The following is a 57,671-nucleotide window of genomic DNA, read 5'->3' as shown; positions in this document are numbered from 1 at the left end:
ATTGAAAACTGTTGCGGAGTTTTCCTCACAGGCCGGTGTCAGTTCACCCACTATTCTGCGTTTTATTAACCGGCTGGGTTTTCAGAACTATCCAGATTTTCAGGCGCGGTTACAGGATGAGCTGGCAGCACAATTGCAATCCCCGCATAACCGCAATGAAAATCAGCAAATCCAGCCGGACACCGCCTACCCCGCGGTTGAACACACTTTAGAAAATATCCGTGAGACGTTTCACCATATCAGCGAAAAACAACTGAGTGATATTGTCAGTGCGCTGGTGGCCGCACGCGGTAATATTTATCTCATCGGCGGGCGTTTTACCGATCCGATTGCGCAATATATGGCAGCGCATATGACAGTCATCCGCCCGCATGTTTTCCATCTTTCAGGGCAGGAAAGCGCATGGCGCGACCGGCTGCTGGATATGGGTAAAAAGGATATGCTGATTGTTTTCGATATCCGGCGCTATCAGGAAAGCCTGCTGCATCTGGCGGAAACAGCCAAAAGCCGTGGCGTTGAAATTCTGCTGATCACCGACCAGTGGCTCTCACCGATTGCGCGGTTTGCCCGCCATGTTATCGCAGGGCGAACCGGCGTGCCGTCAGCGTGGGATTCATCGGCAGCTTTGTTTGTGCTCGCTGAAAGCGTTATTCGGGAGATGACAAAGCAGCTGGAGCAAGACAGTGCAGCACGCATTAAAGAACTGGAGAGCCTGCGTCTTAAAAGACAGGCATAACAGCTGTCATATTTCTCCTGTAGAAATTTTATAAAAACTCTTTTCTTTCAACCATGCATTTTTCGATGTAATGGGAGGCAACAGAATATCATCAGGGCGTTGTCGCGGCGTGTGGGAGGCACAAAACGGCTGTCCTGAAATGACACCTCTTAGAGCCAAGTTTCGGTTGAACCGGATCAACGCTCTGGACTTTTGAAATAACGCGTATCGAGCCGAAAACCGCCTCATTCTTTTCGGGATACGCTTTTTAGAAACCGCAAAAGCCAACGGTTTCAGGAAACATAAAATGACAGATTCCTCCCCCGCTCTTGTGCTGGACAGCCCCGTCAGCGTTGCAGCTGATCCGGCAAGCACAACAGTCAATTTCAAACTCGTTCTGCTTGCACTTGCTATGGGTGGCTTTGCCATCGGCACCACTGAATTTGCAGCAATGAGCCTCTTGCCTTATTTCTCCGCAGGACTTGGCATTGATGAGCCGACCGCCGGTCATGTCATCAGCGCCTATGCACTCGGCGTTGTCGTCGGCGCTCCCATTCTGGCGGTGTTTTTTGCCCGTATGTCACGGCGCACGCTGGCTATGGGGCTGATGGCCGTTTTTGCCATTGCCAATGTGCTCAGCGCACTCTCCCCGTCTTATCACTGGATGCTGCTGTTTCGCTTCCTGAGCGGCCTGCCTCACGGCGCCTATTTCGGTGTTGCCGCCTTGATGGCCGCTTCACTTGTGCCGGTCAACCGCCGCGCATGGGCAGTCGGACGTGTTATGCTCGGCCTGTCTATCGCAACTGTTATCGGCGTACCGTTTGCCACATGGCTCGGGCAAAATCTCGGCTGGCGCTGGGGTTTCGGTGTAACCGGTATTCTCGCTACAATCACTTTTTTGATGATTATGGCTTTCGCACCGAAAGATCCGCCGCGTCCGGGCGCCACGCCATTGCGTGAACTGAGCGCTTTGAAAAACCGTCAGGTCTGGCTCACTCTGGGTATTGGCGCTGTTGGTTTCGGTGGTTTATTCGCCGTCTATTCCTATATTGCCTCAACCCTGCTTGAAGTGACCGGCGTTGCTCCGTTCTGGGTTCCTGTTGTTTTAACCGTATTCGGCATGGGCATGACCTGCGGCACGCTGATCGGCTCCTGGGGGGCTGACCGCGCTTTGATGCCAACTGCCGGTATTCTGCTGCTGTCCAATGCAATTTTTCTGGCAATTTTCCCGTTCTTCGTCATGAATGTCTGGATTCTGACTGCCCTTGTTTTCCTCATCGGCTGCACCGGCGGTCTTGGCACCGTTCTGCAAACCCGCCTGATGGATGTAGCTCAGGATGCGCAGACACTGGCTGCGGCGCTCAACCATAGTGCCTTCAATGTCGCCAACGCACTTGGCCCGTGGCTGGCAGGTATGTCCATTGCCGCCGGATATGGCTTTGCTTCTTCCGGTTTTGTCGGCAGCGCTCTGGCTCTGGGCGGTCTCCTCATCTGGGCAATTGCCGTTTGGGATGCCCGCCGCAGCGGCACCTGAGACCATAAGTATAACCAATAAAAAAAGCCGGCAGAACCATTGTTCTGCCGGCTTTCTCTTTAGCTCAGAAGATCTGATTAGTTAGCGACGATTTTGCCATCTTCCCATTTATAGACCACGAAGGTCGGGGAAGTCAGATCGCCGTTTTTGTCATAAGTCAGATTGCCGATAATGGTTTTAGCTTCAAGACCATCATGCAGAGCCTTGGCAACAGCTGCCGGATCATCTGCCTTGCCAACCTTCTCGATACCGTCTTTCAGCACCTGAACAGCAGCATAACCATTCAGTGTGAAGACTTCCGGCGCAATATTCTTGGCTTTCAGCGCTTCAACAGCTTCGGCTGCAGCAGGGTTCTGTGTGGAATCCACAGCATTGGTGAAGAGTGTACCGGCACCGGTTTCACCTGCAATCGCCCAATATTCAGTATTGGACAGGCCTTCGCCACCGATCAGCAGAAGTTTCACGCCCTGATCAGCCAGCTGACGGGACAGAAGACCGGCTTCCGGATGGTAACCACCGAAATACAGCACTTCCACGCCACTGTTTTTGATCTTGCTTACGAGAGCGCTCAGGTCTTTTTCACCAGGGGTCAGGGATTCGTACAGAACCTCTTTTGCACCGGCTTTATTCAGGCTGTCTTTGAAGCTGTCTGCAAGACCCTGCCCATAAGGACCTTTATCATGCAAAACGCCGACCTTTTTATCAGCCAGGTTTTTAGCAACATATTCAGCTGCAACCACAGCCTGCTGGTCATCACGGCCGCAAGTACGGAAAACATTTTCCAGACCACGGTTTGTCAGGCCCGGAGAAGTTGCAGTCGGTGTTACCATCACAACGCCGGCTTCAGCCAGAGCGTCAGAAACAGCCATAGCCGAACCGGAGGTCACAGGACCAACAACAAATTTAACGCCGTCACCGATCAGCTGGTTAGCACCGGAAACGCCCTGCTTTGGATCAGCCGCATCATCAACGAGTTTCAGAACAACTTTCTCACCGAGAATACCGCCATTTTTATTGATGTTTTCAACAGCGGTTTCGGCACCGTTTTTCACCTGAATACCATAGGCAGCCACACTGCCTGTAACCGGCGCAATCAGACCAATGGTGATATCAGCCTGAGCCTGGGAAGCAAACGCAAGCGTTGCAGCAAAGGCCACTCCGGATAATAAAGACAGACGCATTTCTTCCTCCAATACAGTCCCGCCACGGGACAAAATTAAACATTATCCCCCCGCGCGCGATAAATGTCGCGTGACGGTTCGTGCTCTCCTCCCGCCTGACCGGTTTTAATGATCAGACAATCAGTCTTCCTTTTCAAGCATCTCTTTAACAGCGGTAGCCAGCTGCTTCAGCGAGAACGGCTTCGGAAGGAACCCGAATTGAGCATCTTCAGGCAGATTCTTTGCAAAAGCATCTTCTGCATAGCCTGAAACGAAAATAAACTTAATATTTGGATATGATTTGCGCAACTCTCTTAACAGCGTTGGACCATCCATTTCCGGCATAACCACATCGGAAACGATAATATCGACCTTTCCGTCCAGTTCTTCGAGCACTTCCAGCGCTTCCACACCGGAAGAAGCCTCATGAACTGTATAGCCGCGGGTTTGCAGTGCACGCACGCCGCCCATACGCACAGCATCTTCATCCTCTACCAGCAACACGGTTGCGGAACCGGAGAGATCGGCCTGTTTTTCTGCTTTCTTTTCAACGGCAGCAGGCTTTTTAGCAACCACGATCTGCCCGTCTGCGTCCAGCACAACCGGTGCTTTTTCTTCAACGAAACGCGGCAGATAAATGCGGAATACAGTGCCCTTACCAAGGGTGGAATCGCAGAAAATGAAACCGCCGGTCTGTTTGATGATGCCATAGACCATCGACAAGCCGAGCCCTGTGCCTTTACCTACTTCTTTAGTCGTAAAGAACGGCTCAAAAATCTTGGCAAGAATATCTGACGGAATACCGGTGCCCGAATCTTCAACTTCGTAGAGCACATAGTCTGCTTCCGGCAATTCACGATAGCCCAATGCGGCAGCCTCAGAGGCCTCAACATTACGCGTGCGAACTGTAATCGTACCGCCATCAGGCATCGCATCGCGCGCATTGACCACGAGATTAACGGCCACCTGCTCAAACTGTCCGAGATCGGCTTTGACCGACCACAAATCACGGCCATGCTCGATTTTCAGCGCAATATCTGTGCCCACAAGGCGGGCAAGCAGCATACGCAGATCAGCCAGCACATCGGTGAGATCAAGCACCTCAGGGCGCAAAGTCTGACGACGCGAGAAAGCCAGCAACTGGCGCACAAGTGATGCGGCGCGGTTGGCGTTCTGCTTGATATTCATAATATCAGGGAAAGACGGATCAGACGCACGGTGATTGCTCAGCAGCAGATCCGAAGACATAATGATGGCCGTCAGCACGTTGTTAAAGTCATGGGCGATACCGCCTGCAAGCTGGCCGACAGCCTGCATTTTCTGGCTTTGCGCCATCTGGCCCTCAAGCGCCTTCTGCTCTGTGGTTTCCACCGCAGAAACAATGGCAGCCTCTTCTATCGCTTCGCCGCCGATATCGGATACCGGACTGACATAGAAACGGATATGACGTTCATCATTGCCTGGCAGAACTGTATCAATCGGCGTGATTGTCGCCTGCCCTGCAAAGGCTGAGGCTAGTGCGCGGGAAATCGTCTCACGGTCTCGCGGATGGACAACGCTTTCCAGCGAAATCTGTTTATCCGTCGCATCGCGGTCAACATCCGGACCAAAAATATCCAGAAAACGCGCATTGGTTGAAAGGATACGCCCGTTCACATCAACCGAGGCAATCGCCATTGGCGCGGAATTGAAGAAGCGTGTGAAGCGCACTTCAGCTGAACGCTGCGCGGCAGAGGAATCATTACCCTCGGCACGATTCAGCACGATGGTGCGGCTGGTGCCGCGCGAACCGTCACGTGGCTGCTGCACTCGGTGATAAAAGCGCACGGCAAGGCTCTGGCCGTTGCTTTTGGTCAGATCAAGGTCAATCACCGTATTACGGCTTGATCCCGGATCAGCACGCACAGCATTGATGAGCGACATGCCGTTACCGGCCACAATATCCTGCAAGGTCAGCGAACCGGCGGTGAATTTAGTGAGATCAATGCCCAACCATTCCGCCAGCGTTGCATTGATATAAATGATACGCCCCTGCGCATCAGCCGAGAAAAAGCCGGCCGGCGCATGATCCAAGTGATCAATAGCTTCCTGCAAATCCTGAAAAAACCGCTCCTGTTCGGCGCGCTCTTCAGAAATATCGGTAATCTGCCATGCAAACAAAGGCCCTGTGGTTTCACTCAGCGGATTGGTCTGCGGCGCAATCACCGGCCGTGCCTTCACGCGGTACCATGCAGCGGCTTCCATACCCTTGGCAGAAGCACCGGTGAGACGGATTTCTTCCTGAGCAGCCAGACCATCACGCACCGCATTATTCAGCCGGTACACGGCCTCAAGCGCCGAAGGTTCACCCGCCAGCACAGCATCAAGCGTTGGCAGTTCTGCCGCATTATCCGCGCCCATCATTTGCGCATAGGCCTGATTGGCATAGACAATGCGCCCTTTGGCATCGGTAATCACCGTACCTTCAGGCATGGAATCCAACAGCGTATCCGTCACGGCATCATGATCTTCGCGCGGGCTGAACTGGATTAGCCCTGTTGCCCATCCGATCAGACAAAAAACACCTGTTACCGACAACAGGCCGAGCAAAATCAGCAGAAAGGCATCGCCCAGCTGTTCACGGAAAACAAAATATAATCCCGCAACCGCAATCAATAAAATACCCAGCGTCAGTAACCTGAGTGCAGCGGGATTCTTTTTTGCAGAAGCGGTGGTTTTCGGATAAGAATTTGTCCGTGATGGCTGAGACATAAGCCCCAATATCCCTTTTCTTGCGCCGGTCTATCCGGCGGTTCAGCAGAGCCGCCGCTGATGCGTCGTCCGCAATGTGGGGCATCAGCTTATTTGAACAGGCAACAAAATCCGCCCCGGACAAATTTGATAAAGCAGCGCCTTATGAGGTTTTTCAGAATTATGCTTTAGAGTATTTCGCAGTCAAATGGAATTATCTCTGTGCAGTCATTATTGCCTGCACAGTCTTCACAAGCCATTAATTTCAGGCTGTTTTTGTGCGAACGCGCGCAATTTAAGCGCAATAAAACGCGTTTTTTACGCATTGTCGTCACAGGCATTTTCAAGCTGATAAATATGTTTTAAACTTTCATTCAGTTTAAAGATTTACTTTCAGAGTGATATGCGTTTTTACAAGCGCAAATTATGCCTCGATTTTACAGTATACTGGTCTCATGCGCCCGTTTGCGGCCTGAAAACCATGTTTAAAAACAAGCCGGTTATGCAATTTTCCTGATTATGCGTTTATGAAACGCACAGAAATTGCATGATTCTTATAAGGACGATTGAATATGATGGATTGGCTGAGCGGGCTGGTGGGTGAAAATGCAGCCCATATAATCAGCTTTATCGGGCTTTTTGTGCTCTTTTTGCTTGCGATCTTTGTTGTCTTTGCAGCGATCAAGCGCATGACTGCAGGCACCTATGTCAGCAAAAAACATGATGCGGCACCGCGTCTGACAGTGACCGATGCAGCGGCCGTCGACAGTCAGCGCCGCCTTGTTCTGGTGCGCCGTGACGATGTGGAACACCTGATCCTGATCGGCGGACCATCTGACATTGTTATCGAACAGAATATTATCCGTCATAAAAACAATCAGCCTGACTATGCTGCGCCCCGCCCACAGCGGAAGGAAGAACGCAGCCCTATCGCTCCGGTTGTACCTGCGCCTGCAGCCGCTGCGGCTATTGTGCAGCCGCCTGTGGCAGCCGCTGAACAGTCATTCAATCCTGACAATACGCTGCAGGCTGACATTATTTCTGCTGCTCCGGTCTATAAGCCGGAAACTGAAGCCATGCCTGTGCAGCCCCGTGCAGCTACGCCAGTGCAGGCGCCCGCTCAACCGACCGCTACCGCAGCAAGTCAGCCATTACAGACACATGCGCAGCAGGTTGCGGCTGCCCGCCAGCAACAGAGCCAGCAGCAAACACAGCGCCCCGCCCCGCGCCCTGCAGAAGCAGGAGTAGGTGCAGGAGCGCCTAAACTTCATCCGGTCTATCCGCTCGGCCAGGTATCTCGCGGCGTTATTGCTGCAACCTCCGGTCTGGCCGCTGCCAATAATGCAGCACAGCAGGAACTGATTGCCGCCGCAAAGCGCGACAATCGCAGCACATCACCGTCGCTTGATGATGTCCGCCCCGGCTCAACGCAGAGCTCAGGCCAAAACTCCGCTGAAACCAACCCACTGGTTCTGCAACGTGCAACACCGCAAATCGCACGCACCACCCAGCAGGAACCATCATTCAGCGTAGCTCCTGCTCAAACTGCAAAAGCTTCACCACAACCGGATTTTGAGCTTGATCTTGAAAATGCAGTTGCCGAGGCTCTGTCAGCTAAAGATACAGTGGTTGAAAGCGAAATTTCGTTCGAAGATCTGCTCTCCTCTGAAATGGAACAACATTTTTCAAACAATGAGAAGCCGGAGCAGCCAGAAACATCGCAAAAACCTCTGGGCGGCATGCTCGATATTTCCCCGCGAAAATAAGCTGAAAAGAATTTTCAAATAAAAAAACGCAGTGCCCTCCAGCACTGCGTTTTTTAATTTCTGTTATTTGCGCGATAGCACAAAGCCTTACGGTTTAGTCGTCGCGATAAACTTTTTCGCGGCGCTCATGACGTTCCTGTGCTTCGATCGACAAAGTAGCAATCGGACGAGCATCCAGACGCTTCAGGTTGATCGGATCACCGGTTTCTTCACAAAAACCATAAGTTCCCTCATCAATGCGAAGCAAAGCTGCATCAATTTTGGAAATAAGCTTGCGCTGACGGTCACGGGCACGAAGCTCAATAGACCGGTCAGTCTCTGAAGAGGCCCTGTCAGCCAGATCAGGATGATTAGCATTTTCGCGCTGCAATGCTTCCAGCGTTTCGCGTGCTTCACGCAAAATGTCATTCTTCCAAGCGACGAGCTTGGCACGGAAATATGACTTCTGCCGTTCATTCATGAACGGTTCGTCATCCGTGGGTTTGTAGTTAAGGTCGATTAATTCACTCATTTTGAATCACCCCACACCTAGGAGACGAAGCGCCTTATAGGTCTATAATCGGCGTGATACAACCTGAAAAACACAACAGCAAGTATTTTCAACTTCCACCTGAAAGTGACACGCCTCATACTAAAGTTACACAAAAAGCATTCGTGTAAATTTTAATGCTGGTTGCAAAATGATAACTCAAGTAAATTTAAAATACTTTAAAAAAATATTTGAGTTTAATAATGTATAAATTCAACAAAGGAAAAATTAACGATATAATTACTTAATTTTTTTCTCTGCACCTACGGGAATAACCCGCTAAAAGTGCACGGATATTTTTTTAAGTGATATATTTTCACTTAAATTTTACCCGATCTGTCATAAAAAAATCAGATACCATGAACGTCAGAAACTTAATTTTAACCATTGAAACAGGCATTTCAGCACTGCTTAACAGGCTATCTTTTCGGTGCAAAACCTGCAAGATACCGTCATGCGCACCATTTTGTTCCTTCGTCACGCCCAAGCCGTATTGCCCGACAGCACAGGCAAAGATTTTGACCGCAGCTTGAGCAAAGCCGGTCGTAGCGACGCCGAAAAACAGGCAGAACGCATTTTAAAAGCAGGAATAAAACCCGATTTTATTCTCTGCTCCCCTGCAAAGCGCACATTGCAAACGGCTGAGATTTTCAGCGCGGCGATCAACGGCGTCTTCCCTGAGGATACTATAGCGCCTCATGCAGCTGCATCCCTCTACAGAGCTGGCGCAACAGGCTATATCCATGAAATACGCACGCAAGTACCTGCAACAGCGCAATGTGCATTAATCGTCGGGCACAATCCGAGCATTGAAGATTGCACCTTGCTATTTGCACTAAGTAATAGCCAGTTTGCCCAGCGCGTCGGCTACGGTTTCCCGACAGCCGGTCTGGCACGCATTGAAACAGACGGACTGTTTTCAGAGTTCTCTCCGGAGAATGCACAGCTAACAGCACTTTATCTCCCTCATGAAGATTGAGACGTATCGTACTGATTATTTGTAATTTTTACACTTCACCATTTTCTCGCTCTGTAATTATTTGTTTTGCACCCTATATTCTGCCAAACGCGCTTATTAAATAAGACAAACGCATATCAACAGTCTTTACGGGGGCATCTTTGGCCAGACTGACCACTTTAACAGATGAAGCCAAAATTGCTTTTGACACGCTGATGGAGCGTACCGGCAGTCTGGTTACCCCTTCTCTGCGTCTGGGGGTCACCGGCTTATCCCGCGCCGGTAAAACCGTCTTCATCACCTCTCTGGTGCATAATCTGATACAGAGCGGACGCCTGCCGCTGTTTGATGCGCACGCGTCAGGCCGCATCGCCCGTGCCTATCTTCAGCCGCAGCCGGATGATGCCGTTCCGCGTTTTCAGTATGAAGACCATCTGGCCTCTCTCGTGCAGAACCGCATCTGGCCGGATTCCACGCGCGCTATTTCCGAATTGCGACTGACCATAGAATATCAGTCGGCCTCCTCATGGGGGCGCATGCTCTCTTCCGGCAAACTTTCCATTGATATTGTTGACTATCCCGGAGAATGGCTGCTCGACCTGCCACTGCTGGGAAAAACCTATGCAGAGTTCTCGCGCGATTCTTTTGCCCTCGCGAATGAAGCCGCGCATCTGGATTTTGCAGGAGAATGGCTGCGTGAAGCTGCAACGGCTGATGCACTGGCACCAGCGGATGAAATGACAACGCAGCGTCTGGCGCGCAGCTTCACCGATTATCTGCGCGCCGGTAAATCCGATGAACAGGCACTGTCCACTTTGCCGCCCGGTCGTTTTTTGATGCCGGGTGATCTGGAAGGCTCACCTGCCCTCACTTTTGCCCCTCTGCCAAACCTTCCAGACGGCAGTTTCAAAACCGGCTCGCTGGCCGCCATGATGGAGCGGCGTTACGAATCCTATAAAACCCATGTAGTAAAACCGTTTTTCCGCGAGCATATTGCCCGTCTCGACCGGCAAATCGTGCTGGTCGATGCAATGCAGGCGATTAATGCGGGTGGCGCTGCGGTGCGCGATCTGGAACGGGCACTGACCGAAATTCTCGCCTGCTTCCGCGCCGGACGCTCCAATATCCTGACCGGCTTGATTCAAAAACGCATTGGCCGTATTCTGATTGCCGCAACCAAAGCCGACCACCTGCATCATGAGAGCCACAACCGCCTTGAGGCCATAGTGCGCAGGCTCGTTGACCGTGCCGCCAGAAATGCGGATATATCCGGCGCTGAGATTGATGTCCTGGCAATGGCTGCGGTGCGCGCGACGCGCGAGGCAACAGTCAGCCAGAACGGCGATACATTGCCGGTCATTGTCGGCACGCCACTTAAAGGTGAAGTTATCGACGGCGAGACTTTTGACGGCGAAACGGAAACAGCTATTTTTCCCGGTGACTTACCTGAAAACACCGAGGCAATCTTTGACCAGCCCGAATTTTCACCACAGGATCGCGCCCGTCAAGCACCAATCCGCTTTGTGCGTTTTCGCCCGCCTTCCATCAAAACCGGACCGAATGGCATTCATCTGACACTTCCGCATATCCGCCTTGATCGCGCCATGCAGTTTCTGCTTGGCGACAAGTTAGCTTGAGGACACAGCATGTCGGAAAAACCGCGCAAACCCACGAGCTTTACTGTCCGGTCACCGGCTGATGAGATCGAGCCGCAAGCACCGCGCAAACCGGTGGCAATCCGCGACCTGTCCACGGTCACAGCAGAGGCAGTGGACATTTTTGAACAGGAAGCGCTGGATGCAGGTGCGCAGCTCACACCGCCGCCGGCAAGCCTCATCAAACGGCGTTTCACGCTGCGCAGTGTGTTTTTCTCGGCACTCGGCCTGTTAATCAGCTTTGCTATCGGCATCTGGACTGAAGATCTGATCCGCGCCATGTTCAACCGCGCCGACTGGCTCGGCTGGCTTGCCCTCGGCGTTGCAGCCATTGCCCTCGCCTCACTGATTGCACTTGTTGTGCGTGAAGGGCTGGCTCTGCGCCGCCTCTCTGCCGTGCAGGAGCTCCGTTTTGCTGCGGCTGAGGCAACTGAGCGCAACGATGCTGAAAAAGCGCGTAAAGTCACCGACAGATTACTGGAAATAACTACGGTTCTGCCACAGACAGCCCGCGGACGCACGGTGCTGGAAGCATTGCGCGGCGATATTATCGACGGACGCGATCTCATCCGTATCACTGAGCGCGAAATCCTGCATCCGCTGGATCGTGAGGCGCGCATGCTCATTCTCAACGCCGCAAAACGCGTATCCATTGTCACCGCTGTCAGCCCGCGCGCATTGGTGGATATTGCCTATGTGATATTCGAATCGTCGCGGCTGATCCGTCGCCTGTCCGAGCTCTATGGCTGCCGTCCGGGTTCATTGGGCTTTTTACGCCTTGTGCGCAGTGTCATCGCGCATCTGGCGGTAACCGGCACAATTGCGATGGGCGACAGCGTAGTGCAGCAACTGCTTGGCCACGGACTGGCATCCCGCTTGTCAGCAAAGCTCGGTGAAGGCGTTATAAATGGCATGATGACGGCACGAATTGGCATTTCCGCGATGGATATTGTGCGTCCGCTCCCCTTTGATGCGGAAAAACGCCCGAATATCAGTGATTTTGTCAGCGATATTGTCAAAGCCACAACACAGAAAAAACCGGTCTGAAACCGGTTTATCCCTCGTTTTAATTGTGTTAGAAACCAGCTATTAACCATTCCGGCCGATTATAGAGGCTGGTCTTGGTGTTTTGTTTGACAGCATTTCGCGCTCCCAAAGTGATGAAGCAGGTTACACAAATAACGGACTAAGCCGCCCTTAAATTTATCCGGAACAGAGCCCTGCTATGATCAAACGCGCAACTGCCGCCTGCCTTCTTCTGCTTGTTTCTGCAGCTAGCAATGCTTCTGCACAGGCATCGGATAAAGACGAGGCTTTTTTCCGCAATGTTGAAGGTCAGTGGACAGGCCCGGGTGAAGTGGTTGCCGGTAAATATAAAGGCACAAAATTTGTTTGCACGCTGGAGGGAACCACTCCGGATGCGGCTGTCGGCATGACACTGGACGGCACCTGCCGTGTTGGCGTGTTCTCACAGCCGATGAAAGCAACCGTTGTGCGTACCGGCAAGAGCTATAGCGGTACATTTAACGATGGTGCTGAAGGCAAGGGTCTGAATGTGACTTCCGGCTCTGTCAGTGGTAACCGCGTTGTGCTCTCTCTCAGCCGCAAGCAGCTCAATGGCGCTATGCTTGCCCGCGTTACCGATCAGAACACCATGAATGTCACCGTATCGGTGAAGGTAGAAGACACAATGGTACCGGTTGTCGGCATGAGCCTGAAACGCGTTGATGGCGGCGCAGTCAGCAGCATTGCGCGAAACTGAGTACATTCGGTTTCGCCGGAGCGCGGCGCATTTAGGTGCGCCTGCTCAACAATTTCATATGCAATAATTTAAGCAGAACACCCTTTTACAGGGCATTATCCTGCCACCAGCGATGGCCGTAGCTCAGGCGCTGAATTTCATTGCTATCGACTTTTTCTAGAAGATCCGAAACGATTTCTCCGCGAATTTTCAAATTCGGGGCAATCGTTGCCAGCGGCACAAGCACAAAAGCACGCTGCTCAATGCGCGGATGCGGTAAAGTCAGATCCGGCATTTCAAGAGCAAAAACACTCTCATAGGCCAGCATATCAATATCAATCGTGCGCGGCCCCCAGCGCTCGCTGCGCACGCGCTTTAACCGCCGCTCGATAGTCTGCGTCACATCCAGCAGCTCCGGCGGTGTCAGAATTGTCGAAATTTCTGCGCAGGCATTATAAAACCAGTCCTGATCGGTATTACCCCAGGGCGGCGTACGGAAAACCGGTGAAACAGTAATCACCCGCGCATCCTGCCGTTCATCCAGCAGTTGCAAAGCCTGTGCCATTGTCTGCACAACATTCCCGATATTACCGCCCAGACACAGCCAGGCTTTATGAACCTCGCGTGCTTTCATATATGCGGCCACCCGACCGTCACTTCAACATAATCCAGCACACCGGCAACCGGTGCATTCGGTTTACGAACGGTGATGTCAGCTTTCTGAATTTGCGGAAATGCTGCACAAAGCGCTTTGGCCACATCCAGCGCCAAAGCTTCAATCAGATAACGGCGTTTTCCCGTAATAATCTTCTCAATCATGGAGAAGACAATACCGTAATGCACTGTTTTATCAATATCATCATTTTCCAGCGAGTCACCCGGATCAACAGTGAGCACGGCATCCACATAGAAACGCTGGCCGAGCTTTTCTTCTTCTTCAAAAACGCCGTGATGCGCAAAAAACGCGCAATTCATCATACGGATCGTGTACAAAAAGCCCTCATATCTTTACTGCTATGCTATGAAACCAAGCTTCATAACAAAAATCCTCATTTATCCGCAGACAAGCCGCTGCGAACTATAGCGCAATTTCCGTAAACCGGTCATGCTTTTTTCTGAAGCGCACCGGGATTTAAAACCGCATCCGCCATTGCCAGCGCATCACGGTTAAGCGCAACATTATGAACCCTAAATATATCTGCACCGTTAAGGCGCAGCATAGCGCTGGTTGCAGCCGTAGCCGCATCTCTTTCCGCAGCAATTTCACGCCCTGTTACGGCTCCCGTAAAGCGCTTGCGGGATGTTCCCACAAGCCACGGCAGACCAAAATTCTGCAACTCGCCGAAACGCGCCATCAACTCCACATTTTGTTGCGTGTCTTTGGCAAAACCGAAGCCCGGATCAAGCATGATCTGCTGCGGATCAACACCTGCTGCAGCTGCAATCTCTAAAGAGCGTTGTAAAAAGACATGCTGATCTTCAATCACATCCGCAGCAACATCTCTGTCGCGTCCGGTATGCATGATGACCAGTCCCGCACCGGTTTTCGCAGCAAGATTGGCAATGTCCGGCTCTTTCTGCAATCCCCAGACATCGTTCACAATATGTGCGCCCGCCTCCACAGCCAGTTTTGCGGTCTGCGCACGATATGTATCAATAGAGATCAGGCAGCCGGTCTCCCGCGCCAGCGCTTCAATAACCGGCAACACACGATCCTGTTCCTGCTGAGCCGTGACCAGAGCCGCATCAGGGCGGGTCGACTCGCCCCCCACATCAATAATAACAGCACCTGCATCCAGCATAATGCGGGCAGAGCTGATTGCCGCATCAAGGGTCTGATGGCTGCCGCCGTCTGAAAAGGAATCCGGCGTGATATTGAGAATTCCCATAATCAGCGCCTGTGCGCCGGTTTCCAGCGTACGGCTATGCGCCAGCCGCCATTCTCTTTTCATAGGGGAACTCTTAAGCATATTCGGAATTAACCTTTTAAAATCACATTGTTTTCAAAAGCAGCTATAAGTTCTTTACACATTTCATAGACTGATAAAAGCTGACGACTACGGACAACACAACAAAGCAAAAAATAATTCTGCCGTAATTTGTGTTACAACCGGTAATTTCTGGGTGCTCATCAGATAAAAACCCACAATAAAGGAACAGACAATGTCCGGTAAAATTTTCTCACTCACCCTCACCGGTCTGGTTCTGTTATCCGGCACGCTTTCTTCCACAAGCGCCGATGCAGCTTCAGTGACCCGTAAATACCGTTATTTTCCGGTGTATGGCACAACTGCAGAACAACTGGATAAATCACTGGCCAAGAATGGTCCCAAACTGAAAGACGGCGGTTCAAGCCATCCGGGCGCAACAAAAATCGCCTTCGATGCCCGTGTTAAATACAGATCAGACGGTAAATATTGCCGCGTTTCTGATGTCACCGCCAATGTTCACGCCACGATCTCACTGCCAAGCTGGAAAAGCCGTCGTCGTGCGAGTGCTGATACAATCATGGTCTGGGATGTCTTGGTGAAAGACATTCGCCGCCACGAAGAAAGCCATATTATTATCGCCCGCTCCCATGCTTCCGAGCTTGAGCGTCAGATCCGCGCCATGCGCTATGAGCGCGACTGCGCCACGCTACGCGCCAATGTGGACAAAATTACCGACCGGATTTTTGCCTCCCACGACAAGGCACAGCAGCGTTTTGATCGTGTTGAAACCATCAATTTTGAGACGCGTTTTGAACGGCTGATTACAAACAGTCTGGAAAAACGCATGCGTCAGCAGAAAAAATCCTGACATTAAATATCAGATAAAGAAAAAGCCCTGAATCTCACGATGCAGGGCTTTTTTTATCTCAACTCACATTCAAGCACCGGAAGCGTAAAAAAGCGCCATTTGCAGACCGGCATGGCGCTTTTTGGGGGCACTTTTTAATTTACGCCGAGCTTCTTCTGCAAGCTCGTCGACGAAGTCGTGTACTGGAACACAACGCGTTCGCCCGGACTGATAATGCGCTTGGCAGCCTGTGTCATCAGTGCAGCTTCATGGAAGCCGGACAGGATGAGCTTCAACTTACCCGGATACCAGTTGATGTCACCGATGGCAAAAATGCCCGGCTCAGAGGTTTCAAACTTCTCTGTATCAACAGTGATCAGGTTTTCGTGCAGGTTCAGACCCCAGTCAGCAATCGGACCAAGTTTCATCGTCAGACCAAAGAATGGCAGCATACGTGTGGCAGGCAGAACGGTTTCGCCGTCCGCGCCTTTGATTTTCACGCCGTTAAGGTCGCCATTGTCGCCTTCAAGGCCGGTCACCTGACCAACTTCAAAGCGGATCTTGCCGGCATCAACCAGCTCAAACATCTTCTTCACGCTGTCCGGTGCCGCGCGGAATTCCGGACGACGGTGCACAACAGTCAGGCTTTTAACGATCGGCTGCAGGTTCAGCGCCCAGTCAAGCGCACTGTCGCCGCCGCCAACAATGACCAGATCCTGATCACGGAAAGCTTCAACACGGCGCACAGCATAGAAAACGCTCTTGCCTTCATAGGCCTCAATACCAGGCACTGGCGGACGCTTCGGCTGGAAAGAACCGCCACCGGCAGCAATCACCACAACCTTGGCTTCAAAAACTTCGCCTTCATCGGTTTCCACATGGAAAGAACCGTCTTCCAGACGTTCAAGCTTTGTCACCATACGGTTGAAATGGAACTGCGGCGAAAACGGCTTGATCTGCTCCATCAGCTTGTCGGTCAGCATCTGGCCTGAAATTTCCGGCCATGCCGGAATGTCATAAATCGGCTTTTCCGGATAAAGTTCAGCACACTGACCACCCGGACGGTCAAGAATATCAATCAGATGGCATTTAAGGTCATAAAGGCCCAGCTCAAACACAGCAAACAGCCCGACAGGACCGGCACCGATAATGACAACATCCGTGCGGATAACTTCGCTCATATCTTCAATCTCGCTGAATCATAACAGCTGCGCCAGCCATTACGATCTGTCACATTAATCTTATGCTCTGCCAGCTGTCACACAGAACATGCTCTGAAATTGCCGCCTTGGGAAGACAAAGGCAGCATAGGATATGCCGGAAACCGGCTGAGCCGCGTGCAAAAGACCTGAGAATTCAGGCAAAACAGCACGGGACAAAATTCAATACGAGTTCTATAGTCAAGTTTAATTCAAATGCCTATAGTTTTTGCAGTATCTGCCCTGAATAATACCTGTTCTTTTTACAGCGCACTTTTCCGCGCTTTTTAAATGCCCCACAAAATTCCTGAGATACAGACACAAAACTGTGTTTATGCGCCGCAATGCGGAAAGATATTGCGCGTCTGCGTGCAAATGAAAAAGCGGTCTGCTTTTCAGCAAACCGCCTCAACATTCATTTCGAACCATTAACAGCAGATCAGCCCTGACGTTCAGGCACCTGCACAACCAGACCGTCGAGTTCATCACGAACGATAATCTGGCAGGACAGACGGGAGTTTCCGCGCACATCATAGGCGAAATCCAGCATATCTTCTTCCATAGGTTCAGGGCCGCCAACAGCATCTGTCCAGTCTTCATCAACATAGACATGGCACGTTGCGCAAGCGCAGGCACCGCCGCATTCGGCATCAATACCGGGAATACCGTTACGAATAGCATTTTCCATAACTGTGGAACCGTTTTCGGCTTCAACCTCATTACGAACAGCACCGTCAGCGGAAACAAATGTGATCTTGGTCATAAACTCATCCCGATAAATGCCGCATAAATCACTCTGCACAGCACGAGACCGGCATTGATTATGCTGACAAGAGTATAAAGTGTTTTGTTGCTGGGCAGATACGTGCTGCGGCCAATGAGTTCAAGCCGTAAACACCTCAACCATACCCCTCTGCGTCAATTAGATCACCCTAGGATAAAAAATCCGGCATTTTCAGAAGCTATTTATGCATCTTCCGCAAGGATCGGTAAAAAAGCGGAAACATATAAATTTCTTGCCAGACTAAGGCAAAACGTGCCACAATTTCAGGCATATTTTATGCATATCTGATATACAATTAAAGATTTCCACAATTTGGTGAAACGTGAAAAAGCCCGCATTTGCTTAGTTTTTGTCATTCCGTCAAGCGTTGCGTTAACCTTATCTTTAAACATTTCATCAACCGCAATTTCCGTAGTTCCCATATGGCTCCGGAAGTTTTAACCTATAGACTGCGCAACATGTCTTTTGTCCGCCTTTTTAATAAAACGGCGGTGACTGCTAACATGGTTTTTTTGCGTGAATGTATGAGTACGGGGTAAAACGGCTATGGCACAAAATACAAAAGCGCAAAAGCTTGAGCTTGATATGGAAAAGGCCCTCTCAGACGGGCTGGATCTGGATTTCAGCGACGACTTTGAGCTGGATTTGAATTTTGACGCTCCTGAGGCAGAGTTTTCGCTGGATGATCTGGAGAGCCAGATTTCCCGCGCAGCAGAAGAGCTGGCACTGGAACAGAACGTTGCTGCACCAATCGCTGCTGCGGCAGGTGCTGCCGCTGTAACGGCTGCCGTTAAAGGTAAGGCTGAAACTCAGGCCTCCGAAAAGCCTGTCCAGCCGGAAAAAACAGCGCAGGACAAGCCAAAAGCCGACAAGACCACCCTGCCAGCCGCGCCGGTTACCCCAGCTGTGCCGCCTGTCGTTGCCGCCCCGGGCAATGTCACAATATTGCAGGCCGCTAACCAGCCGGACCATACAACCCCGATTACTGCTGGCCCGATTACTGCTTCTAAAGCTGAAAAAGAGACCGTTACCGCTTCGGTTCCGGACTTCAGTGATATTGATTTTCAGCCTGAAATTCCGTTTGCACAACCAGCAGCTCCTGCTGCCAGCCATACAGCAGCTCCTGCTGCTAACCACGCACCAGCTGCGGCAGGCGTATCCGCCTCTCCGTTCACACCGGCCAATGACGATCTGCGCAATGAAAACCTATTGCTGCGACGTACAAACGGCCGCTCATCGAGCGTATTCTGGACAACAACAGCCATCAGCGCTCTCTGGACTGCCGGTGGTCTTACCCTTGCGCATGCACTGAGCCCGCAGGGTCTTACTTCTTTCACAGCAATCAAAGATTTCTTCACCACCCCTGCTGGTATTGGTGTTGCGGCCGGTATTGCAGTGCCCGTTGTTATGTTCTGGGGCTTTGCCCAGATGGTGCGCCGTGCACAGGAACTGCAATCTGCTGCCCGCCAGATGACAGCCGCTGCCCTGCGCCTCGCTTCACCTGAAGCTGCAGCCGGTGACCGCGTTTCCACGCTTGGTCAGGCTGTGCGCCGTGAAGTTGCTGCGATGAATGAAGGTATCGAGCGCACGCTTGCCCGTGCGGTTGAGCTTGAAACACTTGTACAGACCGAAGTTCATCAGCTTGAACGCGCATACAGCGACAATGAAGTTCGCATCCGTGCACTAATTGCTGAGCTTGGCAATGAGCGCGAAGCCGTGATCAGCCATGCAGAACGCGTGCGTTCCTCAATCTCCGGTGCGCATGAACATCTTAAGAGTGAACTGTCTTCGGCCAGCGATATTATCCGCGATAATGTTCTCACCGTTTCAAGTGAGCTGACCTCTTCCCTGTCCCATGCAGGTGAGACAATGATCAGCCGCCTGAACGAGAGCGGCACAGCCATCTCCGAAGCGATTGATACCCGCAGCACCGATATTTCCACCCGCATCAGCTCGTCGGGCGGTGATTTCGTCAATATTCTTGATACCCGTATCGCCACACTTGAAGAGCGCTCAAAGGGTCTTACCGAGACACTAACTGAAGCACTGGATGCACGTACATCCAATATTGCTTCTCTGCTTGGTGATGCGACCATGAATATGGTCACCGAGTTTGATCAGCGTCTTGCAAACCTCAATTCAACACTGGCTGAGCGCGGTCACTCGCTTCTTACCGAGTTTGAAGGCCGTGCGCAGGCGATTGACAGCAGCACTGAAAAACTCAATGCCGCTCTGGAAGTGCGTTCGCGCCAGATCAATGAAAATCTGATCGCCCGTACCCGCGATATTGCTGAAACCTTCTCCGGTGTGCGTTCGTCTATCAGCTCTGTGGTTGATGAAACCAAAGAAAAACTCAATGGTGAACTGTCAGGCATTACAGATTCTGTTGCAGGTCTGCTCAATGACCGTGCCGGTCAGTTTATTGCGCAGATTGCCGACAGCCGTGAAACTCTGTCCTCAACTCTGAGCAATGAAGCAGACCGTATCGCAGCAGCCATGCAGCAGCATAGCCAGACAATTACAGAGCGTGGTGTTGATATTGAACGTGCGATTGCCGGTAATGCTTCGACCCTTGATCAGACAGCCAGCCAGCATGCCGCCATTCTGGAACAGCGCACCAATGATATGCGCGAAGCAATGGCAGCCCATAATGCCAGCCTGAATGAAATTTTCACCGAGCAGGAAGGTCGTTTTGAAGACCGTTCTTCCGCGCTCAAATCTTCGCTCAATCAGCAGCATTCTGACTATGCCCGCACATTGGATGAGCGTAATCAGCAGTTCTCTGACAGCTTGCAGCATAACAGTACTGCCGTCAGCTCCCTGCTGAATGAACATATCAGCACAGTTGGTGATCGTGCATCGCAGTTGCAGGCAGCAATGCTGAGCGGCACAGAAAGCCTTGATGCAAACCTGCGCCAGCACAGCGACACGCTGGTACAGCGTACCGTTGCCCTGCAGGATGCCGTTGCCAATGCAACCGGCGTATTGCAAAGCTCGTTTGAGAACCAGACCGGCATTATCGAAGAACGCACCTCCACAATGGAACGCGCTCTGAGCATCGGTGTGGACAATGTTCGCAAATCACTGGAGCAGAGCGCTGCTGTGGTTGCCGGTACACTGCGTGAAAAAATCACAGAAGCTGCAAGCTCCCTCACAGCGGAAGCGGCCAAGGCCGGCGATGCATTGCATGGCTTCGGTGAAGGCTTCAACGACCGTCTGATTGAAAATCTGGCCGGGACTGAAGCACGCCTCGGCGAACGCGCCAGCCAGATTGCTTCCGGTCTTGAAGCAATTGAAACCCGCCTCACCGGCGAACTCAGCGGTATTGAAACACGCATTGCCGAAACTGCATCGCGCACCAGCGATGTGCTTGGTTCGCATAGCGAAGCTTTCAGCGCCCGCGTTCTGGAAAACCTGTCCGGCACAGAAACACGCCTGACAGAACGTGCAGAAGCCATTGCTTCCGGCATCAGCGATGTCAGCAACCGCCTGACCGGCGAGCTCAGCGGCATTGAATCCCGCATTGCAGAAACCGCATCGCGTACAAGTGATGTGCTTGGTTCGCATAGCGAAGCCTTCAGTGCCCGCGTCCTTGAAAACCTGTCCGGCACAGAAGCACGTCTCACAGAGCGCGCCGATGCGATTGCGATGGGGCTTGGTGAAATCGGCTCGCGCATTACCGGTGAACTCGGTGTGATTGAAGCCCGCATTTCTGATGCAACACAGAATACATCCTCAACACTGGAAGAGCGTACCCGTGAACTGAACGCAGTTCTCGCAGCTCGTTCGCAGGAAATCACCCGTATTCTCGCAGACACAGCTGAGCCTCTGGTGCAGCGTCTTGCCGATAGCGGTCAGGGTCTTGCAAGCCAGCTGGAAGAAGCCACCCATGCGGCGACCGATCGTCTGCGCTCTGAAAATGCAGCACTGGTTAACGCATTGGCAAGCCGTACGGCTGAAACCATCTCTGCGGTTCAGGAAGCAAAATCCAACCTGTCTGACGGCGTGGGCGGCCTGATTGATCGTCTGGCAAATTCCAATGCGGAACTCGGCCAGCTGATCGACAAAGCCACACACAACCTCAACGACATTGATACGCGGCTGGTTGAAACCACATCGAACTTTGCTGAAAGCACCAATAAGGCTGCTCAGATCTTCTCCAGTTCAAGTGTGGTGATTGACAATAATATCGGTGCTCTGCGTTCGCTTTCCGGCAATACGCTGGAACAGATCGCGGATATCGCTAAACGCTTTGAAGATCACAGCGCAGTTCTGTCCCGCGCTTCCGATCTGATCGGCTCGGCACAGAATGGTCTGAATGATACTCTGTCCGACCGTCATGAAGCGCTGGAACGCCTGTCTTCCGGTCTGCTGGCCAAGTCTGAGAACATTGAGAAAGTGATGCAGGGTTTTGAAAACCTTATCACTTCCGCTCTGGAACGCACAGAAGGCCGCACACGCAACTCGACCGAACAGCTGCGCACTGCGATTTCCGAAGTTGTTGATCAGGCAACACAGAAATTTGCATCTGCAACCGATGAGATCCGTCGTTCCGCCGCAGAAATCCGTGGCGAACTGGATGCAACACGCGGCGAGCTGAAGCGTGGCGTATTGGATATGCCTGCTGAAGCCAAGGAATCCACCACTGCAATGCGCAAGGCGGTTTCCGAGCAGATCAATGCGCTGAAGGAACTGGCCTCTATCGTCAATAAATCCGGCCGTCTGGTCGATGTTGGTGACAGCCGCGCAGACCGTGCAGTTGCAAAACAGCCGGTAGCACAGGCCGCTGCCTATGTTGCCCAGACTGTGACCCAGACTGCGGCACCTGCTCCGCAGCCTGTACAACCGGCACAGAGCTTTACACAGAGCTACAACACGGCAACAACAACTGTCGCTGCTTCGCAGCCTCAGGAAGCGGCCCGTGGCGGCTGGGTATCCAATCTTCTGGCACGCGCCTCTGCGGATGAAGAAGAAAACGCGCCAGCACCGCGCAACCAGAACAATGTGACACCGCAGCGCTCTGCCGCCCATGTGGTGGACAGCCTCAATTCTCTGTCGGTTGATATTGCCCGTGCGATTGATCATGAAGCATCAGTCGAGCTTTGGGATCGCTACCGCCGTGGTGAGCGCAATGTATTTACCCGCCGCCTCTATACGCTGAAAGGTCAGCAGACCTTTGAGGAAATCAAACGCAAATACCAGATGGACGGTGATTTCCGCCGTGCGGTAGACCGCTACATGGATGATTTCCAGCGCCTGCTTGAAGATGTTGCCCGTAATGATCGTGATAATATGGTCACTCAGACCTACCTCACATCCGATACCGGCAAGGTCTACACAATGCTGGCACATGCCTCGGGTCGTTTGCGGTAAATCAGAGTGAAGTTTAAAAAGGCGGGATTTTCCCGCCTTTTTTATTATTTGAACGCAGCGCTGACAAAGCGTCTCAGCCTCATAAAATTTGCATTAAGTTCTTGCCATCCGGCGCATATCGGCTTTTATAGTGACCTCTACAGAATAGGCCGCACAGAGCAGTTTTTCCTGCTGCCTTTATGCCTGACATACCGGAGGAACCATGTCACAGATTGCACCGCGCTATCCAGATACTCAGCTTTTGATTAACGGTGAATGGCGCAATGCGCAAAGCGGACGCACAATTGATGTGTTCAATCCGGCCACCGGCGAAGTGATCGGCAAGGTTGCTCATGCTGAGAAGGTTGATCTTGATGCAGCGCTTGATGCGGCTGCCAATGGTTTCAAAATATGGAGCGCAACATCACCATTTGACCGTTCCAAATTCCTGCGTCGCGCGGCAGACTTGCTACGTGAGCGCGCAGATGCCATTGCGCCGATCCTGACCTTTGAGCAGGGCAAGCCGGTTGCTGAAGCCAAAGGCGAAATCCTTGCCGGTGCTGATATCATCGACTGGTTCGCAGAAGAAGCACGCCGCACCTATGGCCAGATCATTCCTGCCCGTGCTGCCGGTGTATCGCAGATCGCATTCAAACTGCCTGTCGGCCCTGTTGCAGCCTTCACGCCTTGGAATTTCCCGATCAATCAGGTTGTGCGCAAGCTGTCCGCAGCTATCGCCGCCGGTTGCTCTATCATCGTTAAAGCGCCGGAAGAAACACCAGCCTCGCCTGCCGAGCTGCTGCGTGTTTTTGTAGACGCAGGAATTCCGGCCGGTGTCGTCAATCTGGTTTATGGTATCCCATCAGAAATCTCAGAATATCTGATCCCGCATCCGGTTATCCGCAAGATCTCTTTCACCGGCTCCACACCGATCGGCAAAATGCTGGCAGGCCTTGCAAGCCAGCATATGAAGCTCTCGACAATGGAACTCGGCGGCCATGCACCGGCAATCATCTTTGATGATGCTGATGTGGAAGGTGCGGTTAAAACTCTGGCTATGTCCAAATTCCGTAATGCCGGTCAGGTCTGCGTCTCACCGACCCGTTTTCTGGTTCAGGAAAATGTCTATGAGCAGGTCGTCGAGTCTTTCACCGAAAAAGCCAAAGCAATTAAAGTCGGTAACGGTTTTGATGACGGCGTACAGATGGGGCCACTGGCCAATGAGCGTCGCATCCCTGCCCTTGAAGCGCTCATTCAGGATGCCGTAGATAGCGGTGCACGCCTGATGACCGGCGGACGCCGCATTGGCAATGTCGGCAATTTCTTTGAGCCGACCGTTTTGGCCGATGCGCCAAAAACCTCGCGCATCATGAATGAAGAACCGTTCGGCCCTGTCGCAGTGTTCTCATCCTTCAAAACACTGGATGAGGTGATTGATGAGGCTAACCGCCTGCCATTTGGTCTGGCTTCCTATGCCTTTACCCGTTCAGCTGAAAATGCGCGTGAACTGGGCATGCGCATTGAAGCAGGTATGACAACGATCAACCATCTGGGTCTTGCACTGCCGGAAGTTCCATTCGGCGGCATCAAAGATTCCGGCTACGGCACCGAGGGCGGTTCAGAGGCAATCAATGCTTATCTGAATACAAAATTCGTTACCCATCTGGTGATCTGACGCCATTTAAACACAATACAAAACCCCGCCTGCGGTCACGCTGGCGGGGTTTTTTCTTTCGCTGAAAAAGCAATAAAATTATATAAATACAGTTTGATCTTTCAAATTGTTGCGTTAGGCTCCCTCATGAGCAGGCCAATTATAAAAACACGGCCGCATGAATGAGGGGACTAAAGCATGACACTGATGACATCAGTCAAAACACGCAATCTGAACAAGCTGGCTCTTGCGCTGGCTTTCAGCACAGCCTTAACCGGTTCGGTTCTGATGAACGCCGCCAATGCAGCCACACCGGCTGACACTCTGGTTATCGCTATGGCGACAGATGACGTGATTTCGCTAGATCCGGCAGAATCCTTTGAAATTACAACGGCCGAAATGCTGGCGAACAGCTATGGCCGCCTGTTGCGCACCGATTATAAAGATCCGTCCAAACTCGTTGCTGATATTGCCGAGAGCTGGGATGTTTCCGAGGACGGCAAAACCTTCACCTTTAAAATCCGTAAGGGTCAGAAATTCGCCTCCGGCAATCCGATCACCGCGCATGATGCCGCCTTTTCGCTGCAACGCGCGATAAAGCTCGATCAGAGCCCCGTTTTCATTCTCAGCCAGTTTGGCCTGACCAAAGACAATGTGGATGAAAAAGTCTTTGCCAAAGACGATGACACGCTGATTTTCACCTCCAAAAAAGCCTTTGCACCATCATTTGTCTATAACTGCCTGACCGCCACAGTGGGTTCGGTCGTTGACAGTAAATTGCTCAAGGAACATGCAAAGCCGGTAACGCCGACAGCAGATTCCAAGGCAGACAATGATTTCGGCCATGAATGGCTGAAGCGCAATTATGCCGGTTCCGGCGCCTATGCGATCAAGGATTGGCGCCCGAATGAAATTATCATGATGGAGCGCAACGAGAATTATGACGGTGAAAAACCGCCGCTCAAACGTATCATTTACCGCTATGTGAAGGAAAGCGCTTCACAGCGTATTATGCTGGATGCCGGTGATATTGATATTGCCCGCAATCTCGAGCCGGGCGATCTCGAAGCTGTGTCCGCAGATAAGCGTTTTCACACGGCCAGCGCGCCGAAAGGCACGATCTATTATTTCAGCCTCAATCAGCAGCATGAGATACTCTCCAAGCCGGAAGTTCGCCAGGCTGTGAAATATCTGGTGGATTACAGCGCCATTCAGTCGACGCTGATTAAAGGCATCGGCACCATTCATCAAAACCTGCTTCCGGCCGGTATGCTTGGCGCGACAGACGAAAACCCGTTCAGCCTGAATGTTGAAAAAGCCAAAGAACTGCTGGAAAAAGCAGGGCTGAAAGACGGCTTCACGATTACAATGGATGTGCGCAACACCCAGCCAGTCACCGGTATTGCGGAATCCATTCAGCAGACCTTTGCCAAGGCCAATATCAAGCTGGAGATTATTCCGGGTGACGGCAAGCAAACACTTACAAAATACCGAGCACGCAAGCATGATATCTATATCGGTCAGTGGGGCATCGACTACTGGGACCCGCATACCAATGCTGATACTTTTGTGACGAATCTGGATAATTCCGATAATGCGGTTTCAAAAACCAGTGCATGGCGCAACTCCTGGGAAATTCCTGAACTGACCCAGAAAACGCTGGCTGCGGTTATGGAAAAAGATGCGGATAAACGCGCACAGGAATATCTGGATATTCAGAAAGAGTTCCGCGACACCAGCCCGTTCACCATGATCTATCAGTTGAATGAAGTAGCGGTTGTTTCCAATAAGGTGAAAGACTTCATCATTTCACCGGATACCAACTACGTTCTGAAAGCCTCTAAAGAGCAATAAAGACAACAAAACCGGCCGCAAAAACCATCTGCGGCCGGTTTTTATCATAGTTTCAAAACAGCATTCGTTTTCAAAGATACTTTAGCAGGGACATATTTGAAAATAAGTCGCTCTGCTTGTGTCGTTTAGCGCACAACCAGAATAGCAGTTTTGGTATGGGTCAGCACTTCGCTCGTCTGGCTACCCAGTAGCAGACGGCCAATACCGCGACGGCCATGTGATGTCATGACAATCAGATCAACATCCGCATGTTGACTGAAATCAATAATCGCCTCTGCCGGCCAGCGCTCATCAATATGCTTCAACGCAGGCGTGATACCATGCTTTGCAGCTGCTTCACCGGCTGCTTTGAGAATATCCTGTGCCTGACGCGCCTGATTATCATTGTAAATTTCAATATCTTTCGGGCTGGCAATCCAGCCTGCGCTGCTGGCAGTCGCCATCATCGGAAAAGGCTCTGTCACAGTCAGCACGGTAACCTTGCTGCCCAGTTGGCTGGCCAGTTGCAAGCCCTGCTCCAACCCTTTTTGCGCCAGTTCAGATCCGTCTGTAGCAATCAAAATATGCTTATACATTATGCTGTCCCTGCCCTGTAAAATGATCTGTCTTCAGTGAACCCGGAGCCAAAGCATCAGGAAACCTCACACTGAAGCGGTTTTATCTTAATCGGCATAATATCATGTGTGAAGCCGGTTTGCGCTCATTGCGATCAACAAAATAGTGCAAAATATTAAAGACCTAAGAATTACAGGTCATCACAGCTTAAAATAATAAAATATTGTGATACCATCATTTGAGTAACGTGATAAAATTATCATATTGCCTCAAAGATAATAACTTTGATGAAGGTAGATTTTATTCTGTAAGGGTACTCAAACGCTGCAGGAGAAATAAAATGAAACTTATTTCTAGAATTTACGGTCATTACGGCTCAGCAAAGCAGGTCGTGCATAATCTTGAGGCTGCAGGCTTTCCTCACTCCGACATCATCATTGTCAGCCGCAAATTTGCGGAAGAAGATACAACGATGTGCGATGAAATCGTCAACTATGCCGGTATCGGCACAGTGATCGGCGGTATCGCCGGTCTGATCGCAGGTTTAGGCCTGATCGCAGTACCGGTTGTAGGCTCTGCGGCTTTAACAGCGGGCTGGCTGGTGGCTCTTTCAATCGGCATGATCAGCGGTGCGGCCATCGGCGGCATCATAGGCAGTGTTATCAGCTCTTTCACCTCTCACGGCATCAGCAAGGAAGATGCCCGCCTGTGCATTGAGGCCTCCAAACTTGGCAACACAATTATCAGTCTGCGCCTGAAAGGTGGGGCAGAACACCTCTCCGAAACACAGGCCGCTCAGATCATGGACGTTCCGGGCGCACTGACAATTGACCAGTTTCGTGACCATATGCACCAACAACGGAATACTGACAACACGGGTTCCTATACAGGAAAACCGGTTCACCGAACCTGAACCGACGGATGCAAATATGTTGGCTGAGATGCGATGCCGGTTATAACCGGCATCAGATAAAGCAACCTCTATCCTTCTTTATGGAAAGCTTGCGGTAAACTCATCGCGCTTTTCTGGCTAGTAAATAGCACTTTCGGATCAATACGCCCGACACCACGATAAGGGCTGGTATGGATTGCAAGAATCCACATACTCATCGTCGCTGTCACAATATAAATAGTGAGTGCCTTGCGCCCCGCTTTAGGCCTGTCCGCATGAACAGAGGCGATAACAACCAAAGTCAGAACTGTCAGGAAGAAGACCAGATACCACTTGTAATGATTGACAGAGCTCGACCCCAGCGCAAGACGCGTGTTGCGTGCATCCTGCATTTCATCAAAATCCCGCACCATTTGTGACATCAGTGCCCCTGGTATATCCCCGCGTGCAAGGCTAATCATCGAGACACGGATATTCTGTAGCGCCTCTTCAACCGCGCGGGCGGGCTGGCTATTGTAACCGTTATGCCATTCTTCAGAAATTACCGTTACGCGGTAAACAGTCAGGGCCTTGAGCAGTACCGGATCATTCAGGGCTTCCGGCCTCGCCATACCAATCAGACGGGTGATGGATGAGCGTTCTTCGCTTGCTGCCTGATCTGCGCGGCCATTCACTGTCCAGATATCGGCAGCGACAAATCCCAGTGCCAGAGCCCAAGCCGTTGCAATTGTGCCGACAAATGCTGCAATCGGAAGCGTCAGTATATCTTTAGATGCCTGCCTTCCAAAGATGCGCAAAAACACCAGTCCGATAATATAAAAAATTATTCCGCAAACACAGAACAAAAAAAACATCAGAATTGGTGATATACCGAACAAATGTTGCATTCTGCCCCCTCTGAGCTTTTCGCGCGCAATCAGCATATATTTATCACCTGAACACGACAGGCTTTGCCTTGTATTCAGGTTGAAGCACTTTGGGCGTTCGATCAGGTACACCTGAAAGACACAATAATGCGACAAATAATAGAATCCAAAACGGGCGCTATGAATTCGATTAAACGCGACACGCTCCAGTATTTAACCCAATGCTTTGCGCTATTCTCTGTGTTTATTCAATATACTATAGCACAATAAATTATCACAGAATGGCCGATTGTCTTCCCACACCCTGGGCAGAAAAGATCAGCCGGATTTTCTCCGGCGCAACAGCCGCTTTACTCACTATATCCCGCTTGCTGGCGCATATAATCACGCGGAGAGCTGCCCAGCATTCTTTTGAACATGGTCGTGTAAGCCGCTGCACTTTCATAGCCTGTATCAAAGGCGACTGATGTAATGGCCTCACCGGAGGCCAGTTTTGGCAGTGATGCAAAAATACAGGCCTGCTGGCGCCATGTTACGAAGCTCACACCTGTCTGCGCCCGAAACAGCCGCGTAAAAGAACGGCGGCTCATGCCCAGTCTCTCTGCCCAGCTATCAATACCCGCAGCCGGATCAGGTTCTTTCAGAAAAGCTTTGCAAAGTGCTGCAAGCACCGGTTTTTCCGGAAACGGCAATCCCAACTCACGCACCGGCAGGCGCTTAATTTCATGCGTCAGCAGATCGAAGAGCAACTGACTGCGCTCATCCTTTTCATCCGGCTTTTGCAGCTTAACCACCTCTGCGAGTAAACTGCGCGTCAATTCATTGACCGAGAGCACACAAGGATAATCGCTGTGTTCATAATCACGCATATAAACGGATTGCATCTCAACACCGGAAAACATCTCAACACGATGTTCAATACCGCGCGGAATAAGCAGTGCATGATCCGGCGGTATCATCCAGCGTCCGCGCTCTGTTACAACCAGAGCCACGCCTGAACGGGCATAAAGAAACTGCGTGCGGGAATGGCGGTGCAGCGGTATCTGCAGCCCGCCCGGATATTGCCTCGCAAGAGCCACAACCGGATCCGCAGCATGCTCAATCAGATCAAAACCCTGCGCAATCAGTGTATTTATATCATCAGGACTATTTAAATGCATGATTTGGCCCAGTTAAAAAACTTTACGTCCTTAGCACGAAAGCAGGCCAGAGCAAAGCGGACTAAGCAGAATGCTGCCTGTCAGGGTAAAATCAAAAACCGGCAGCCATACCGGAAACTCAATAGTCTGCTCTCAGCAAGGGAGCCGGTAGCGGCACGGAAATATCAAACCCTGACTTTCTGAAACAATGCGTATTTCAGCAATCTCAGAGAATTTCCAGCAAATGCACAATCATTTTGTGCAGGAAATGCAAGGGAATAAAGAAACAGCGCGATTCCGGCGTTTCCGTTGTAAATGGACACGCTTCGAAGTGCGGCGCATTGTTCCAAACGGCATAACATATCCGGAGCACTTGCAATGACTACTGTGACCAGCCAGTCACCTAAAATAACTGAAACCGCCACCGTATCTCTGATCGTGGTTGTCAGTTTTTGCCATATGTTCAACGATATTATGCAATCGCTGCTGTCAGCGATTTATCCGTTGATCAAAGCCAATTACAATCTGGATTTCCGCCAGATTGGTCTTCTGACCATGACCTTTCAGGTCACCGCCTCGCTGCTGCAGCCGGTGATCGGCATTATCACAGACCGCTGGCCGATGCCCTATTCACTGCCGCTGTCGAGCGTCAGCACATTTACCGGCCTGTTGCTGCTCGCCAATGCAGACAGCTATACAGTGCTGCTGATCGGCTCCAGCCTGATCGGTCTGGGTTCCGCAATCTTTCATCCGGAAGCTTCGCGTGTTGCCCGTATTGCATCCGGCGGACGTCATGGTTTTGCGCAGTCCCTGTTTCAGGTAGGCGGCAATTTCGGCTCTGCGCTCGGACCATTGCTTGCAGCTTTCATCATTCTGCCGAACGGTCAGTCGAGCGTTGCATGGCTCGCAATCATTGCTGTTTTCGGCTTTATCGCCCTGACACGCGTCAGCCGCTGGTACGCCGAAAAACAACGCCAGAGCAAAAATAAACCCGCTGCAGACCGCACATTGCCGCTCCCGCAAGGACGCGTCATGTTCGCTATTCTCGTGCTTGTGCTGCTCACCACAACCAAGAATGTGTATATGGCCAGCATCTCCAGCTATTTCACATTCTTTGTTATCGAGAAATTTGACGTCACAGTGCAGAACGCCCAGCTGATGCTGTTCCTGTTCCTCGGTGCGTCTGCGGCCGGTGTTTTCATCGGCGGCCCGATCGGTGACCGCATGGGCGCCCGCTTCGTCATCTGGTTCTCGATCCTTGGCGTTATTCCTTTCGCCCTGATGATGCCCTATGCCAACCTGTTCTGGACCTGCGTACTGGCAGTCGTTATCGGCATTATCTTTTCCTCCGCGTTCTCTGCAATCGTGGTTTTTGCACAGGAACTGGTGCCGGGGCGCGTTGGCATGATCGCCGGTGTATTCTTCGGCTTTGCCTTTGGCGCGGGTGGTATCGGCGCTGCTTTGCTCGGCGATTTTGCAGACAGCAGAGGCATTGAATATGTCTACTGGCTCTGCTCTTTCCTGCCTTTGCTCGGCATTCTGACTGTGCTGCTGCCGCGCCTGCCAAAGAAACAGTAACCGCAATAAAAAACGGGGAAGGCAACATGCCTTCCCCGTTTCACTGTCAGAACGACAAAACCGGACTTTATTTCTGCACAAATTCCAGCAATTCATCATAGGCTTTACAGGCTTCAGCAGCATCTGTTGTGCCCTGATACTTTGTCTGCATTTCCTGTGACTTTGTCATGATTTCCTGAGCTTTGCTCGGATCCTTCATGATTGCTGCCTGAATAGCCGCAGTAACTTCATTCACCTTCGTTGTCAGCTCTTCCTGTGTGCAGGCCGAAGCTGCAACACTGCTGGCCGCAGTAATCAGCAGGGCAGAGAAGGACGCAGCAATCAGTGTCTTGATTTTCATATAAGTATCTCTCTTCACGGTTCATCGTTAAACGAGCAAATATTTTATGCAGCAGCAGCTTAGGATGGGATTTTAATCCTTCCTAATAACAAATTATTTTTCTTGAAAATAAAACCGGCTGAATGACTGCTATTTCCCTTTACTCCGAAAATGAACTATAAAATATACACGGATGATTTTGGGGGAGTATCATGTTGCGGGCGTTATTTTTGTCTGTTGGTTTAATGGCGGTAAGCACCAATGCCTGGGCGCAGGTGATTGATACATACAGAGCACGTCTGAGCAATCAGGATCATTACAACTCTTCCGGCACACAGCTGAACTCGGCCGCAGCAATTATTCGTCAGGATCGCGCCAATTTTTACTTGTTTGGTAAAATGGATCCAGAAGATGAATCAGACGCATTCTTCAATGATAAAGGGAATCGCGCACGGCTGGAAAAAATGCTCTCCCGCGGCATGCTCTCCGAGGATGATCTGGATGTGATTGTGAATGGCAGACCGGTCATACGAGTAGACATTCATCAGGATCATGTGGAAGTCACCGTTGAGGAGCACTGAGCAGTCTCAGCGTACATAACCGGCATCACCTGAAGCTGCATCATGACAAAGTGCCTGAGAGGCAGCAGCAGCCTCTGATCATTCAGCTGGCTTCAAAGCTTTCCAGAAATAGACCGTTCCGGTCACTCCCCCGTGAGGCTTCAATGCAAAGTCAGGCACTTCTCTTACCCGTATAAAGCCCAGCCTCTCATATAAAGCCACTGCACCTCCCTCACTTGCCGTATCCAGCATCAGATGTGAGCGGCCATGTTGCCGTGCCAGAGTTTCTGCCGCCTGCATTAGCAGTGTTGCCACACCCTGCCCGCGATAGCTGACCGCCGTCATCAGCTTGCCAATTTCAGCACGATGCGGTTGATTAGCGGCCTGCACAAAAAACAGGCTGACTGTTCCGGCAAGCTTATCACCGTCAAATGCGCCGAGAATAATCCGTTCTCCGCTTTCAGCAGACTTCAGAGCGCTGACCCAGAAGTTTTCGGCCTCTGCCGGATCAAGCGGATGCATAAAACTGACTGATCCGCCACTTGCAACAGTCTCTGTCAGAAGATCGCGAAGCATCCCGATATGGGCACGTTCTGAAGAAACAGGCCTTACATCAAAAGCAGTCATACCAGTCTCTTTCCAGCTCGAAAAAACGACAACAAGCTGCCTCGAGTGATTATACTCAAGGCAGCCGATCTAAAGACTAAAATCCGTCAAAACTTATTCAATACCCAGAAACTTGAAGGCTTCAGTTTGCTGAAATTTCTCATTCACATTGCCGGCGAATATATTGGTCTGATTAGCGCCGAGATCGAGCTTTTTGACTTTTCCGGTTTCAGCAGAAAAATCCAGCCCCTTCAGATCAACCCAGAATGTATTTGGCGTCAGCGCTGATTCAAAGAAATATAGTTTGCGCTTCTGATCCGCCACAGTTCTCCAGCGCGTGGAAGAGATATTCGGCTGATCCGGCGTTGTGATACCAAAAGGAACCGACACATTGCGGATAACACCAAAAACACTTGCAAGCGCTATATCCGGATTTTCATTTTTAGGAATAGCATTGATATAAAATGATGCGCGGGCAAAGCGATCGGATGCGCGATTAGTGCCGGGCAGCATCACTGTTCCGCCAATCTGCTGCCAATAACTGTTCAGCGCCAATTGCTGCTCAAATGTCGGGGAATTGGTCATGACCTGATAGTCACGGCTGTGATGAATAACCTGTTTCCTGTCAATATATTCGACAATAGCGCTATCGCCTGTGGCATCCGAAATTGAGAGGTGCAGGGTTGCAAGGCGGCTTTCGCCCGGCACATTATCCGTCACAATCGTATAAGGCTCTTCTTTCAGAGCACGCACAGCTTCTTCAACCGTGGCATAGTTATCAAGCACATATTGCGCCCATGCAGCGATTGTCAGACCCGGCTTATCCTTTGTGAATTCCGGATATTCGGACTCCACCAGCCACAAGACACTGGCAGAAAGACCTGCTTCATTCATGCCATCTGTGGTCGCAATATCATAGCCGGAGGCAATAACACTGCCATATTTGGACGTCCACTCGATGGAGTTTTCACCGGTCTCGCCATTGCGTTTCATCCCCTTCGGAAACACCCAGAGATTGGTCGCTACATCAACTTTTCAGTCCATTGAGCGCGCAGTGATAACATCGTCATTTGCACCCTGATAGACAACACGGGTACAGGCTTCAGCTATCAGCGGCGACGCAAACAATGACAAAGCAACTGTTTTAGCCACGAGAACGGAACGAACAGATTTACGGTGCAGAAACATCAGAAAACCCCGCTTTTTGAATAATATCAGAACCGCATGGACAGACCGAGAACCGGCCCGTGCTGCACAACATCCCATTTAAAGGTATGACCAGTAAAATCATCACCCTGATAATCCTGCGACAGAACGCGGTAACCAATGCGCAGATTGGTCGGACGGTCGAACAGGAAAGTCCGGTAACCGAGATAGGCCTGTGCATTCACACTGAGTTTGGAACCGACGCCGAAACCGCCGATATCAGCCTCGCCGGACAGATTCCAGCGCTCGTTCAGATCAGTTTTCAGACGCACGCCGATAAACGGGTCTGTCCATTCTGCTTTTTTGGTGACGCTGAATCTTCCCACTGCAAGGTCAGCTTTAATTTTTGTCCAGCGTACACCGACTGTCGGCTCAACTGTAAAACGCTGCGGATCATTGAAAACGGTTACGCCACCAAGTTCCTGCTCATAAACGCGATAAAACGCACCGCCGGAAATCGACGTTGTCTTCACATTCAGAGCCAGCTCATTTTCAAACAGGTTTTCGTCCTGAGTGGTGGAGACATATTGACCGTCAATATAAAAACCAAGCGGGCCTTTAACAATCTCGACATTGCCCATCACAGCCATATCAAGATTATCAAAAATCTCGGAAAACGGGATGTTCACATCCGTATGAATACCGGCCAGCGCGGACTTACCTTTGAGCGAAGCGCCCCAAACATAAGGGCTGACGATGATTTTCCAACCATCTTCGGCAATATATTTCGGCTCAGAAACATCTGCTGCCATTGCAGTACAGAGCATAGAAAGACTGGATAAAGCAGATGTGGTGAAAAGTGCAATATTGCGCATATTCAGGCATGCCCCTTGCCGGATAAATTCAAATTTTCCGGGTAAGTTTAGATTCTATTGCGAAAATAGATCATTATCGCATGCGGTCAACTTCCCGCAGAAGTATTTGCGCAGTAATCGCTAAAGCCTCCTCCGGTTTATAGAAATAGTTTTACAGAAATATGATGAAACGGGATTACTCCGGTATCTCCAGATCATAAACCAGAATACCATTCACGCCTCCCTCTGCTGCCGCCACCAGCTTTGCGCCGGTCGCCTGATGTTCAGGATCAGCAAGATAGGCATCACGGGAAGCGGCAGTGTCAAAATCCACGATAAAACCTTCGGAATGCCCCTTATCCATTCCCGCTTCAGGGCTGACATTTCTGCCGACATGCGCAGCGACAAAGCCCTGCAATCGAGATTTCAGCGCTGCAATTTCTGCAAACATCGCCTCTTTTTCTGCCTTGGTGACGCTTGCTTTAAAACGAATAAACACACAATGCCGGATCATATCTTTTCCTATCGAATATCAGAGTGTGCCCGCAGGCGTTGATCATTGCGTTCATGGGTAAAAACAGCAGCAGGCAATGGCGGCAAACCGCGAATAATATCGGCTCCCTTTTCCCCCACCATAATCGTCGGCGCATTGGTATTGCAGGACGGCACGCGCGGCATCACCGAACTGTCGCATACCCGCAAACCATCCAGACCGTGAACTTTAAGATCAAGTCCGACAACGGCATCGGCTCCGGTTCCCATTTTGCAGGTGCCGACCGGATGATGATCGGTCTTGGCATTGGCACAGGCATAATCAAACAAATCCTGATCACTCGTCACACTCGCCCCCGGCAAGCGCTCTGCCATGATGAACGGCTTCAATGCAGCCTGCTGAAATATTTCACGGGCGATTTTCAGCCCCTCCAGCGACATTTTCACGTCATGCGGATCAGACCAGTAATTCGGATCAATCAAAGGGGCAGCAGCAGGATCAGCCGATTGAAGCCGGACTGTGCCGCGTGAGCGCGGATGCAAATAGGCAGAATTAAGCGTGACACCGGCATTTTTAAGCTTTTCAACGCCCGCCTCAATGCCGGAACCAAGGCCCAGATGAAACTGGATATCCGGCGAGCGTGCCTGTGGGTCTGCATACCAGAAGCCACCCGTCTCGAACAGGCTGGAAGCCACCGGCCCTGAGCGGAACAGCATATATTCAAGCCCTGCCCATAGCGTTCGATGCAGCTTGGCAACATTGTCATAGGTATGATCGCCCGTGCATTCCGAAATCACAAACAGATCAAGGTGATCCTGCATATTGGAGCCAACGCCGGACAGGTCATATTGCACTTTAACCCCGACGGATTGCAAATGATCCGCAGGCCCTATGCCCGATTGCAGCAACAATTTAGGCGAGCCGATCGCACCCGATGTTACAAGCACTTCACGCTCAGCCCGTATTATCTCGGTGCCTTTGGAAGTGGCAATCTCAACACCCATCGCCCGCGATCCTTCAAGCACAATACGTGTCACCACTGCACCTAACCTGATCGTCAGGTTCTTACGGCTTTTAAGAGGAGCGAGATAAGCAAGCGATGCAGAAGAGCGGCGGCGATTGCGTTGTGTCAGCTGATAAAACCCGACACCGGCCTGTGTTTGGCCGTTAAAGTCATGATTATAGGGAATACCCAGTTCCTGCCCCGCGCGGATATAAGCATCACAAATCGGAAGTGCTGAAACCGGCATCGAAACGCCCAGCGGCCCGCCATAGGAATGATAATCATCGGCAAAACGCTGATTATCCTCAGCACGCTTAAAATAGGGCAGCACCTCACGGTAGCTCCAGCCCTCGCAACCATCCTCCTGCACCCACAGATCATAATCGGCAGCATTGCCACGTGTGTAGAGCTGGGCATTGATTGTCGAACCACCGCCAACTACCTTGGCCTGCGTATAACGCAATACCCGCCCTTTCATGTGTTTTTGCGGCACGGTTTCCCAGCCCCAGCTGGCAACACCTTTTGTCATCTTGGCAAAACCGGCAGGCATATGAAACAGCGGATTACGGTCACTGCCGCCTGCCTCCAGCAACAGCACTTTCACATCCGGATCTTCAGACAAACGATTGGCCAGCACACATCCGGCAGGCCCCGCACCGGTGATAATATAATCATAAAACATCATGCTTCCCCCTTTTTATAAGCGGGCTATCGACAATCCGCCATCTGCGGAAATGACCGAACCAGTAGCAAACCCCATCGTGCCGGAGGCAAGGTGGGCGCAAATCGCACCAATATCCGATGCCTCGCCCCAGCGTTTAACCGGCACCAGACCGCCCTCAATCAGCGCGTCATATTTTTCTGAGACCTTAGCTGTCATATCGCTGTGGATGATACCGGGGCGCACTTCAAAAACGGCAATCCCGCTTGACGCCAACCGCAGTGCCAGCCCCTGACTGAAAGCAGACAAACCGGCCTTGCTGACACAGTAATCAAGCCGCTCCGGCGAGCTCATCGTTGCCGAAACCGAGGTAATATTGATGACTGAACGGGCATTAGAACCGTTTTTCACAGCCAGCATTGCACGGACAACAGCCTGCGTGAAAAATATGGTTCCCCGCAGATTGGTGTTCATGATCACATCAAAGTTCTCAGGCGAGAGATCAAGAAAATCCCCGCGCACAACAGAACCGATGCCTGCATTATTCACCAGGCAATCAACCGAACCGAAATGCCCGACTACAGCTTCAACCGTCGCCTGATGCCCTGTAAGGTCAGACAAGTCTGCTTGCCAATACTGCGCGGCGGCACCTGTAGCGCGCAATTCTTCAATCACAGCATCATCTAAAACAGCGGCTTCAAGACCGGTTACAGCAATATCATAACCTGACTGTGCCAAGGCTTTGGCAATACCAAAGCCGATACCACGGCGACCGCCGGTAATCAGTGCAACCGGACGTTTGTTTGCTGTCATGACTGCAAATCCTTTGCAGAAATATGCGCGGCCACACGCAGAGCCTGTGCGGCAATCGTGAGTGCCGGATTAACCGCCGCTGAAGTCGGCAGAAATGATGCATCAACCACAAAGAGATTGGGATGGTCATAGGCACGGCAATAAACATCAAGTGGTGCCATTGCTGGATCATGCCCCATTCTCACAGTACCGCACTGATGGGACGGCGTGCGCTTATCAAAAGTACGGGACAGAACTATCGGAAATCCTGCCGCTTTCAGCACCGTTTTCAGCTTTTTCACCAGATCAAGATGCGCCTGCCAATTGGTACGCTTCCATTGCATGATGATGCGCTCACCATCTACAGAAATCCTGCTTTCAGGATGCGGGATATCCTCGCTCATCGCATAAAAATCAATAGCATGAGAGGAGACTTTGTTCAGAAGCCATTGCGGCACACGCGGCAAATTCGCTTTCAGAATTTTGCCTGATACACGCCCCAGCAACTGCACATTCCCTAAAGGAGCACCACCCTCGTCGTCAGAAAAGTAGAAATCATTAAAACCGAATGTTTTCTGATAAACGGATGTATTTTTATACCACGGTGAAATCGCCAGCACGGCGCTCGCATTGTGGTTCATAAAATTACGTCCCACCTGACCGGAAGAATTGGCCAATCCCTGAGGTTGCTGTGCACTGGCTGAACGCAGCAACAATGCGGCAGATTGTACGGCTCCTGCCGAGAGGATCACCAGCTTCGGCGATAATTCCTGCTCCTGCCCGTCCTTGATAAAACACACCTTCTCAATGCGCTTGCCGTCAGCCACAGTCTTCAGTCGGGTTACCCGTGAGCCGGTTTGCAGACGCACATTTTTATAGCAAAGGGCTTTAGCCAAAGCGGTGGTTTCAGCATCCATTTTGCCGTCATCGCAATTCGGATGCGCATCCCACGGTGTTTTTGCTTTACGTAGCCAACGATCAATATCAACGCCCAGCGGCATTGAAAAAGGATGCAGGCCATTGGCCTTTAAACGCTGCCGCACCTGAGCAATTGCAGGCTCCTCCGGAACCGGAGAAAAAGCATAGTCTTGCGAATGAAACGGCTCTGTCGGATCTTCTCCCGATATGCCGCGCACCTGATACAATTGCTCGGCCTGCGAATACCAGGGTTCCAGCTCATCATAGGCAAACGGCCATGCAGGCGACACACCTTCCCTGTGCTGTATCGCTCCAAAATCTTCGGCACGATAGCGCATCAGCACCGCGCCGTAGAATTTAGAATTTCCGCCGACATTATAATAATTGCCGGGATTGAAGGCGCGGTAGGAATTATCGGAACCGAGCCGCTCATACCACAACTCATCAGGGCGGAAAAAACCGCGCTAAATCGCTTCCTGATCACGGTTCTCAGGCCTGTCGGGCAGATGCTCGCCCGCCTCAAGGATCAGAATTTCAGCCCCGCTTGCGGCCAAACCCGCAGCAATGGTTGAGCCGCCAATCCCCGAGCCAATGATAACAATATCCGGTTGTTTTTGTGATGCAGCACTCATGTGCCCGCCTCACGCAATACGCTGCTGGGTCTGCGGATCGAAAAATACGGCCTTATCCAGATTGAACGCCAAACGTGCGTTTTGCCCTGCTTGAATATGCGCATCCGCACGCAACCGTGCCACCACTTCCTTGCCGCCAAGCTTGGTTACGGCAAACGTGTCTGATCCCGCGGGCTCGACCACCTCAATATGGCAATCACCTTCCGCTATGGTACCGGCATTGCGGTCTGTCCCGTCCGGATCGGTCAGCGCTTCAGGCCGGATGCCGAAGACCACCTGTTTGCCCAGATAAGCGCCCAATGCCTCATGCCCCGGTGCGACCGGCAATTTCAGCGGTGCTCCATCCGGTTTTTCCAGTGAAACCTGCATACCGCCCGCACCATTTTCAATGGTTGCCGTCAACAAATTCATTGCAGGCGAGCCCATAAAATCGGCCACAAACATATTGACCGGCTTGTTATAGATTTCAGCAGGCGTGCCATATTGTTGTAAAATACCGTCTTTGAGCACAGCAATTTTAGTTGCCAGCGTCATGGCCTCAATCTGGTCATGGGTCACATAAACGATTGTGGTTTTCATCCGGTGATGCAGCCGTTTGATCTCGGTACGCATATCCACACGGAGTTTGGCATCAAGGTTAGACAGCGGCTCATCAAACAAAAACACCTGCGGATTGCGCACCAGTGCCCGCCCCATCGCCACACGCTGCCGCTGCCCGCCGGAAAGCTGGCTCGGCTTGCGATCCAGCAAATGCCCGATCTGCAACATATCCGACACCTGACGGATTGCCTTCTCACGCTCCTCTTTCGGCACACCGCGGACTTCCATACCAAAAGCGATATTTCCGGCCACCGTCATATTCGGGTAAAGCGCATAGGACTGAAACACCATCGCAATATCGCGTTTCGACGGCGGCAGATCAGCAACCGGCTGGCCGTTAATCGCAATGTCTCCGGACGTAATCGGCTCCAGTCCGGCAATCGTGTTCAGCAAAGTAGACTTGCCGCAACCGGACGGGCCCACCAGCACCAGAAAGCCGCCTTCCTCAATTTCAAGATTAATATCCTTGAGGATTTCAACAGAACCATAGGACTTGCGAAGGTTTGTAATTTTAAGAAATGACATGAATTATCCCTTCACAGCACCGGACATCAGACCACGCACAAAATAGCGGCCAGAAACGATGTAAACGATCAGCGTTGGCAGTGCGGCAAGTATGGCAGCTGCAAAATGAACATTGTATTCCTTCACACCCGTGGAGGAAGAAACGAGATTGTTGAGTGCAACGGTCATCGGCGTTGATGAGGCGCCGGAAAAGGATGCACCGAACAGAAAGTCGTTCCAGATATTGGTGAACTGCCAGATCACCGAAACCACAATAATCGGCCCCGAAGACGGCAGCAGAATGCGCCGGAATATCTGCATAAAACTCGCTCCGTCGATCTGCGCGGCACGTACCAGCTCAGTCGGAAACGCTTCGTAATAATTGCGGAAATACAGCGTGGTAAATCCGAGACCATAGATGACATGCACCATTATCAGCCCCCAGATCGAGCCGGACAGACCGATCATGCCAAGGATGCGTGCCATCGGGATCAGTACAATCTGAAACGGAATGAAGCAGGACAAGAGCAACAGGCCGAAAAAGACATTGGAACCGCGAAAGCTCCATTTCGTCAGCACATAGCCGTTCAGCGCACCGACAATAGTGGATATGGCCACGGCCGGAACCACCATAAGGATTGAGTTGATGAAAAACGGCTTCAGCCCTGTCGGTTGCACGCCGATCTGCGCCGTTGACCATGCGGATAACCACGGCTCAATCGTCCATGCCTGCGGCAGGTTAAGCATGCCGCCTTGCCGGATTTCATCCAGCGGTTTGAAAGAGTTGACCACCATCACGTAGAGCGGCAGCAGATAATAGACAGCGAAGATCAGCAGCAGCGTATAGATCAGCGCGCGGGTTAATCTGCCGTGCGAAATGACGTTTTGCGGATTTGCAGAACCACTCATCAGCGCTTCCCTCCGCGAACTTCCGAATAGAGATAAGGAATAATAATCGAAAAGATCATCGCCAGCATAATGATAGCGGATGAGGCACCAATGCCCATCTGGTTACGCGTAAAGGTGTAGGAATACATGAAAGTCGCGGGAACCTCGGTCGCCTGTCCGGGACCGCCGCCGGTCAGAGCCACCACAAGGTCATAGGCCTTGATGGCCAGATGCGCGAGCACCACGAAGGCCGACAAAAACACCGGACGCATCATCGGAATGATAATCCGGCGATAGGTGGTAAATGTCGATGCACCGTCAATCTGCGCGGCCTTGATGATTTCATTATCCACGCCGCGCAAGCCCGCCAGAAACATCGCCATAATAAATCCGGAAGACTGCCAGACAGCGGCAATCACCACGCAATAAATCGCGTAATTACGATCCTTGATCCAGTTGAACTGAAAGCTTTCCCAGCCCCAGAGATGCATGGTGTTTTCAAGACCGATCCCCGGATCAAGAAACCACTTCCACGCCGTACCGGTAACGATAAAAGAAAGCGCCATCGGGTAGAGATAAATCGGACGAAGAAATCCCTCACCACGGATTTTCTGATCCAGCATAATTGCCAGAAACAACCCGAGCACAGAACATATAATGATATAAAGCGAGGCAAAGATCGCCAGATTGGAAATTGCGCGCCACCAATGTGGCAAAGCCCAAAGTTTGGAATAATTCTCTAATCCCACAAAGTTATAGGATGGCAGCATCTTGCTGTCGGTCAGCGACAGAAGACCCGTATAGGCAATAAAGCCGTATACAAATATCAGGATAATAAAAAAGCTCGGAGCCAAGACAAGTTTTGGCAACAGCTCCTGCAATCGGCTGCGGCTATTCATGGTCAGTCACCACACTTGGCGCTCATCAGGCCAGACAACCGGACAGGCGCTTAAAAAAATACAATTTCAAATGCTATCAATAAATGATCCGCACGCAGAACCGCGCCGGATATCAGAGGCCGCCGCACTGGCAGCCTCCGGTTTTGCAATTCAGTTTATTGGGCAGCGGCAACGGCCGCCACGAGTTCCTTCACGGCCTCTTCCGAGTTCAGCTCGCCGTTAAATTCACGAGTTACGACATCGTAAATCGCATTTTTAACTGCTGCAGGATTGGCATAGCCATGCGCCATAGAGCCGAGCATGGTGCCCTTTTCACTGGCTTCTTTCACGTCAGCAATTGCCTTTTTACCGCAGGCATCAAAGGCAGTATCAGGCACATCGGTGCGTGCCGGTGCAGACCCTTTGACCACATTAAAGGCAGACTGGAATGCAGGGCTTTCAATAGCCGAGGCCATTTGCAGCTGTGCGGGAACCTTGTCGTCTGCAACCTTGAACATTGCAAACATATCGGAGTTGAAGGTGACTGCACCCTGCGTGCCCGGATAGCGCATGCACACGAAATCTTCGCCCGGTTTTTTACCGGCCTTCACGAATTCGCCTTTTGCCCAGTCGCCCATAAACTGCAGACCGGCTTTGCCTTCAATCACCATAGCCGATGCCAGATTCCAGTCGCGACCGGAGAAATTGTCATCAACATAAGAGCGCAGCTTGGTCATACGATCAAAAGCCTGTTTCATCGTATCGCTGCCCAGAGCTTCAGGGTCGAGATCAATAAAGGCTTTCTTGTAGAAGTCTGTACCGAATGACAGCACTACAGCATCAAAAATAGTGCCGTCCTGCCAAGGCTGACCACCATGAGCCACAGGGGTAATGCCCTGTTCCTTGAACTTATCGAGCAATGCGATCAGTTCATCCCAGTTTGCAGGCTCTTTACCACCCGCTTTATCGAGGGCAGCTTTGTTGATCCACATCCAGTTGGTGGTGTGCACATTCACAGGGGCAGCAATCCAGTGCCCGTCATATTTGGCAAACTCTTGCAGCGGAGCCGGAACCACCTTCTCCCAGCCCTCTTTACCGGCAATCTCATCCAAATTGCCAAGTGCACCTTCTTTCGCCCAGTCACGAATGTCAAAACCGAGCATCTGCACCGCAGTCGGCGGGTTTCCGGCAGTAACGCGCGCACGAAGTACGGTCATGGCTTCAGTACCGCCACCACCGGCAACCGGCATATCTGTCCAGCCGATCCCTTTACCTTCCAGATCTTTCTTGAGCACATCAAGCGCAGCGGCCTCACCGCCAGCTGTCCACCAGTGAAGAACCTCCACATTCTCCGCGGCTTGCGCCGCACCGGCCATGAAACCTAAAGCCATTGCTGTTGTTGTCATTAACTTGCGCATCGTATTCCTCCCGTTTGCAAGTTGTCAGCAGCGGAACCCTCCCGCGTGGTCATTACCAACTGTCCTCCCCGAACAGCGTAAATTTTCGGCTCATATATTTAACTATGTCCGTCCACTCGCTCCGAATAGGACGTTACAATTCTCCGTTCGTCAAGCAGTGTCCGGTAAAAATCAAATCGATTAAAATATTATTCTTCAATCACACACCCATAAAGTTTTACGTGAGCCGATATGCATATTCAGGGTTTTTGTTTCCGTAAAATCCTCCACCGCATGGCGGCCGAGTTCACGTCCCTGCCCCGACTGCCTGTAACCGCCAAACGGCAGCTCCGGCGCACCATCCATAAAGGTATTCATCCAGATAGTGCCCGCCCGCACCTTACGCCCAACGGTCAGACATGTATCAAAATCGCGGCTCCAGACACTGGCAGACAGGCCGTAATCAATAGAATTTGCAATGTGGATCGCTTCTTCCGCTGTCTCAAATGTCAGCACAGACAAGACCGGCCCGAACACCTCTTCGCGTGCAACGGCCATATCCGCAGTAACATCTGACAGCAAAGTGAGCTCCATGAAGTGACCAGCGCCAAAGTCAACAATCCCGCCACCGGAAACAACTGTTGCACCGGCCTGCGATGCGCCTGAAATATAAGTGCTGATTTTTTGCAGATGCTGCGGGCTGATGATCGCTCCGACCTGCGTTTGCGGATCGAGCGGGTCGCCCAGTTTTACTTTTTTCGACAAAGCAGCGATGCGGGAAACAACATCATCCGCAATGTCTTTATGCAGGATCAGCCGTGATCCGGCATTGCAGCATTCACCGGCGTTGAAATAGGCACCGAACACTGCCGCATCAATGAAAGCATCAAGATCAGCATCCGGGAAAACAATCTGCGGGTTTTTACCACCCAGTTCCAGCGACACTTTTTTCAAACCCTGCGCCGCATTCGCCATAATCAGACGGCCAACACCCGTCGAGCCGGTGAAAGACACCATGTCCACATCGGCATGCGTACTCAGCAAAGCTCCGGCATCAGCGCCGGTGCCGGTAATTATATTCACAACACCGGCAGGTATGCCCGCCTCGATCAGAATTTCGCCCAGAACCAGCGTGGAACCTGAAGTCAGCTCCGACGGCTTAACCACGCAGGAACAACCGGCAGCAAGAGCGAAAGGCAACTTCTGGCTGACAATCAAAAACGGAAAATTCCACGGTGTAATCATTGAGACAACGCCGATTGCCTCGCGCAGCACCACGCCAAGGGTACCATCCCCGAGCGTATTATAGCTCTCGCCATGCAGATCACGGGCAAGCGCTGCCGCATAGCGCCAGATATCAACCGCACCGGCGATCTCGCCGCGCACCTGACTGATGGGCTTACCGGCTTCAATCGCATCCAGAAGGCTGAGCTCTTCAGCACGGCTCTCAATCAGATCTGCCGCTTTCAGCAAGATATTCGAGCGTTCAGCGCCGGTTTTATTCACCCAGCCCCCCGCATCAAAGCTCTGCCTTGCAGCGGCGATAGCACGCTCTGCATCAGCTTTGGTGCCTTCGGGATATCGGCTTACAGTCACACCATGACTTGGCGCTGCACGCTCCAGCACACCGCCTTCAAGAGCCGCAACCCATTCGCCATTAATCAGCATTTTAAAATCGCGTACCGCAAAACCCGTCAAAAGCTTTGGTGCAACCAAAACCGCCATTACCATTCTCCCTTAAAATCTGCCGGACGTTTTGCGGTAAAGGCTGCAACACCTTCCTTCAGATCACCGGTCTGAGCAACAAGGATAGAGCCGAGTGTCTCAACTGCTGCGCCATTATCCTCACCATTGGCAACGCCGATCATAAGCTTTGATATTTCAAGCGCAGCAGGCCCGCGTTGCACAATACGTGCCGCATAGTTTTTTGCGGCCTGCATGACAGTTCCGGTTTCCGCCACCTGATCTGCCAACCCGTATTTAAGTGCCTCATCTGCGGTAAATATCTCACCGCCCAACACCATCCGGCGAACAATCTGCGCACCAAAGCGCCGCACCAGACGCTGCGTACCGGACCAGCCGGGCACCATACCAAGCGAGGTTTCAGGCATTCCTATTTTAACATGGGCTTCTGCAATACGAATATCAGCAGCACCGGCGAGCTCCAGCCCGCCCCCGAGTGCATGACCGTTGATGGCCGCAATCAACGGCATGCGCAATGTCGCCAGCCGGTCAAACACACGATGACCAAAATGTACCCATTGATAGCCGAACTCATTGGCCTCCATCGCACCCCACGCTTTAATATCACCACCGGCAGAAAATGCTTTGCCCGCTCCGGTAAGAATAGTCACCCGCACCGCACTATTGGCTTCCAGCTCATCACAGGCTGCGGAAAGCTCTTTCAGCATTCCGATGTCAAAAGCATTGAGTTTATCCGGTCGCGTCACGGTGATCGTGGCAACAGCGCCGTCAATTTCGGTAATGATGCGCGGCTCAGTCATGATCTGCCCACTTTAATCTGCGTTGCGGTTTTACCGGCAAAGTCAGCCCGAAAGGTGCATCCGTAAATAAAGCGGCATCCATCAGTTTCAAGTCAGGCGAAATAATCAGCGGAAATTCTGACTGATCGAGAATATGGCTCTGCAGATCAACGCCTGGCGCAATCTCGGTCAGCATAATGCCTTGCGGTGTCAGCTTCATCACGCAGCGCTCGGTGACATAGGTAATATCCTGCCCCTGAGCGACTGCGCGCGCACCGGAAAAAGTCACATGCTCCGTTTCATTGACCAGCTTTTTCAGCTTGCCTTCTTTTTCAATAATCAGCCTGCCGCCTTCAATGCCGAGCTTTGCGCCTGCATTGAACATGCCTGAAAAAACGATCTTCTTTGCCCTGCCGGTAATATCAACAAAACCACCGGCGCCCGCTGTCACATGCGGACGGAAAGACAATCTGGAGACATTGACCGACCCGTCACGGCCGATCTCCAGAAACGAAAGCAGAGAGGCATCAAAGCCGCCGCCCTGAAAATAGGTGAACTGGTAAGGTGAAGGCATATAAGCATCGGCATTGGAGGCGCAGCCAAAGGCAAAATCCAGCAATGGCACGCCGCCGACAGCACCTTGCTCAATCACCCATGTGACCGTGCCATGCAGCCCTTCTTCCATCAGAATACGCGGCACATTGGCTGAAATGCCGAAACCGAGATTAACGCAGCTCCCCGCCTCGAGCTCCTGCGCAACACGGCGTGCAATAACCTTCTGCACATTAAATTCAGGTACACGGAAGCTCTCCAGCGGCCTGAATATTTCACCGGACATTGCCGGATCATACAGCGTCTGTGTAGTCTGCTTTTGCTCCGGATCAACAATGATATAATCCACCAGCATTGCGGGTACCCGCACATCATGCGGCTTCAGCGAGCCTTGTTTGGTAATACGCTTCACCTGCGCAATGACAATGCCACCATTGTTGCGCGCCGCCAAAGCCTGATCCAGCCCGCCGAGAGTGGCGCCTTCATGCTCATAAGTGAGATTACCGTGCTCATCTGCGGTTGTAGCGCGGATAATCGCTACCTGCGGCACAATATTCGGGAAATGCAGCCAAACCTCATCCGCAAACTCAATCTTGTTCACGATGGGTTGTTGTGCAGCGGCCGCATTCATGGCGCAGCCCTGCCGGTCAGGATCGACAAAAGTATCCAATCCGGTTTTTGTTATCACACCCGGTCGTTTGGCAGCAGCTTCGCGATGCATATCAAACATAATGCCGGAAGGCACATTATAAGCCGGAATTTCATTATTACCGATCATCTGCCAGATGAGCGGCGGCTCAGCGAATGACGGACCGGAGGGGTATGACCCGCCGATGATCTTCGCCAGCAGCCCCTTTTTAGCGATATGATCTATTCCCTTGATGCCGCTCATATCCCCTGCCGCAATCGGATGCAGCGTTGTGAGATTGCACGGGTGGCCGGTAGCATCAAAATGCTCACCGATTGCCTTCAGCATCAGATCAGGGCAGCCAAGCCCGCTTGATGAAGAAACGGAAACCACAGCATTATCGGGGATCAGAGCGGCAGCTTGTGCAGGGGTAACATGTTTGCTCATCTCATCACGCTCCCAAACCGGTTCTGATTTGAACAACACCGCCGCTTTTCACGGATTGAGCCACGGCAAGCGCTGTCGCCAGCGACCAGATACCGTCTTCATCGCTGGCAGAAACCGCGCCTTTGCCCTTAACCGCATTGTGAAATGCCTCCAGTGCAGTCTCATAAAGATTGCGCTGCTCCAGCGGCAGAACCTGCTCGCCCTCTGTGTTGTGCAGAACAACGGTGCCAATCGGTTTTTGCGTCATCACATTGCGGGCGATCAGCGAGCCTTCTGTGCCATGCACCTCAAAGCCGGTTTCAGCATATTGCGTGGTAAAACCATCATGGAACTGCGCAATAACACCGGATTTAAAACGCAGAACACCCATCACCGCATCTTCAAGCCCTTGTTTTCCCATACCACCCGATTGACTGAGCGCAATGGCTTCAACCGGATCATCATTGAGTACAAACCGCAGCGTATCAGCATCATGCACGGTTATATCAAGAATGACGCCGCCACCGGCCTGCGGCTTATCAAGCCGCCAGCCCTGCAAATGCGGCGGCAGATAAACCGCATGAAAAACCCGTGCGGAAAGTGGTTTGCCGATCCTGCCCACAGCAATGGCATCACGCATTGCGCGGTGGCTGGCGGCATTGCGCAAATGATGATTGGTGGCAAGTACCACACCCGCCTCTTTGGCGGCTTCGATCATCGCATGGGCATCATCAAGCGCTAGCGCCAGCGGCTTTTCACACAGCACGTGCTTTCCCGCTTTCGCAGCAGCTATTGCCTGATCCCGATGCAACTCATTGGTAGTTGAGATATAGACAGCATCAATTTGCGCATCATTGACCAGCGCATCAAGTGTGGTCACGGCGCGGGGGATCTTGTGTCTGGCTGCATAGGCCGCACCACGATCAGCATTACTGCTCATGACGGAGACAATTTCGCCACCCGTCGCACGGATTGCATCAATCACCCATTCACCGGCGATTGTGCTTGCACCGACCAGCCCCCATTTCACTGTCATTCTGCAACCCTCCTCGCGCCATTATTCAGGCCTGCTCCGCAGCTCTCCCGCACCACAAGGCGCACAGAACTGACAATCGCCTCCGCATCCGCCTGCCCTGCATTAATCTGTCTAAGCAGCAATTGCGCTGCCTTCTGCCCCATGCCCTGCGGATCAACCGATACGGTGGTGAGTGCAGGAACTGCCGTTTTGGCCTCGATCACATCATCAAAGCCGATGACCGCAAAATCCGCTCCCGGCTCCGTACGTCGTGCCCGTAAACCGTCACACACACCGAAAGCCACAGCATCATTAAAACAAAGCGCCGCAGTCGGGCTCCGCTCAAGCAGCAGAGCGCGCCCTATGGCATCCACACCACCAGCGCGCGAAGGCGCAGAACCGATGGCTAGTCTTTCTTCAACAGCAATGCCGGCCTTTTGCAGCGCATCTTTGTAGCCCTGATAGCGCTCGGCATAGACGCCGGTATCAGCAAAGCCGCCGAGAAAGGCGATACGGCGATGCCCCAGAGCCAATAAATGCTCAACAGCAGCAAATGCCCCGCCATGATTATCTGACATCAGAGATGAAACTTTGGCACCAGCCACATTGCGCACGGTCATCACAACCGGAATTCCGCTAGCAACCAACGGTTTCAGGTCAGCGGCATCCGTGCCGCGCGCCGGTGAAATAATCAGTCCGGAAATGCCATGCTCACGCATGGAAGAAACAACCTCGCGCTGGCGATCCAGGCTCTCGCCGGTATTCGACAAAAACTGCACATAACCGGCCGACTGCACAACCAGATCAACCCCAACGGCAAGCTCGGCAAAAAAACTATTGGTCAGATCATTAACAACAATGCCGATGATCTTTGACTTGGCATTGGACTGACGCAGATTAGCTGCACCGCGGTTATAAACATAACCAAGCTCACGGATGACCGCCGTAACCTTTACCCTCGTCGCTTCATTCACCAGCGGCGAATTTTGCAGCACAAGAGATACGGTCGACTTCGACACGCCAGCAGCACGGGCAATATCAACAACGGTTACACGTTTCTGGATCACGACACTCTCCTTGCTTTTCCATGAAATTAGATCGTTCCAAATTTGTCAAGTCCTCAAATAATGACGAAAAGCACACAAAACTGGCTATTGCGTAAATTTATTTTTGAAATTAGGCTTTGAATTGGATCGTTCCAAATTATTCACTCAAATTCCGGTGAGAATAATATCATGGCAATGCTGAGACTTCCGCAAGCAGACGGCACAGTAGGGACCTACCAACTGACCGGAATACCGGTCGCACGCCCTGTTTGGCCTCCGCACTTCAACCGCATTGCCTATGCCGCCGCTCATATTGTTTCAGACCCGCTGCGCGCTACCGATCCGTGGAATAATCCGGCCATAGACTGGGATGCCACTATGGCATTTCGCCATCACTTATGGTCGCTTGGCTTCAAAATTGCCGAGGCGATGGATACATCACAACGCGGCATGGGGCTAAACTGGGCAGGCGCGCAGGAGCTTATCCGCCGTTCACTGGCAACTGCACGCACTGTCACAGGCGCTGATCTCGCCTGCGGTATCGGCACTGATCAGCTTTTACCCTCTGATACGAAGTCAACGGATGATGTGATCAGGGCGTATGAAACCCAGCTGGAATTTGTTGAGAAACACGGCGGCCGCGCAATCATGATGGCCAGCCGCGCTTTGGCATCTGTCGCGCAATCACCCGATGATTACAGCCACGTCTATGGCCGCATTCTCTCACAGGCCAAAGGCAAGGTTGTGCTGCACTGGCTGGGGGAAATGTTTGACCCGCAGCTCAAAGGCTATTGGACAGGCAACCATCATGCGCATTTTGATGCAGCGCTTGATTGCGTTCTCGGAATTATCAAAGACAATCAGCAAAAGGTTGAAGGCATCAAAATCTCGCTGCTCGACAGCTCTAAAGAAATTGCGCTGCGCAATCGCCTTCCCGAAGATGCGCTGTGTTTTACCGGTGATGATTTCAATTATGCGGAACTTATTGAAGGTGATAGCACCCGTCACAGTCATGCTCTGCTCGGTATTTTCGATGCTGTCGCCCCTTCCGCCTCTTATGCATTGAGCGCGCTTGCAAAAGGTGACAGCACCACATTCCGCGCTGTGATTGAACCGACTGTGCCGCTGTCGCGCAAAATCTTTGAAACGCCCACCCAATATTACAAGGCGGGTGTGGTTTTTCTGGCATGGCTCAACGGACATCAGAACCATTTCACCATGCCTGCCGGTATGCAATCAACCCGCGGCCTGCTGCATTACGCAGATATTTTCCGCCTCGCAGACAAAGCCAATGTGCTCGACAAACCCGATCTTGCCATCAAACGAATGTCATGCTGGCTTGGTACTCAAGGCGTGGAATAAGCCAGATACAAGCCAGATACGGGCCAGAGACAGGAATGCTAAAATCCGTCGATCTGTTCAATTGACCCTGTGCGGCAAACGGTTATAAAGGCCGTTTTCTCAAAGATGCCATACGCATAAAAGCAAGGACTTGAACAATGACTTCGGGAAACCACACGCCCTCGGAGAAGATAACCCTTGGCCTCGATTTTGGCACAACCAACACGGTTATCGCAGTCGCAGATGGCAACGGCATTGCTGAGGTTATGTCTTTTCCAAAAGACGATAATATTATTTCAGCTTATCGTTCTGTGCTTTGTTTCTGGCAGGACGGCAACAAAGCGCACCGCAATGTCGATAGCGGCCCCTGGGCGATGGATCGCTTTATTGCTGATCCGCATCATTGCCGTTTTCTGCAATCCTTTAAATCTTTTGCCGCCAGCAAATCCTTTACCGATACACCGGTTTACGGCAAACGCTTCAAATTCGAAGATTTATTGCGCACATTTCTGGAAACTCTTGCAGAACGTCTGGGCGACAAACTCCCATCCAGAGGCAACAAGGTCATTGTCGGCCGCCCCGTCACCTTTGCCGGTTACAACCCCGATGAAGCACTGGCGATGGCGCGCTATGAAAAAGCACTGCGGGATTTTGGCTTCACCGATATTCACTATGTCTATGAACCGGTTGCAGCGGCTTATTTCTATGCACAAAAGCTGACCAGCGATTCAACAGTTCTGGTTGCCGATTTTGGTGGCGGTACAAGCGACTTTTCTATCGTCAATTTTGAAGTCGGCGCCGACGGCCTCACCTCAACACCATTAAGTCAGGTTGGTTTGGGCATTGCAGGTGATACGCTGGATTATCGCATTATTGATAATGTGGTTTCCCCTAAACTCGGCAAACGGGATAATTATAAATCCTTTGGCAAATTGCTGCCGATCCCCAATCACTATTATGCAAATTTTGCACGCTGGAACACGCTGTTCCTGATGAATACACCTTCAACGCTCAGAGAATTGAATGAGCTGGCTTCGCAAGCCGTCAAGCCTGATGCGCTGAATCACTTCATTGAGATGATTGAAGGCGATTATGGGTTTGAGCTCTATCGCGTTGTTTCTGATCTGAAAATCAGCCTGTCTTCCGAACAGTCATCCACTCTGCACTTCAAGGCAGAGAATTTTCAGATTAAAGCCAATGTTCAGCGCTCGGATTTTGAAAACTGGATTGCAGAGGATATGCAGGCGATCGCGTCTTCGGTTGATTCCGCAGTACAAAATGCCGGTTTGCAATTCAAAGATATTGATCGGGTGTTCCTGACCGGAGGCACATCATTTGTGCCTGCAATTAAAACCTTGTTTTCAGATCAGTTCCGGCATGCCGATGTTACAAGCAGCAACCAGTTCGACTCCATCGCCACGGGCCTGGCACTGATCGGCCAAAGCAATGATATTGAGCGCTGGGCTGTAAAGTTCTGATTGATCCGGATCAATGCCCGTCATGCGGGGACATGCGAAGCTCCTCTCAACAAACAAGGAAGGAAACAGCATGTCCAACACTCCGCACACTCTTGGCGAGGAATTTCCGGGTAAACTGGATGAAATTCACGCTCTGAAAGCTGCTGATCCGCGCTTTGCCAAAGTGCTTGAAGACTATGACGAAGTGAATGATCAGATTCACCGCGCCGAAACAAAAATCGAGCCGACCAGTCAGGAAAATGAAACAGCATTGCGCAAACGCCGCCTTGCTTTGAAAGACGAGATTGAAATCGCTCTTTCCCAAAAGGCCTGACGGCTCACATACGGGCAGACAAATCAGCCCGCAACGCAACAGAACAGAGGCTCTTTTCAGGGCCTCTGTTTTTTTTAAAAGCAACACTTATTTTTTCAGACTGTGGCCAGCCCTGTCCGAATCAATTTATCGTCCGGTATGCACATAGCGCAGGACGACCTGCGCCGGTGGAACCCACGGGGACGACCCCGCCTTTCAGGGAATACATCATATGGCCGGTCCGATTGAGCAATTTGAGATCAAACCGATTGCGGAATTTGGTGAGTTTGGCGGCATTCAGCTCGCTTTTACCAATTCAGCGTTGTTTATGTTGATTACAATCGTCAGTGCCGGAGCATTTTTGTTTTTGTCCGCACGCGGCCGGACTTTAATTCCTGGCCGTTGGCAGTCCTCTGCCGAAATTTTATATGAATTTGTGTCCACCACACTGCGGGACAATGCAGGTGAAGAAGGCCGACGTTTTTTCCCGCTCGTCTTCTCACTGTTCATGTTCATTCTCACCGCAAATCTGGTGGGCATGTTCCCCTACGCCTTTACGGTAACCGCTCATATTATCGTAACATTTGCTCTTGCCATGACCGTTTTCCTAACTGTCACGATCTATGGTCTTGTACGCAACGGCGTAAATTTTTTCCGCCTGTTTATGCCGTCCGGCGTCCCTCTCATTCTGGCGCCGATTATTGTGCCGATTGAGATTATGTCCTTTGTTTCCCGTCCGGTCAGCCATTCCGTTCGTTTGTTTGCCGTTATGCTTGCCGGACATATCACGCTCAAAGTTTTTGCCGGATTTGTCGTCTCCCTGACAGGGCTTGGCACGCTGGGTTTTGCCACCGCCATTCTGCCGCTCGCCATGACTGTTGGCATCACGGCACTTGAGTTTTTGATGGCAATTATTCAGGCCTATGTCTTTACCATGCTCACCTGCATGTATCTGAATGATGCGTTGCATCCGTCCCATTAAGCAGGCTCAGTCATAAAGACCGATGTGAATGCTGAGGTCTTTTTTTCTGACGAACATTTTACTCCGCAAAACATTACAAATTTGTAATTGGACTGTTCATATTCAGTACACATTGTTGGCTAGATATTACTCCCATGCCGCTTGAAGGCTTAATGTAACGAGTGACGGAGTTATAGTCATCATGAACACAAAAACTTTCATCCTTGCCATTGTTGCTTCATCACTATTGGCATCACCAGTGCTGGCTCAGGATTCAACTAAGGCGAATACTGAAAAACCGGCAGTTGAATCCTCCAAAAAGCCAGAGCGTGAGCCGATTGATCTGGCAAAATTCTCCCGCATGGACGAACTGAAAGCCGCAGATACGAATAATGACGGCATTCTATCCCGTGAAGAAATTGAAGCACATGCCCTCAAGATGATGGTCAAGCGCTCGGCTGACCGCATGGAGCGTCGCCTCGATGTGAATGGCGACGGTAAAATCTCTCTGGAAGCTGTAGAGAAAAAACGCGCTGAAAAGTTCGCTGAACTTGATAAAAACAAAGACGGCAAACTTGATCGCAGTGAAATGAAAGCCGGAAAATACCACGGCAAAGGCGACCATCACGGCAAACGCGCGCATGGCGACCACCCGAAACCTTAAAACCTGTCAGAAGCAGCCCGGCCAAAGTGCCGGGTTGTTTTGTTTCAGGCTGAAACGCCCCCTGCCGCTGCATTTGAAACAAGCTGTTTATATTTATTGATTTTCTTCTGATTTTAGTACCAAATCATAAAAACAGGAGAGATAACATGCCTTTTCAAAAGTCTGATTATCTTGGAATATACAAACCTGAGCAATTAGACACGCTTCAGACAGCTTATGATGAGGTGTGTGAAATTCTTGGATACTGCCCGACGACGGATGACAATAAAAATCAATTAGCGCGCACGGTTATCCGTATTTATGAGAGCGGCATACAGAACCCTCATGAGATCGCCAGACTGATTGCCCAGATTGAAAATCTGCGTGCTTAGAAAATCCCCCTTCTGGTGCAGTCATTATGATCCAAACAAGATATAAGCTGCGCCAATGCTGCACAGGCTTGATCCTGATCAATGCACAACCCTCCCCGATAAGATAATCGTCACTCTGCAATCTTTGATATGACCACAGTCCCGAAGAAACAAACTCTGCAAGCGCTCCATTTATCGTGACGTTTTTGCCGGTTTATCCAAGAGGCTGAGAACAACCAACAGAGGCATGCGGTTACCGGATACTGGTAAGAAACCGCTCGGAGGGACGAATGTCTACGAATTTTCATCTGGCATCACTAATCGGTTCGATTGTATTTATCGTTCTTGTCGGCTCAGGTTTTATAGTTGTACTGACTGTGCCTGCCTTGGCGCAAAAGCCGATTTATCCCATGTTGATCGTTGTCGGAACCGCCCTTCTCATCACACCGGTCATTGGCTGGTATGTGGCAACCCGCATACAAAAATAACAGCTTTCCCTGCCTTGATAAAAGCAGCAATACGGCCATCAACAAAAAGAGAGATAGCAAGCTGTAGCTTGCTATTTTTTATTCCGGCTGAGATAGTTCAGAGCACCTGAATGACCACAGCAGCTTCGTGCTGCTGATCAAATCTACGGAACCAATTCTGTTTGGCTGCGTTAGATATAATGGTCATAGGGAGGCACGAAAATGTCTACTCGTTTTCAGATTGCCGTATTACTGAGCTTGATGATCAACGCAGTTTTGTTCGGAACCGGCATGATCATCGTCCTTACAATCCCTGATTTGGCGAAAAACGCCAAATATCTTATTCCTGTGGTTATCGGATGCAGTTTCATGATAACGCCGCTCATCGCATGGCTTTTAGCTCCGCGAATGCGCAACCGTTACTGGCAGAACAGAAATCATAAAACAGGCCCCCACAGTCTCAGATAGTAACAGATCAGGGTTCAGAGCATTTCGCAGCCAGCTTGGTTTAATCCGGGCTGAGATGACAATGCAAAACTAAACTCCGGAGCGATGACTGTGTCTCACTTCAGCGCAGCCTCTCCGCAACAACAGAAAGGCTCACCATGCGCACCTTTATTATAGCTGTGGCTGCAATCGTTGCACTTTCCGGCTGCACATCGACAGAAAAAGACCTGAGCGTCGGCACCGCAGCAGGTGCAGTCATCGGCGGCATAGCCGGTGGTGGCAGAGGCGCATTGATCGGCGCCGGAGCCGGTGCAGTTGGCGGCCTGCTTGTCCGCAATCTGCGTAACGGCAAATGCGAATATCGCAACAGCCGTGGCCAGATTTACACCGCATCCTGTAGATAACAGCAATTAAAGTGAAGGTCTGAGGTTACCACTCAGACAGTTTCACAGCATTTCAGAACAGCCATTGCTGAGGCATCAGCAATGGCTGTTTTTATTTTCCGTCAGGTTTTCGGTGCGGATACTTTGCTTCACGGCTCTTTTTGAGAGCAAACCGCTCTAATGCACTTAGGAGATTATTTTGCTAATATACGGATTTTGACGAAGCCCTCAGTTTGAAAGGAACATGCAATGAATAAGAATACGATTTGCCTCTGGTACGACAAAGATGCAGAGGCTGCCGCCCGTTTCTATTCTGAAATTTTTCCCGACAGCAAAGTGCACGCTGTCCACTTAGCCCCCGGCGATTATCCTTCCGGCAAAAAAGGGGATGTGCTGACAGTTGAGTTTACAGTGATGGGAATTCCGTGCCTCGGGCTCAACGGAGGCCCCACCTTTCAGCAGGATGAAGCTTTTTCATACCAGATTGCGACCGACAATCAGGAAGAAACAGACAGATACTGGAATGCGATCGTCGGCAATGACGGTAAAGAAAGTGCTTGCGGTTGGTGCAAAGATAAATGGGGCGTATCCTGGCAGATTACTCCGCGCGTATTGATTGATGCACTGGCCATAGGCGGAGCCGAAGCACAACGCGCTTTTGAAGCCATGATGACGATGAGTAAAATTGATATAGCAACAATTGAGGCTGCACGGCGCGGCTAGAGCATTTCACAGCAACAATGCTTCGCAAGATGAGAGCATCAATTTGTAACACCTTATGATATCCATCATCTGCCCCAACACGACAAATCAAAATGGAGCAGTTTCATGAGGTGTCTACGTATCTACGCCACACCAGATGGCGAGTCGCATTTTGATGAGGTTGAGCTACCAACCACCAAAAGGTCGGTGCATCCGGATGCTGTACCGTTTGATGTCACAGCGAGTTATCCGGCATCACGGGTACGTATCACGCATATTCCGGCGGGAATGCGGGAGGTTGCGTGGCACAGAGTGCCTGAACCGGTGCTTACGGTCAGGCTTGATGGCTCTGTTGAATACGAAACAAGCGATGGTGAAATACGGTACGTTTCTGCAGGAAGTTTTGTGCTGGTAGAAGACACACATGGCAAAGGGCATTTGTCGCGCCACTCTCCTGAGGCCCAAACCGTTATTTGGATATCATTACCCAATGGTCTGGAGACACCATCCACATAGACTATGCAAAATCGCCTATCACGCCGCACCAGTGCGCCGGTATATCAATCACCGGCACATCTTCGCATCGTCATTAAGCTCTGAGAAAAGCTTTTCAGCACGATCATAGCGATAGGCTATGATGTGTGTTTTGCAATTATCTTCGTAGCGCGCACAGGTTTCCATCGAAACACATAGATTATCGCGCGTATTCCAGACCTTAGCCGGTGGATTATCGTAAATGCCATCAT

Annotated in this window: 53 protein-coding genes and 2 pseudogenes (2 of these 55 cut by a window edge); 25 read left to right on the top strand and 30 right to left on the bottom strand. The window is 51.3% G+C overall.

The genetic code is table 11. From position 1 onward, the window contains the following. Together P8H26_RS01630 and P8H26_RS01625 are read left to right on the top strand one after the other, a co-directional pair. Positions 1-736, top strand: the 3' portion of a protein-coding gene (locus tag P8H26_RS01630) for a MurR/RpiR family transcriptional regulator (protein ID WP_289631105.1). 104 nt of this gene lie to the left of the window's left edge; only the last 736 of its 840 coding nucleotides appear in the window; its start codon lies off the left edge, out of view; it ends in the stop codon at positions 734-736. Between the two features lie 286 nt (positions 737-1,022). Further along, positions 1,023-2,249 carry an MFS transporter gene (locus tag P8H26_RS01625; RefSeq protein ID WP_289631104.1) on the top strand — a complete coding sequence of 409 codons (1,227 nt, stop codon included), beginning with the start codon at positions 1,023-1,025 and terminating at the stop codon, positions 2,247-2,249. Between the two features lie 77 nt (positions 2,250-2,326). Here P8H26_RS01625 and P8H26_RS01620 read toward each other — a convergent pair whose 3' ends face one another. Together P8H26_RS01620 and cckA are read right to left on the bottom strand one after the other, a co-directional pair. Then, entirely contained in the window at positions 2,327-3,430 is a 1,104-nt protein-coding gene (locus tag P8H26_RS01620) for a branched-chain amino acid ABC transporter substrate-binding protein (protein WP_289631103.1), read from the bottom strand. Positions 3,431-3,550: 120 nt separating this feature from the next. Further along, positions 3,551-6,160, bottom strand: a complete 2,610-nt coding sequence (gene cckA / locus P8H26_RS01615; RefSeq protein ID WP_289631102.1) for a cell cycle histidine kinase CckA — start codon at positions 6,158-6,160, stop codon at positions 3,551-3,553. Positions 6,161-6,711: 551 nt separating this feature from the next. Between cckA and P8H26_RS01610 the strand changes: the two genes are divergently transcribed. Then, positions 6,712-7,905 (top strand): flagellar biosynthetic protein FliO, encoded by a 1,194-nt coding sequence (locus tag P8H26_RS01610; protein ID WP_289631101.1) that lies wholly within the window; start codon positions 6,712-6,714, stop codon positions 7,903-7,905. 94 nt (positions 7,906-7,999) lie between these two features. On the opposite strand, the gene dksA is transcribed toward P8H26_RS01610, so the two are convergent. Continuing rightward, positions 8,000-8,416, bottom strand: coding sequence for an RNA polymerase-binding protein DksA (dksA, locus tag P8H26_RS01605; RefSeq protein WP_289631100.1), 417 nt, complete (start codon positions 8,414-8,416; stop codon positions 8,000-8,002). Between the two features lie 472 nt (positions 8,417-8,888). Here dksA and P8H26_RS01600 point away from each other — a divergent pair, with 472 nt between their 5' ends. The 4 genes from P8H26_RS01600 to P8H26_RS01585 all read left to right on the top strand — a co-directional run bounded on the left by P8H26_RS01600 (position 8,889) and on the right by P8H26_RS01585 (position 12,809). Beyond that, on the top strand, positions 8,889-9,413 hold the full coding sequence (locus P8H26_RS01600) for a histidine phosphatase family protein (RefSeq protein ID WP_289631099.1): 525 nt from the start codon (positions 8,889-8,891) through the stop codon (positions 9,411-9,413). 140 nt (positions 9,414-9,553) lie between these two features. Beyond that, on the top strand, positions 9,554-11,029 hold the full coding sequence (locus P8H26_RS01595) for a YcjX family protein (RefSeq protein ID WP_289631098.1): 1,476 nt from the start codon (positions 9,554-9,556) through the stop codon (positions 11,027-11,029). Positions 11,030-11,038: 9 nt separating this feature from the next. After that, positions 11,039-12,094: a YcjF family protein gene (locus P8H26_RS01590; RefSeq protein WP_289631097.1), complete on the top strand. Its 1,056-nt coding sequence runs from the start codon at positions 11,039-11,041 to the stop codon at positions 12,092-12,094. A 181-nt stretch (positions 12,095-12,275) separates the two neighbouring features. Further along, positions 12,276-12,809, top strand: coding sequence for a hypothetical protein (locus P8H26_RS01585; RefSeq protein ID WP_289631232.1), 534 nt, complete (start codon positions 12,276-12,278; stop codon positions 12,807-12,809). A gap of 85 nt (positions 12,810-12,894) precedes the next feature. Here the strand turns inward: P8H26_RS01585 and folK are convergent, their stop codons facing one another. The 3 genes from folK to folP all read right to left on the bottom strand — a co-directional run bounded on the left by folK (position 12,895) and on the right by folP (position 14,740). Beyond that, positions 12,895-13,422 carry a 2-amino-4-hydroxy-6-hydroxymethyldihydropteridine diphosphokinase gene (folK, locus tag P8H26_RS01580; RefSeq protein ID WP_289631096.1) on the bottom strand — a complete coding sequence of 176 codons (528 nt, stop codon included), beginning with the start codon at positions 13,420-13,422 and terminating at the stop codon, positions 12,895-12,897. After that, positions 13,419-13,781 carry a dihydroneopterin aldolase gene (gene folB, locus P8H26_RS01575; RefSeq protein ID WP_289631095.1) on the bottom strand — a complete coding sequence of 121 codons (363 nt, stop codon included), beginning with the start codon at positions 13,779-13,781 and terminating at the stop codon, positions 13,419-13,421. The genes folK and folB overlap by 4 nt, the downstream gene beginning before the upstream one ends. Positions 13,782-13,891: 110 nt before the next feature. Continuing rightward, positions 13,892-14,740, bottom strand: coding sequence for a dihydropteroate synthase (gene folP / locus P8H26_RS01570; protein WP_289631094.1), 849 nt, complete (start codon positions 14,738-14,740; stop codon positions 13,892-13,894). A gap of 211 nt (positions 14,741-14,951) precedes the next feature. Between folP and P8H26_RS01565 the strand changes: the two genes are divergently transcribed. Beyond that, positions 14,952-15,587 carry a DUF922 domain-containing Zn-dependent protease gene (locus P8H26_RS01565; protein WP_289631093.1) on the top strand — a complete coding sequence of 212 codons (636 nt, stop codon included), beginning with the start codon at positions 14,952-14,954 and terminating at the stop codon, positions 15,585-15,587. Between the two features lie 134 nt (positions 15,588-15,721). Here the strand turns inward: P8H26_RS01565 and P8H26_RS01560 are convergent, their stop codons facing one another. The 3 genes from P8H26_RS01560 to P8H26_RS01550 form a co-directional block, all read right to left on the bottom strand. Then, on the bottom strand, positions 15,722-16,747 hold the full coding sequence (locus tag P8H26_RS01560; protein ID WP_289631092.1) for an NAD(P)/FAD-dependent oxidoreductase: 1,026 nt from the start codon (positions 16,745-16,747) through the stop codon (positions 15,722-15,724). A gap of 457 nt (positions 16,748-17,204) precedes the next feature. Further along, positions 17,205-17,528, bottom strand: a complete 324-nt coding sequence (locus tag P8H26_RS01555) for a 2Fe-2S iron-sulfur cluster-binding protein (RefSeq protein ID WP_289631091.1) — start codon at positions 17,526-17,528, stop codon at positions 17,205-17,207. 284 nt (positions 17,529-17,812) lie between these two features. After that, positions 17,813-17,971 carry a hypothetical protein gene (locus P8H26_RS01550; RefSeq protein WP_289631090.1) on the bottom strand — a complete coding sequence of 53 codons (159 nt, stop codon included), beginning with the start codon at positions 17,969-17,971 and terminating at the stop codon, positions 17,813-17,815. Positions 17,972-18,095: 124 nt separating this feature from the next. Between P8H26_RS01550 and P8H26_RS01545 the strand changes: the two genes are divergently transcribed. The 3 genes from P8H26_RS01545 (at position 18,096) to P8H26_RS01535 (ending at position 26,409) form a co-directional block, all read left to right on the top strand. Continuing rightward, entirely contained in the window at positions 18,096-22,922 is a 4,827-nt protein-coding gene (locus P8H26_RS01545; protein WP_289631089.1) for a kinesin, read from the top strand. A gap of 202 nt (positions 22,923-23,124) precedes the next feature. Beyond that, the gene (locus P8H26_RS01540; protein ID WP_289631088.1) at positions 23,125-24,576 is read left to right on the top strand and encodes an NAD-dependent succinate-semialdehyde dehydrogenase; all 1,452 of its coding nucleotides are present in this window, start codon (positions 23,125-23,127) and stop codon (positions 24,574-24,576) included. Between the two features lie 177 nt (positions 24,577-24,753). Further along, on the top strand, positions 24,754-26,409 hold the full coding sequence (locus tag P8H26_RS01535) for an ABC transporter substrate-binding protein (RefSeq protein ID WP_374708197.1): 1,656 nt from the start codon (positions 24,754-24,756) through the stop codon (positions 26,407-26,409). Positions 26,410-26,534: 125 nt separating this feature from the next. On the opposite strand, the gene P8H26_RS01530 is transcribed toward P8H26_RS01535, so the two are convergent. Beyond that, positions 26,535-26,984 (bottom strand): universal stress protein, encoded by a 450-nt coding sequence (locus tag P8H26_RS01530; RefSeq protein WP_289631087.1) that lies wholly within the window; start codon positions 26,982-26,984, stop codon positions 26,535-26,537. 320 nt (positions 26,985-27,304) lie between these two features. On the opposite strand from P8H26_RS01530, the gene P8H26_RS01525 reads away from it, so the two are divergent. After that, a complete protein-coding gene (locus P8H26_RS01525) occupies positions 27,305-27,877 on the top strand; it encodes a hypothetical protein (protein ID WP_289631086.1) in 573 nt (190 codons plus the stop codon). 68 nt (positions 27,878-27,945) lie between these two features. On the opposite strand, the gene P8H26_RS01520 is transcribed toward P8H26_RS01525, so the two are convergent. Next, complete coding sequence (locus P8H26_RS01520) at positions 27,946-28,659, bottom strand: hypothetical protein (protein ID WP_289631230.1); 714 nt, start codon at positions 28,657-28,659, stop codon at positions 27,946-27,948. Positions 28,660-29,072: 413 nt separating this feature from the next. Beyond that, a complete protein-coding gene (locus tag P8H26_RS01515) occupies positions 29,073-29,882 on the bottom strand; it encodes a helix-turn-helix domain-containing protein (protein WP_289631085.1) in 810 nt (269 codons plus the stop codon). 357 nt (positions 29,883-30,239) lie between these two features. Here P8H26_RS01515 and P8H26_RS01510 point away from each other — a divergent pair, with 357 nt between their 5' ends. Further along, positions 30,240-31,439, top strand: coding sequence for an MFS transporter (locus P8H26_RS01510; protein ID WP_289631083.1), 1,200 nt, complete (start codon positions 30,240-30,242; stop codon positions 31,437-31,439). Between the two features lie 67 nt (positions 31,440-31,506). Here P8H26_RS01510 and P8H26_RS01505 read toward each other — a convergent pair whose 3' ends face one another. Continuing rightward, positions 31,507-31,779 carry a hypothetical protein gene (locus P8H26_RS01505; protein WP_289631080.1) on the bottom strand — a complete coding sequence of 91 codons (273 nt, stop codon included), beginning with the start codon at positions 31,777-31,779 and terminating at the stop codon, positions 31,507-31,509. 209 nt (positions 31,780-31,988) lie between these two features. On the opposite strand from P8H26_RS01505, the gene P8H26_RS01500 reads away from it, so the two are divergent. Beyond that, positions 31,989-32,339, top strand: coding sequence for a hypothetical protein (locus P8H26_RS01500; protein ID WP_289631078.1), 351 nt, complete (start codon positions 31,989-31,991; stop codon positions 32,337-32,339). Positions 32,340-32,417: 78 nt separating this feature from the next. Here P8H26_RS01500 and P8H26_RS01495 read toward each other — a convergent pair whose 3' ends face one another. The 16 genes and pseudogenes from P8H26_RS01495 to P8H26_RS01420 form a co-directional block, all read right to left on the bottom strand. Then, entirely contained in the window at positions 32,418-32,945 is a 528-nt protein-coding gene (locus P8H26_RS01495; protein ID WP_289631076.1) for an N-acetyltransferase, read from the bottom strand. Between the two features lie 93 nt (positions 32,946-33,038). Further along, positions 33,039-34,112, bottom strand: a pseudogene (locus P8H26_RS01490) (linear amide C-N hydrolase). 26 nt (positions 34,113-34,138) lie between these two features. Next, entirely contained in the window at positions 34,139-34,945 is an 807-nt protein-coding gene (locus tag P8H26_RS01485) for a hypothetical protein (protein WP_289631074.1), read from the bottom strand. 175 nt (positions 34,946-35,120) lie between these two features. Then, on the bottom strand, positions 35,121-35,438 hold the full coding sequence (locus P8H26_RS01480) for a Dabb family protein (RefSeq protein ID WP_289631072.1): 318 nt from the start codon (positions 35,436-35,438) through the stop codon (positions 35,121-35,123). 8 nt (positions 35,439-35,446) lie between these two features. Then, positions 35,447-37,102, bottom strand: a complete 1,656-nt coding sequence (locus P8H26_RS01475; protein WP_289631229.1) for a GMC family oxidoreductase — start codon at positions 37,100-37,102, stop codon at positions 35,447-35,449. 15 nt (positions 37,103-37,117) lie between these two features. Continuing rightward, positions 37,118-37,894 carry a 3-ketoacyl-ACP reductase gene (locus P8H26_RS01470; protein ID WP_289631071.1) on the bottom strand — a complete coding sequence of 259 codons (777 nt, stop codon included), beginning with the start codon at positions 37,892-37,894 and terminating at the stop codon, positions 37,118-37,120. Continuing rightward, positions 37,891-39,423: pseudogene (locus P8H26_RS01465) on the bottom strand (FAD-dependent oxidoreductase). Before P8H26_RS01465 ends, P8H26_RS01470 begins: the two are co-directional and overlap by 4 nt. A 9-nt stretch (positions 39,424-39,432) precedes the next feature. Then, positions 39,433-40,548: an ABC transporter ATP-binding protein gene (locus tag P8H26_RS01460; protein WP_289631069.1), complete on the bottom strand. Its 1,116-nt coding sequence runs from the start codon at positions 40,546-40,548 to the stop codon at positions 39,433-39,435. 3 nt (positions 40,549-40,551) lie between these two features. Next, positions 40,552-41,436, bottom strand: coding sequence for a carbohydrate ABC transporter permease (locus tag P8H26_RS01455; RefSeq protein ID WP_289631068.1), 885 nt, complete (start codon positions 41,434-41,436; stop codon positions 40,552-40,554). Then, positions 41,436-42,314: a carbohydrate ABC transporter permease gene (locus P8H26_RS01450; RefSeq protein WP_289631067.1), complete on the bottom strand. Its 879-nt coding sequence runs from the start codon at positions 42,312-42,314 to the stop codon at positions 41,436-41,438. The genes P8H26_RS01455 and P8H26_RS01450 overlap by 1 nt, the downstream gene beginning before the upstream one ends. 155 nt (positions 42,315-42,469) lie before the next feature. Next, positions 42,470-43,711 (bottom strand): ABC transporter substrate-binding protein, encoded by a 1,242-nt coding sequence (locus P8H26_RS01445; RefSeq protein ID WP_374708196.1) that lies wholly within the window; start codon positions 43,709-43,711, stop codon positions 42,470-42,472. Between the two features lie 195 nt (positions 43,712-43,906). Then, positions 43,907-45,421 (bottom strand): aldehyde dehydrogenase family protein, encoded by a 1,515-nt coding sequence (locus P8H26_RS01440; protein ID WP_289631066.1) that lies wholly within the window; start codon positions 45,419-45,421, stop codon positions 43,907-43,909. Then, positions 45,415-46,194 carry an enoyl-CoA hydratase/isomerase family protein gene (locus P8H26_RS01435; protein ID WP_289631064.1) on the bottom strand — a complete coding sequence of 260 codons (780 nt, stop codon included), beginning with the start codon at positions 46,192-46,194 and terminating at the stop codon, positions 45,415-45,417. The genes P8H26_RS01440 and P8H26_RS01435 overlap by 7 nt, the downstream gene beginning before the upstream one ends. Continuing rightward, entirely contained in the window at positions 46,187-47,800 is a 1,614-nt protein-coding gene (locus tag P8H26_RS01430) for an acyl CoA:acetate/3-ketoacid CoA transferase (protein ID WP_289631063.1), read from the bottom strand. Before P8H26_RS01430 ends, P8H26_RS01435 begins: the two co-directional genes overlap by 8 nt. Positions 47,801-47,804: 4 nt before the next feature. Then, positions 47,805-48,815, bottom strand: coding sequence for a Gfo/Idh/MocA family protein (locus tag P8H26_RS01425; RefSeq protein ID WP_289631062.1), 1,011 nt, complete (start codon positions 48,813-48,815; stop codon positions 47,805-47,807). Further along, a complete protein-coding gene (locus P8H26_RS01420; protein WP_289631061.1) occupies positions 48,812-49,861 on the bottom strand; it encodes a LacI family DNA-binding transcriptional regulator in 1,050 nt (349 codons plus the stop codon). The genes P8H26_RS01425 and P8H26_RS01420 overlap by 4 nt, the downstream gene beginning before the upstream one ends. A 168-nt stretch (positions 49,862-50,029) precedes the next feature. On the opposite strand from P8H26_RS01420, the gene P8H26_RS01415 reads away from it, so the two are divergent. From P8H26_RS01415 to P8H26_RS01365, 11 genes are all read left to right on the top strand, one after another. Then, positions 50,030-51,202, top strand: a complete 1,173-nt coding sequence (locus P8H26_RS01415) for a dihydrodipicolinate synthase family protein (protein ID WP_289631060.1) — start codon at positions 50,030-50,032, stop codon at positions 51,200-51,202. Positions 51,203-51,339: 137 nt separating this feature from the next. Further along, the gene (locus tag P8H26_RS01410; RefSeq protein ID WP_289631058.1) at positions 51,340-52,659 is read left to right on the top strand and encodes an Hsp70 family protein; all 1,320 of its coding nucleotides are present in this window, start codon (positions 51,340-51,342) and stop codon (positions 52,657-52,659) included. 70 nt (positions 52,660-52,729) lie between these two features. Continuing rightward, a complete protein-coding gene (locus tag P8H26_RS01405) occupies positions 52,730-52,972 on the top strand; it encodes a YdcH family protein (RefSeq protein ID WP_289631057.1) in 243 nt (80 codons plus the stop codon). A gap of 211 nt (positions 52,973-53,183) precedes the next feature. Then, on the top strand, positions 53,184-53,933 hold the full coding sequence (locus P8H26_RS01400) for a F0F1 ATP synthase subunit A (protein WP_289631056.1): 750 nt from the start codon (positions 53,184-53,186) through the stop codon (positions 53,931-53,933). A gap of 181 nt (positions 53,934-54,114) precedes the next feature. Beyond that, complete coding sequence (locus P8H26_RS01395; protein ID WP_289631055.1) at positions 54,115-54,576, top strand: EF-hand domain-containing protein; 462 nt, start codon at positions 54,115-54,117, stop codon at positions 54,574-54,576. A 146-nt stretch (positions 54,577-54,722) separates the two neighbouring features. Then, complete coding sequence (locus tag P8H26_RS01390) at positions 54,723-54,947, top strand: hypothetical protein (RefSeq protein ID WP_289631054.1); 225 nt, start codon at positions 54,723-54,725, stop codon at positions 54,945-54,947. A 269-nt stretch (positions 54,948-55,216) separates the two neighbouring features. Next, positions 55,217-55,414 (top strand): hypothetical protein, encoded by a 198-nt coding sequence (locus P8H26_RS01385; protein WP_289631053.1) that lies wholly within the window; start codon positions 55,217-55,219, stop codon positions 55,412-55,414. 201 nt (positions 55,415-55,615) lie between these two features. Then, positions 55,616-55,861, top strand: coding sequence for a hypothetical protein (locus P8H26_RS01380; protein WP_289631052.1), 246 nt, complete (start codon positions 55,616-55,618; stop codon positions 55,859-55,861). A gap of 137 nt (positions 55,862-55,998) precedes the next feature. Continuing rightward, positions 55,999-56,244 (top strand): YMGG-like glycine zipper-containing protein, encoded by a 246-nt coding sequence (locus P8H26_RS01375; RefSeq protein WP_289631051.1) that lies wholly within the window; start codon positions 55,999-56,001, stop codon positions 56,242-56,244. Positions 56,245-56,472: 228 nt separating this feature from the next. Beyond that, positions 56,473-56,946, top strand: a complete 474-nt coding sequence (locus P8H26_RS01370) for a VOC family protein (RefSeq protein ID WP_289631050.1) — start codon at positions 56,473-56,475, stop codon at positions 56,944-56,946. A gap of 105 nt (positions 56,947-57,051) precedes the next feature. Continuing rightward, positions 57,052-57,441 (top strand): hypothetical protein, encoded by a 390-nt coding sequence (locus tag P8H26_RS01365; RefSeq protein WP_289631049.1) that lies wholly within the window; start codon positions 57,052-57,054, stop codon positions 57,439-57,441. A gap of 48 nt (positions 57,442-57,489) precedes the next feature. Here P8H26_RS01365 and P8H26_RS01360 read toward each other — a convergent pair whose 3' ends face one another. Further along, positions 57,490-57,671, bottom strand: the final stretch of a protein-coding gene (locus tag P8H26_RS01360; protein WP_289631048.1) for a hypothetical protein. 196 nt of this gene lie beyond the right edge of the window; only the last 182 of its 378 coding nucleotides appear in the window; its start codon lies off the right edge, out of view — the gene reads right to left on this strand; its stop codon occupies positions 57,490-57,492.

Origin of the sequence: Pseudochrobactrum sp. sp1633 (assembly GCF_030376605.1) — a bacterium.
Taxonomy (GTDB): Bacteria; Pseudomonadota; Alphaproteobacteria; order Rhizobiales; family Rhizobiaceae; genus Pseudochrobactrum.
This window is presented reverse-complemented; position numbering and strand designations above follow the sequence as displayed.

Bases quoted from the DNA above. Each gene is read 5' to 3' on its own strand.
- P8H26_RS01625 (WP_289631104.1), top strand. From the start codon at position 1,023: ATGACAGATTCCTCCCCCGCTCTTGTGCTGGACAGCCCCGTCAGCGTT.
- P8H26_RS01620 (WP_289631103.1), bottom strand. From the start codon at position 3,430: ATGCGTCTGTCTTTATTATCCGGAGTGGCCTTTGCTGCAACGCTTGCG.
- cckA (WP_289631102.1), bottom strand. From the start codon at position 6,160: ATGTCTCAGCCATCACGGACAAATTCTTATCCGAAAACCACCGCTTCT.
- P8H26_RS01610 (WP_289631101.1), top strand. From the start codon at position 6,712: ATGATGGATTGGCTGAGCGGGCTGGTGGGTGAAAATGCAGCCCATATA.
- dksA (WP_289631100.1), bottom strand. From the start codon at position 8,416: ATGAGTGAATTAATCGACCTTAACTACAAACCCACGGATGACGAACCG.
- P8H26_RS01600 (WP_289631099.1), top strand. From the start codon at position 8,889: ATGCGCACCATTTTGTTCCTTCGTCACGCCCAAGCCGTATTGCCCGAC.
- P8H26_RS01590 (WP_289631097.1), top strand. From the start codon at position 11,039: ATGTCGGAAAAACCGCGCAAACCCACGAGCTTTACTGTCCGGTCACCG.
- folK (WP_289631096.1), bottom strand. From the start codon at position 13,422: ATGAAAGCACGCGAGGTTCATAAAGCCTGGCTGTGTCTGGGCGGTAAT.
- folP (WP_289631094.1), bottom strand. From the start codon at position 14,740: ATGAAAAGAGAATGGCGGCTGGCGCATAGCCGTACGCTGGAAACCGGC.
- P8H26_RS01565 (WP_289631093.1), top strand. From the start codon at position 14,952: ATGTCCGGTAAAATTTTCTCACTCACCCTCACCGGTCTGGTTCTGTTA.
- P8H26_RS01560 (WP_289631092.1), bottom strand. From the start codon at position 16,747: ATGAGCGAAGTTATCCGCACGGATGTTGTCATTATCGGTGCCGGTCCT.
- P8H26_RS01555 (WP_289631091.1), bottom strand. From the start codon at position 17,528: ATGACCAAGATCACATTTGTTTCCGCTGACGGTGCTGTTCGTAATGAG.
- P8H26_RS01550 (WP_289631090.1), bottom strand. From the start codon at position 17,971: ATGGGAACTACGGAAATTGCGGTTGATGAAATGTTTAAAGATAAGGTT.
- P8H26_RS01545 (WP_289631089.1), top strand. From the start codon at position 18,096: ATGGCACAAAATACAAAAGCGCAAAAGCTTGAGCTTGATATGGAAAAG.
- P8H26_RS01540 (WP_289631088.1), top strand. From the start codon at position 23,125: ATGTCACAGATTGCACCGCGCTATCCAGATACTCAGCTTTTGATTAAC.
- P8H26_RS01535 (WP_374708197.1), top strand. From the start codon at position 24,754: ATGACACTGATGACATCAGTCAAAACACGCAATCTGAACAAGCTGGCT.
- P8H26_RS01530 (WP_289631087.1), bottom strand. From the start codon at position 26,984: ATGTATAAGCATATTTTGATTGCTACAGACGGATCTGAACTGGCGCAA.
- P8H26_RS01525 (WP_289631086.1), top strand. From the start codon at position 27,305: ATGAAACTTATTTCTAGAATTTACGGTCATTACGGCTCAGCAAAGCAG.
- P8H26_RS01515 (WP_289631085.1), bottom strand. From the start codon at position 29,882: ATGCATTTAAATAGTCCTGATGATATAAATACACTGATTGCGCAGGGT.
- P8H26_RS01510 (WP_289631083.1), top strand. From the start codon at position 30,240: ATGACTACTGTGACCAGCCAGTCACCTAAAATAACTGAAACCGCCACC.
- P8H26_RS01505 (WP_289631080.1), bottom strand. From the start codon at position 31,779: ATGAAAATCAAGACACTGATTGCTGCGTCCTTCTCTGCCCTGCTGATT.
- P8H26_RS01495 (WP_289631076.1), bottom strand. From the start codon at position 32,945: ATGACTGCTTTTGATGTAAGGCCTGTTTCTTCAGAACGTGCCCATATC.
- P8H26_RS01485 (WP_289631074.1), bottom strand. From the start codon at position 34,945: ATGCGCAATATTGCACTTTTCACCACATCTGCTTTATCCAGTCTTTCT.
- P8H26_RS01480 (WP_289631072.1), bottom strand. From the start codon at position 35,438: ATGATCCGGCATTGTGTGTTTATTCGTTTTAAAGCAAGCGTCACCAAG.
- P8H26_RS01475 (WP_289631229.1), bottom strand. From the start codon at position 37,102: ATGTTTTATGATTATATTATCACCGGTGCGGGGCCTGCCGGATGTGTG.
- P8H26_RS01470 (WP_289631071.1), bottom strand. From the start codon at position 37,894: ATGACAGCAAACAAACGTCCGGTTGCACTGATTACCGGCGGTCGCCGT.
- P8H26_RS01460 (WP_289631069.1), bottom strand. From the start codon at position 40,548: ATGTCATTTCTTAAAATTACAAACCTTCGCAAGTCCTATGGTTCTGTT.
- P8H26_RS01455 (WP_289631068.1), bottom strand. From the start codon at position 41,436: ATGAGTGGTTCTGCAAATCCGCAAAACGTCATTTCGCACGGCAGATTA.
- P8H26_RS01450 (WP_289631067.1), bottom strand. From the start codon at position 42,314: ATGAATAGCCGCAGCCGATTGCAGGAGCTGTTGCCAAAACTTGTCTTG.
- P8H26_RS01445 (WP_374708196.1), bottom strand. From the start codon at position 43,711: ATGCGCAAGTTAATGACAACAACAGCAATGGCTTTAGGTTTCATGGCC.
- P8H26_RS01440 (WP_289631066.1), bottom strand. From the start codon at position 45,421: ATGGTAATGGCGGTTTTGGTTGCACCAAAGCTTTTGACGGGTTTTGCG.
- P8H26_RS01435 (WP_289631064.1), bottom strand. From the start codon at position 46,194: ATGACTGAGCCGCGCATCATTACCGAAATTGACGGCGCTGTTGCCACG.
- P8H26_RS01430 (WP_289631063.1), bottom strand. From the start codon at position 47,800: ATGAGCAAACATGTTACCCCTGCACAAGCTGCCGCTCTGATCCCCGAT.
- P8H26_RS01425 (WP_289631062.1), bottom strand. From the start codon at position 48,815: ATGACAGTGAAATGGGGGCTGGTCGGTGCAAGCACAATCGCCGGTGAA.
- P8H26_RS01415 (WP_289631060.1), top strand. From the start codon at position 50,030: ATGGCAATGCTGAGACTTCCGCAAGCAGACGGCACAGTAGGGACCTAC.
- P8H26_RS01410 (WP_289631058.1), top strand. From the start codon at position 51,340: ATGACTTCGGGAAACCACACGCCCTCGGAGAAGATAACCCTTGGCCTC.
- P8H26_RS01405 (WP_289631057.1), top strand. From the start codon at position 52,730: ATGTCCAACACTCCGCACACTCTTGGCGAGGAATTTCCGGGTAAACTG.
- P8H26_RS01400 (WP_289631056.1), top strand. From the start codon at position 53,184: ATGGCCGGTCCGATTGAGCAATTTGAGATCAAACCGATTGCGGAATTT.
- P8H26_RS01395 (WP_289631055.1), top strand. From the start codon at position 54,115: ATGAACACAAAAACTTTCATCCTTGCCATTGTTGCTTCATCACTATTG.
- P8H26_RS01390 (WP_289631054.1), top strand. From the start codon at position 54,723: ATGCCTTTTCAAAAGTCTGATTATCTTGGAATATACAAACCTGAGCAA.
- P8H26_RS01385 (WP_289631053.1), top strand. From the start codon at position 55,217: ATGTCTACGAATTTTCATCTGGCATCACTAATCGGTTCGATTGTATTT.
- P8H26_RS01380 (WP_289631052.1), top strand. From the start codon at position 55,616: ATGTCTACTCGTTTTCAGATTGCCGTATTACTGAGCTTGATGATCAAC.
- P8H26_RS01375 (WP_289631051.1), top strand. From the start codon at position 55,999: ATGCGCACCTTTATTATAGCTGTGGCTGCAATCGTTGCACTTTCCGGC.
- P8H26_RS01370 (WP_289631050.1), top strand. From the start codon at position 56,473: ATGAATAAGAATACGATTTGCCTCTGGTACGACAAAGATGCAGAGGCT.
- P8H26_RS01365 (WP_289631049.1), top strand. From the start codon at position 57,052: ATGAGGTGTCTACGTATCTACGCCACACCAGATGGCGAGTCGCATTTT.